The sequence below is a fragment of the Thiemannella venezuelensis genome (assembly GCF_014203605.1).
GTDB lineage: Bacteria > Actinomycetota > Actinomycetes > Streptosporangiales > Streptosporangiaceae > Planomonospora_A > Planomonospora_A venezuelensis.
The window spans coordinates 394106-451776 of sequence record NZ_JACHJJ010000002.1; the positions used below are offsets into that span (position 1 = coordinate 394106).

General features: G+C 73.5%; 54 protein-coding genes (1 of these 54 cut by a window edge). 38 read left to right on the forward strand and 16 right to left on the reverse strand.

The features are described 5' to 3' along the window. The 9 genes from FHS22_RS05345 to FHS22_RS05385 form a co-directional block, all read left to right on the forward strand. Nucleotides 1-1175, forward strand: partial view of an XdhC family protein gene (locus FHS22_RS05345; RefSeq protein ID WP_184938957.1) — the 3' portion only. 4 nt of this gene lie to the left of the window's left edge; the window shows 1175 of its 1179 coding nt (coding positions 5-1179); its start codon lies beyond the left edge, outside the window; it ends in the stop codon at nt 1173-1175. A 209-nt stretch (nt 1176-1384) separates the two neighbouring features. Further along, nucleotides 1385-1843 (forward strand): allophanate hydrolase-related protein, encoded by a 459-nt coding sequence (locus tag FHS22_RS05350; protein WP_184938958.1) that lies wholly within the window; start codon nt 1385-1387, stop codon nt 1841-1843. Next, a complete protein-coding gene (locus FHS22_RS05355; RefSeq protein WP_184938959.1) occupies nt 1840-2631 on the forward strand; it encodes a hydroxypyruvate isomerase family protein in 792 nt (263 codons plus the stop codon). Before FHS22_RS05350 ends, FHS22_RS05355 begins: the two co-directional genes overlap by 4 nt. Nucleotides 2632-2695: 64 nt before the next feature. Next, entirely contained in the window at nt 2696-3568 is an 873-nt protein-coding gene (locus FHS22_RS05360) for a 2-hydroxy-3-oxopropionate reductase (RefSeq protein WP_184938960.1), read from the forward strand. Continuing rightward, nucleotides 3568-5286, forward strand: a complete 1719-nt coding sequence (gene gcl / locus FHS22_RS05365) for a glyoxylate carboligase (protein ID WP_184938961.1) — start codon at nt 3568-3570, stop codon at nt 5284-5286. The genes FHS22_RS05360 and gcl overlap by 1 nt, the downstream gene beginning before the upstream one ends. Nucleotides 5287-5403: 117 nt before the next feature. Next, complete coding sequence (locus FHS22_RS05370; RefSeq protein WP_184938962.1) at nt 5404-6627, forward strand: glycerate kinase; 1224 nt, start codon at nt 5404-5406, stop codon at nt 6625-6627. A 20-nt stretch (nt 6628-6647) separates the two neighbouring features. Then, nucleotides 6648-8024, forward strand: coding sequence for an allantoinase AllB (gene allB, locus FHS22_RS05375; RefSeq protein WP_184938963.1), 1377 nt, complete (start codon nt 6648-6650; stop codon nt 8022-8024). A gap of 117 nt (nt 8025-8141) precedes the next feature. After that, nucleotides 8142-9125 (forward strand): allantoicase, encoded by a 984-nt coding sequence (alc, locus tag FHS22_RS05380; protein ID WP_184938964.1) that lies wholly within the window; start codon nt 8142-8144, stop codon nt 9123-9125. A gap of 224 nt (nt 9126-9349) precedes the next feature. Next, nucleotides 9350-10387, forward strand: a complete 1038-nt coding sequence (locus FHS22_RS05385) for a hypothetical protein (protein WP_184938965.1) — start codon at nt 9350-9352, stop codon at nt 10385-10387. A gap of 163 nt (nt 10388-10550) precedes the next feature. Here FHS22_RS05385 and FHS22_RS05390 read toward each other — a convergent pair whose 3' ends face one another. Next, nucleotides 10551-11537: an NAD(P)-dependent alcohol dehydrogenase gene (locus FHS22_RS05390; RefSeq protein ID WP_184938966.1), complete on the reverse strand. Its 987-nt coding sequence runs from the start codon at nt 11535-11537 to the stop codon at nt 10551-10553. A 220-nt stretch (nt 11538-11757) separates the two neighbouring features. On the opposite strand from FHS22_RS05390, the gene FHS22_RS05395 reads away from it, so the two are divergent. Next, nucleotides 11758-12534, forward strand: coding sequence for a DUF2306 domain-containing protein (locus FHS22_RS05395; RefSeq protein WP_184938967.1), 777 nt, complete (start codon nt 11758-11760; stop codon nt 12532-12534). A 63-nt stretch (nt 12535-12597) separates the two neighbouring features. Here FHS22_RS05395 and FHS22_RS05400 read toward each other — a convergent pair whose 3' ends face one another. The 3 genes from FHS22_RS05400 to FHS22_RS05410 all read right to left on the reverse strand — a co-directional run bounded on the left by FHS22_RS05400 (nt 12598) and on the right by FHS22_RS05410 (nt 14906). After that, nucleotides 12598-13254 (reverse strand): response regulator, encoded by a 657-nt coding sequence (locus tag FHS22_RS05400; RefSeq protein ID WP_184938968.1) that lies wholly within the window; start codon nt 13252-13254, stop codon nt 12598-12600. Next, the gene (locus tag FHS22_RS05405) at nt 13251-14390 is read right to left on the reverse strand and encodes a sensor histidine kinase (RefSeq protein ID WP_184938969.1); all 1140 of its coding nucleotides are present in this window, start codon (nt 14388-14390) and stop codon (nt 13251-13253) included. Before FHS22_RS05405 ends, FHS22_RS05400 begins: the two co-directional genes overlap by 4 nt. Before the next feature lie 135 nt (nt 14391-14525). Further along, the gene (locus FHS22_RS05410; protein ID WP_184938970.1) at nt 14526-14906 is read right to left on the reverse strand and encodes a winged helix-turn-helix transcriptional regulator; all 381 of its coding nucleotides are present in this window, start codon (nt 14904-14906) and stop codon (nt 14526-14528) included. Nucleotides 14907-15006: 100 nt separating this feature from the next. Between FHS22_RS05410 and FHS22_RS05415 the strand changes: the two genes are divergently transcribed. Together FHS22_RS05415 and FHS22_RS05420 are read left to right on the forward strand one after the other, a co-directional pair. After that, nucleotides 15007-15687 (forward strand): NAD(P)-dependent oxidoreductase, encoded by a 681-nt coding sequence (locus FHS22_RS05415; RefSeq protein ID WP_184938971.1) that lies wholly within the window; start codon nt 15007-15009, stop codon nt 15685-15687. Then, nucleotides 15684-16106 (forward strand): nitroreductase/quinone reductase family protein, encoded by a 423-nt coding sequence (locus tag FHS22_RS05420; protein WP_184938972.1) that lies wholly within the window; start codon nt 15684-15686, stop codon nt 16104-16106. The genes FHS22_RS05415 and FHS22_RS05420 overlap by 4 nt, the downstream gene beginning before the upstream one ends. 25 nt (nt 16107-16131) lie before the next feature. On the opposite strand, the gene pgeF is transcribed toward FHS22_RS05420, so the two are convergent. The 5 genes from pgeF to thiO all read right to left on the reverse strand — a co-directional run bounded on the left by pgeF (nt 16132) and on the right by thiO (nt 21182). Next, nucleotides 16132-16857, reverse strand: coding sequence for a peptidoglycan editing factor PgeF (gene pgeF, locus FHS22_RS05425; protein WP_377295529.1), 726 nt, complete (start codon nt 16855-16857; stop codon nt 16132-16134). Between the two features lie 101 nt (nt 16858-16958). Further along, nucleotides 16959-18905 (reverse strand): Stk1 family PASTA domain-containing Ser/Thr kinase, encoded by a 1947-nt coding sequence (pknB, locus tag FHS22_RS05430; RefSeq protein WP_184938973.1) that lies wholly within the window; start codon nt 18903-18905, stop codon nt 16959-16961. A 75-nt stretch (nt 18906-18980) separates the two neighbouring features. Then, complete coding sequence (locus tag FHS22_RS05435) at nt 18981-19736, reverse strand: thiazole synthase (RefSeq protein WP_184938974.1); 756 nt, start codon at nt 19734-19736, stop codon at nt 18981-18983. Between the two features lies 1 nt (nt 19737). Beyond that, nucleotides 19738-19938, reverse strand: coding sequence for a sulfur carrier protein ThiS (gene thiS, locus FHS22_RS05440; RefSeq protein ID WP_184938975.1), 201 nt, complete (start codon nt 19936-19938; stop codon nt 19738-19740). Continuing rightward, nucleotides 19935-21182, reverse strand: a complete 1248-nt coding sequence (gene thiO / locus FHS22_RS05445; protein ID WP_184938976.1) for a glycine oxidase ThiO — start codon at nt 21180-21182, stop codon at nt 19935-19937. Before thiO ends, thiS begins: the two co-directional genes overlap by 4 nt. 225 nt (nt 21183-21407) lie before the next feature. On the opposite strand from thiO, the gene FHS22_RS05450 reads away from it, so the two are divergent. Genes FHS22_RS05450 through thiE form a run of 3 tightly spaced genes read left to right on the forward strand, consistent with a single transcriptional unit; the run spans nt 21408 to nt 23641 of the window. Next, nucleotides 21408-22589, forward strand: a complete 1182-nt coding sequence (locus tag FHS22_RS05450; protein WP_184938977.1) for an NAD(P)/FAD-dependent oxidoreductase — start codon at nt 21408-21410, stop codon at nt 22587-22589. Between the two features lie 49 nt (nt 22590-22638). After that, complete coding sequence (locus FHS22_RS05455; RefSeq protein ID WP_184938978.1) at nt 22639-23013, forward strand: Rv2175c family DNA-binding protein; 375 nt, start codon at nt 22639-22641, stop codon at nt 23011-23013. Next, nucleotides 22991-23641 (forward strand): thiamine phosphate synthase, encoded by a 651-nt coding sequence (gene thiE, locus FHS22_RS05460; protein WP_184938979.1) that lies wholly within the window; start codon nt 22991-22993, stop codon nt 23639-23641. Before FHS22_RS05455 ends, thiE begins: the two co-directional genes overlap by 23 nt. Nucleotides 23642-23672: 31 nt before the next feature. Here thiE and FHS22_RS05465 read toward each other — a convergent pair whose 3' ends face one another. Further along, nucleotides 23673-24740 (reverse strand): polyprenyl synthetase family protein, encoded by a 1068-nt coding sequence (locus FHS22_RS05465; RefSeq protein ID WP_184938980.1) that lies wholly within the window; start codon nt 24738-24740, stop codon nt 23673-23675. A gap of 108 nt (nt 24741-24848) precedes the next feature. Between FHS22_RS05465 and metF the strand changes: the two genes are divergently transcribed. Continuing rightward, nucleotides 24849-25781 carry a methylenetetrahydrofolate reductase [NAD(P)H] gene (gene metF / locus FHS22_RS05470; protein WP_184938981.1) on the forward strand — a complete coding sequence of 311 codons (933 nt, stop codon included), beginning with the start codon at nt 24849-24851 and terminating at the stop codon, nt 25779-25781. A gap of 79 nt (nt 25782-25860) precedes the next feature. Here the strand turns inward: metF and FHS22_RS05475 are convergent, their stop codons facing one another. The 3 genes from FHS22_RS05475 to FHS22_RS05485 all read right to left on the reverse strand — a co-directional run bounded on the left by FHS22_RS05475 (nt 25861) and on the right by FHS22_RS05485 (nt 28222). Then, the gene (locus FHS22_RS05475; RefSeq protein WP_338047606.1) at nt 25861-26448 is read right to left on the reverse strand and encodes a GNAT family N-acetyltransferase; all 588 of its coding nucleotides are present in this window, start codon (nt 26446-26448) and stop codon (nt 25861-25863) included. A 106-nt stretch (nt 26449-26554) separates the two neighbouring features. Beyond that, on the reverse strand, nt 26555-27001 hold the full coding sequence (locus FHS22_RS05480; RefSeq protein WP_184938983.1) for an SAV_6107 family HEPN domain-containing protein: 447 nt from the start codon (nt 26999-27001) through the stop codon (nt 26555-26557). Nucleotides 27002-27403: 402 nt separating this feature from the next. Beyond that, nucleotides 27404-28222, reverse strand: coding sequence for a peptidoglycan-binding protein (locus FHS22_RS05485; protein WP_184938984.1), 819 nt, complete (start codon nt 28220-28222; stop codon nt 27404-27406). Nucleotides 28223-28340: 118 nt separating this feature from the next. Here FHS22_RS05485 and FHS22_RS05490 point away from each other — a divergent pair, with 118 nt between their 5' ends. Then, nucleotides 28341-28817 carry a YbaK/EbsC family protein gene (locus FHS22_RS05490; protein WP_184938985.1) on the forward strand — a complete coding sequence of 159 codons (477 nt, stop codon included), beginning with the start codon at nt 28341-28343 and terminating at the stop codon, nt 28815-28817. Further along, on the forward strand, nt 28814-29167 hold the full coding sequence (arsC, locus tag FHS22_RS05495) for an arsenate reductase (glutaredoxin) (protein ID WP_184938986.1): 354 nt from the start codon (nt 28814-28816) through the stop codon (nt 29165-29167). The genes FHS22_RS05490 and arsC overlap by 4 nt, the downstream gene beginning before the upstream one ends. 92 nt (nt 29168-29259) lie before the next feature. Here arsC and FHS22_RS05500 read toward each other — a convergent pair whose 3' ends face one another. From FHS22_RS05500 to bldD, 3 genes are all read right to left on the reverse strand, one after another. Further along, the gene (locus tag FHS22_RS05500; RefSeq protein WP_184938987.1) at nt 29260-30336 is read right to left on the reverse strand and encodes a DUF2332 domain-containing protein; all 1077 of its coding nucleotides are present in this window, start codon (nt 30334-30336) and stop codon (nt 29260-29262) included. A gap of 67 nt (nt 30337-30403) precedes the next feature. Continuing rightward, the gene (locus FHS22_RS05505) at nt 30404-31534 is read right to left on the reverse strand and encodes a PP2C family protein-serine/threonine phosphatase (RefSeq protein WP_338047607.1); all 1131 of its coding nucleotides are present in this window, start codon (nt 31532-31534) and stop codon (nt 30404-30406) included. 251 nt (nt 31535-31785) lie between these two features. Beyond that, entirely contained in the window at nt 31786-32280 is a 495-nt protein-coding gene (gene bldD / locus FHS22_RS05510; RefSeq protein WP_184938989.1) for a transcriptional regulator BldD, read from the reverse strand. An 833-nt stretch (nt 32281-33113) separates the two neighbouring features. On the opposite strand from bldD, the gene pyrR reads away from it, so the two are divergent. The 20 genes from pyrR (at nt 33114) to FHS22_RS05610 (ending at nt 56642) form a co-directional block, all read left to right on the forward strand. Then, the gene (gene pyrR / locus FHS22_RS05515) at nt 33114-33650 is read left to right on the forward strand and encodes a bifunctional pyr operon transcriptional regulator/uracil phosphoribosyltransferase PyrR (RefSeq protein ID WP_420829959.1); all 537 of its coding nucleotides are present in this window, start codon (nt 33114-33116) and stop codon (nt 33648-33650) included. Beyond that, nucleotides 33647-34561 carry an aspartate carbamoyltransferase catalytic subunit gene (locus FHS22_RS05520; RefSeq protein WP_184938990.1) on the forward strand — a complete coding sequence of 305 codons (915 nt, stop codon included), beginning with the start codon at nt 33647-33649 and terminating at the stop codon, nt 34559-34561. Before pyrR ends, FHS22_RS05520 begins: the two co-directional genes overlap by 4 nt. Next, nucleotides 34561-35853 carry a dihydroorotase gene (locus FHS22_RS05525; protein WP_184938991.1) on the forward strand — a complete coding sequence of 431 codons (1293 nt, stop codon included), beginning with the start codon at nt 34561-34563 and terminating at the stop codon, nt 35851-35853. Before FHS22_RS05520 ends, FHS22_RS05525 begins: the two co-directional genes overlap by 1 nt. Before the next feature lie 46 nt (nt 35854-35899). Continuing rightward, on the forward strand, nt 35900-37228 hold the full coding sequence (gene carA, locus FHS22_RS05530; protein ID WP_184938992.1) for a glutamine-hydrolyzing carbamoyl-phosphate synthase small subunit: 1329 nt from the start codon (nt 35900-35902) through the stop codon (nt 37226-37228). After that, nucleotides 37221-40556: a carbamoyl-phosphate synthase large subunit gene (gene carB, locus FHS22_RS05535; protein ID WP_184938993.1), complete on the forward strand. Its 3336-nt coding sequence runs from the start codon at nt 37221-37223 to the stop codon at nt 40554-40556. Before carA ends, carB begins: the two co-directional genes overlap by 8 nt. Before the next feature lie 200 nt (nt 40557-40756). Further along, nucleotides 40757-41632, forward strand: coding sequence for a dihydroorotate dehydrogenase electron transfer subunit (locus FHS22_RS05540; RefSeq protein ID WP_377295519.1), 876 nt, complete (start codon nt 40757-40759; stop codon nt 41630-41632). Beyond that, complete coding sequence (locus FHS22_RS05545) at nt 41622-42596, forward strand: dihydroorotate dehydrogenase (protein ID WP_184938995.1); 975 nt, start codon at nt 41622-41624, stop codon at nt 42594-42596. The genes FHS22_RS05540 and FHS22_RS05545 overlap by 11 nt, the downstream gene beginning before the upstream one ends. Beyond that, nucleotides 42593-43306: an orotidine-5'-phosphate decarboxylase gene (gene pyrF / locus FHS22_RS05550; RefSeq protein WP_184938996.1), complete on the forward strand. Its 714-nt coding sequence runs from the start codon at nt 42593-42595 to the stop codon at nt 43304-43306. The genes FHS22_RS05545 and pyrF overlap by 4 nt, the downstream gene beginning before the upstream one ends. A gap of 186 nt (nt 43307-43492) precedes the next feature. Beyond that, entirely contained in the window at nt 43493-43816 is a 324-nt protein-coding gene (mihF, locus tag FHS22_RS05555; protein ID WP_184938997.1) for an integration host factor, actinobacterial type, read from the forward strand. 193 nt (nt 43817-44009) lie between these two features. Continuing rightward, complete coding sequence (gene gmk, locus FHS22_RS05560) at nt 44010-44582, forward strand: guanylate kinase (RefSeq protein WP_221473288.1); 573 nt, start codon at nt 44010-44012, stop codon at nt 44580-44582. Nucleotides 44583-44594: 12 nt separating this feature from the next. Next, a complete protein-coding gene (gene rpoZ, locus FHS22_RS05565; protein WP_184938999.1) occupies nt 44595-44858 on the forward strand; it encodes a DNA-directed RNA polymerase subunit omega in 264 nt (87 codons plus the stop codon). 8 nt (nt 44859-44866) lie between these two features. Then, nucleotides 44867-46096 carry a bifunctional phosphopantothenoylcysteine decarboxylase/phosphopantothenate--cysteine ligase CoaBC gene (coaBC, locus tag FHS22_RS05570; RefSeq protein WP_184939000.1) on the forward strand — a complete coding sequence of 410 codons (1230 nt, stop codon included), beginning with the start codon at nt 44867-44869 and terminating at the stop codon, nt 46094-46096. Nucleotides 46097-46219: 123 nt separating this feature from the next. Continuing rightward, the gene (locus FHS22_RS05575; protein ID WP_184939001.1) at nt 46220-46588 is read left to right on the forward strand and encodes a hypothetical protein; all 369 of its coding nucleotides are present in this window, start codon (nt 46220-46222) and stop codon (nt 46586-46588) included. 183 nt (nt 46589-46771) lie between these two features. Then, nucleotides 46772-47959, forward strand: coding sequence for a methionine adenosyltransferase (metK, locus tag FHS22_RS05580; protein ID WP_184939002.1), 1188 nt, complete (start codon nt 46772-46774; stop codon nt 47957-47959). A 275-nt stretch (nt 47960-48234) separates the two neighbouring features. After that, on the forward strand, nt 48235-50328 hold the full coding sequence (locus tag FHS22_RS05585; RefSeq protein ID WP_184939003.1) for a primosomal protein N': 2094 nt from the start codon (nt 48235-48237) through the stop codon (nt 50326-50328). Between the two features lie 49 nt (nt 50329-50377). Beyond that, nucleotides 50378-52021, forward strand: a complete 1644-nt coding sequence (locus FHS22_RS05590) for a hypothetical protein (RefSeq protein WP_338047609.1) — start codon at nt 50378-50380, stop codon at nt 52019-52021. A gap of 112 nt (nt 52022-52133) precedes the next feature. Then, nucleotides 52134-53543, forward strand: coding sequence for a hypothetical protein (locus FHS22_RS05595; protein ID WP_184939004.1), 1410 nt, complete (start codon nt 52134-52136; stop codon nt 53541-53543). Nucleotides 53544-53562: 19 nt separating this feature from the next. Then, a complete protein-coding gene (def, locus tag FHS22_RS05600; RefSeq protein ID WP_184939005.1) occupies nt 53563-54111 on the forward strand; it encodes a peptide deformylase in 549 nt (182 codons plus the stop codon). A 5-nt stretch (nt 54112-54116) separates the two neighbouring features. Then, the gene (fmt, locus tag FHS22_RS05605) at nt 54117-55046 is read left to right on the forward strand and encodes a methionyl-tRNA formyltransferase (RefSeq protein WP_184939006.1); all 930 of its coding nucleotides are present in this window, start codon (nt 54117-54119) and stop codon (nt 55044-55046) included. A 6-nt stretch (nt 55047-55052) separates the two neighbouring features. Continuing rightward, nucleotides 55053-56642 carry an RsmB/NOP family class I SAM-dependent RNA methyltransferase gene (locus FHS22_RS05610; RefSeq protein WP_184939007.1) on the forward strand — a complete coding sequence of 530 codons (1590 nt, stop codon included), beginning with the start codon at nt 55053-55055 and terminating at the stop codon, nt 56640-56642. The last annotated feature ends 1029 nt before the right edge of the window (nt 56643-57671 follow it).

The window sequence follows — 57671 nt, forward strand, 5'->3', positions numbered from 1 at the left end:
GTGAACTCGCCGACGATCTGCTCGGCTGGATCGAGGAGGGACGCGCGTTCGCGGTCGCCTCCGTGATCACGACCAGCGGCAGCGCGCCCCGGCAGCCGGGGGCGGCGCTCGCCGTGGACGACGGGGGCGAGGCCGTCGGCAGCGTCTCCGGCGGCTGCGTGGAGGGCGCGGTCTACGAGCTGTGCCGGGAGGCGATCCGGACCGGGGAACCGGTCAGGCAGACCTTCGGCTACTCCGACGACGACGCCTTCGCCGTGGGCCTGACCTGCGGCGGGATCATCGAGGTGCTCGTCTGGCCGGTCCCGCCCGCCTCGCCCGCCGCCGCCGCGCTCGGCGCGGCCCTGGAGGCGGTGCGGCGGGGCGAACCCGTCGCGATCGTCCGTGTCCTGACGGACGGCACCGGCACGGATCCCGGCCCGGGAACCGGCACAGGGCCGCAGACGCGTACGGGTGCCCGCGCGGACACGGATGTCCTCGCCGTCTTCGAGGACCGGACCCTGGGCGGCCTCGCGGGCGGGCCCGCCACCGGGACCGTCGCGGCCGAGGTGCGGGCCATGCTCGACGCCGGGCTCACCGGCCTGCGCACCCTGGGCTGCGGCGGGGAGGAGGTCACGGTCTTCGCCGAGACCTACGCGCCCCCGCCCCGCCTGCTCGTCTTCGGCGCCGTCGACTTCGCCGCCGCGCTCACCCGCGCCGGCCGCTTCCTGGGCCACCACGTCACCGTCTGCGACGCCCGGCCCGTCTTCGCCACGCCGCGCCGCTTCCCCGACGCCCACGAGGTCGTCGTCGACTGGCCGCACCGCTACCTCGCCCGCACGCGGGTCGACTCCCGGACCGTGGTCTGCGTGCTCACCCACGACGCCAAGTTCGACGTGCCGCTGCTGGAGGCCGCGCTCCGGCTCCCGGTCGCCTACGTGGGGGCGATGGGCTCACGCCGTACCCACGCCGACCGCATGGCCCGCCTGCGCGCGGCCGGGCTGAGCGAGGCGGAGCTGTCGCGGCTGCGCTCGCCCATCGGCCTCGACCTGGGCGCCCGCACCCCGGAGGAGACCGCCCTGTCCATCGCCGCGGAGTTCGTCGCCCTGCGCCGCGGCGGGAGCGGCCTGCCCCTCACGCGGACCTCCGGCCCCATCCACCCGGAGAGCCGGGCCGTGCCGGCCCGGCTCTCCGCGTAGTTGTGCCAACCCACAAAAACCACCAGGTGAACGCCCCGGAAGCTTCGGACTTCCTGCGGCTGGACCGGGAACCGGGACGGCCTGTGTACTGGGTCACACACCCCTGAACGCTCCGCCTGAGCCGGAGCGAGGAGGTACCGCGCTGCCGCCTCCGGCAGACCTACGGGCCCCACCCCACCGGATCGATCCGACCCCGGGAGGAGCCTGCGATGGCCTTGATGTTCCTCAACGGCGGCGCCATGCGTGGCGGGCCGCTGCACCACCTGCTGGAAGGCGCCCCGCTGGTGGCCGAGACCGCCACGGCGCCCAAGTACCGCTTCTACTCGGTGGGCGACCGCTGCCCCGGCCTGGCGCCGGTGGCGCACGGCGGGGCCGCCATCGAGGGGGAGCTCTACGACGTCCCGATGGACGTCCTGCGCGACCGGCTGATGCCCGCCGAACCGCCCGAGCTGGAGCTCGGCGTGATCGAGCTGGCGGACGGCACGTCCTCGTTCGCGATGCTCCTGCGCCGCCCCTGCAGCTCGCACGCCGAGCTGTACGACATCACCGAGTCCGGTGGCTGGAAGGCCTACATGGATATCCAGCCGGATGCCGACGCAGACGCCCGCACAGACGCCCGCACAGATGCCCGCACAGATGCCCGCACAGACAGGGAGAAGACACCGTGACGCGGTTCGACGTCAACGCCTCGATCCTCTTCACCGACCTGCCGCTGCTGGAGCGTCCCGCCGCGGTCAAGGCCGCCGGGTTCGACGGCGTCGAGTTCTGGTGGCCGTTCGCCGAGGCCGTACCGTCCGACAGGGACGCCGACGCCTTCGTCGGCGCGGTCCGGGACGCGGGCGTGCGGCTCGTCGGCCTCAACTTCGCCGACGACATCGCCACCGGCGGGCGCGGTCTCGTCTCCCGTCCCGCCGACAGCGCCCGCTTCCGCGACAACGTCGACGCCGCCGTCGGCATCGCCGGGCGGCTCGGCTGCACGGCGCTCAACGCGCTGTACGGCAACCGCGTGGACGGCCTGGACCCGGCCGAGCAGGACGAGCTGGCCGCCGAGAACCTCGCGTTCGCCGCGCGGGCCGCCGCCGGGATCGGCGCGACGGTGCTGGTGGAGGCGCTCAACGCCTACGAGTCGCCGTCCTACCCGCTGGTCTCCGCCGAGGCCGCGGTCGAGGTGATCGATCGGGTGGGGGAGCCGAACGTGGCGTTCCTGTGCGACCTGTACCACCTGGCCCGGATGGGCGAGGACCTGGACGCGGTGATCGCCGGGTACGCGGGCCGGATCGGCCACGTGCAGATCGCCGACGCGCCCGGCCGGGGCCGCCCCGGCACCGGCGGGCTGGACTTCCCCCACCTGCTGAAGGTGCTCGACGGGCACGGCTACGACGGCTGGATCGGCCTGGAGTACAAGGACGCCGAGCCGGACTTCGGCTGGGTCCGCGAGCTGGACCGGCCGGCATGACGACATCCCCGAACGCACCCGGAATCCCGGACGAACCGGCGAGAGGCCGGACGAGGAGAGCACATTGAGCAGGATCGCATTCATCGGGCTCGGCATCATGGGCTCGCCCATGGCCGGGCACCTGGTCAGGGCCGGACACGAGGTCACCGGCTTCGACCTCGGCGAGGACGCCCTCGCCCGCCTCCGGGCCGCCGGAGGCGCGAGCGCAGGCGGCGTCGCCGAGGCCGTCAAGGGCGCCGAGGTCGTCATCACCATGCTCCCGGCCGACCCGCAGGTCGAGGCCGTCCTCCCGGAGATCCTCGGCAACGCCGAGTCCGGCGCGCTCTACATCGACTTCTCCACCATCACCCCGCAGACCTCGCAGAAGGTCGCCCGCGAGGGCGCGGCCAGGGGGCTGCGCGTGCTGGACGCCCCGGTCTCCGGCGGTGAGAAGGGCGCGATCGACGGCGTCCTGTCCATCATGGTCGGCGGCGCGCCGGAGGACTTCGAGGCCGCGACGCCGGTCTTCGAGGCCATCGGCAGGACCTTCAAGCTGGTCGGCCCCGCAGGCGCCGGGCAGTACGTCAAGGCCGCCAACCAGCTCGTCGTCGGCGGCACCTACGCCCTCGTCGCCGAGGCCATCGTGCTGATGGAGGCGGCCGGCGTGGACGCCGCCGCCGGACTCGACGTGCTCGCCGGCGGCCTGGCCGCCAGCCGCATCCTCGACATCAAGCGCGAGTCGATGCTCGCCCGCGACTTCCGGCCGGGCTTCCGCATCGACCTGCACCACAAGGACATGGGCATCATCCTCGACGCCGCCCGCGGCGCCGAGGTGGCCATCCCCATGGGCGCTCTCACCGCCCAGCTCATCGCCGCCGCGCGCGCCCAGGGCCACGGCGGCCTCGACCACTCCGCACTCCTCAAGGTCACCGAGAGCCTCTCGGGAAGGGACAGCTGATGGCCAGGATCCCCGCGATGAACGCGGTCGTCGAAGTCCTCAAGTCCGAGGGCGTCGACACGGCGTTCGGCTGCCCCGGCGCGGCCATCCTCCCCCTGTACAAGGCGATGGAGGAGGTCGGCGGCATCGAGCACCTGACCGTCCGCCACGAGGAGGGCGCCACCCACATGGCCGACGGCTGGGCCCGCACCAACGGCGGGGTCGGCGTCGCGATCGGCACCTCCGGCCCGGCCGGCACCAACATGATCACGGGCCTGTACACCGCGCTTGCGGACTCGATCCCGATCGTCTGCATCACCGGCCAGGCGGCCACCGCCCTGCTCGACAAGGAGGGCTTCCAGGCGGTCGACATCGTGGAGATCGCCAAGCCCGTCACCAAGTGGGCCGTGCAGATCAAGGAGGCGGCCACCGCCCCCTGGATCTTCCGCGAGGCGTTCCGGGTCGCCCGGTCCGGCCGACCCGGCCCGGTCCTCATCGACATCCCGGTGGACGTGGCCAAGGGGATCATCGAGTACGACCCCGCGCTGGACTCCCCGCTCCCGGTCGCGGCCGTCGAGCCGCACCGGCCGCGCGTCGAGAAGGCCCTGGACCTGCTGCTGGCCGCCGAGCGGCCGCTGATCCTCGCCGGCGGCGGCGTGATCATCGCCGAGGCCGCCGGCGAGCTGCGCGAGCTGGCCGAGTACCTGAACGTCCCGGTCCAGGTCACCCTGATGGGCAAGGGCGCCATCGACGAGGACCACGGCCTGTTCTGCGGCATCACCGGCGTGCAGACCTCGCAGCGGTACGGCAACGCCTCCTTCCTGGAGTCCGACCTGGTGCTGGCCGTGGGCGCGCGCTTCGGCGACCGGCACACCGGCCGGCTCGACGTCTACCGGGGTGAGCGGAAGTTCGTCCACGTCGACATCGAGCCGACCCAGATCGGCAGGGTCTTCGAGCCGGACCTCGGCGTCGTCTCCGACGCCAGGCTGTTCCTGCAGGCCCTGCTCGAGGTCGCCAAGGAGCGCGAGGCGGGCCGCGGGCCCGGCGCGTGGGTCGGCCGGGTCCGGCACCTCAAGGCGACCCTGGGCCGCCGCGAGGACTTCGACACGGTCCCGATCAAGGCCCCCCGGGTCTACAAGGAGATCAACGAGGTCTTCGACGAGGACACCTACTTCGTCACCGCGATCGGCCTCTACCAGATCTGGGGCGGCCAGCACCAGAAGGCGTACAAGCCGCGCCGCTACCAGATCTGCGGCCAGGCCGGCCCGCTGGGCTGGGAGATCCCGGCGGCGATCGGCGTCAAGAAGGCGCTCAAGAACACCGAGCCGGACGCCGAGGTCGTGGGCATCGTCGGCGACTACGGCTTCCAGTACATGGTGGAGGAGCTCGCGGTCGGCGCCCAGTACAACGTGCCGTTCGTGCTCATCATGATCAACAACGAGTATCTGGGCCTCATCCGCCAGGCCTCGATCCCGTACGACATGAACTACCAGGTGGACATCCACTACGACGAGTACGGCACCGACAACGTCAAGATCATGGAGGCGTACGGCTGCTCCGGCCGCCGGGTCGTCGACCCCGCCGACATCCGCGACGCGCTCGAATGGGCGCGCAAGGAGGCCCGCGCGACCAGCCGCCCGGTGCTCGTCGAGATCATGATCGAGCGCGAGGCGAACACCCCGCACGGCCCCGCGATCGACGCCGTCAGGGAGTTCGAGCCCGTCCCCGCACAAGTGTGATGATGGATCGCCATCACACAGGGCGCCGGCACGCGCCCCTGCCCGCTCGCACCGGGCAGGGGCGCGTGTCCGCCCATTCTCCATCAGGGAGCAGGGTTGTCTGTTTCACGCGATCTCATGCCGACTTCTGAGACCGTTGATCCGTCGTCCGGGCACGTCGTCATCGCCCCGGACAAGTTCAAGGGATCGCTGACCGCCGCCGAGGTCGCCGCCCGCGTCGCGGCAGGCCTCGGGCCCGGGGTCACCACCGCCGCGCTGCCGGTCGCCGACGGCGGCGACGGCACCGTGGCGGCAGTCGTCGCCTGCGGGTTCGATCCCGTCGAGGTCGAGGTCACCGGTCCCGTCGGCGAACCGGTCCGCGCCGTCTACGCCTGGCGCGACGCCGTACCGGGAGCCGCGGGGACCGGAGCGGCGGACGTGCCGACCGCCGTCGTCGAGCTCGCCGAGGCATCCGGCCTGCGCCTCATGCCCGCGGAGCTCGCCCCGCTCACCGCGACCAGCCGGGGGACCGGCGAGCTGATCGCGCACGCCGTACGGCGCGGCGCCCGGCGCGTCGTCCTCGGCCTGGGCGGCAGCGCCTCCACCGACGGCGGCGCCGGGATGATGCAGGCCCTGGGCGTGCGCTTCCTCGACGCCGAGGGCCGCGAGCTCCCGCCCGGAGGGGCCGCCCTGCGCGCGCTCGACGAGATCGACACCTCCGGGCTCCTGGAGATCGGGGACGTCGAGTTCGTCGTCGCCAGCGACGTGGACAACCCGCTGCTCGGGCCGTACGGCGCCGCCGCCGTCTACGGCCCGCAGAAGGGCGCCTCGCCCGAGGACGTGACGCTGCTCGACGGCGCGCTCGCCCGCCTGGCCGCCGTCGCCGCGCACACCCACGGCCTGGTCGGCGCCATCGAGCACGACGACGTCGTGCGCCCCATGGGCGTGGCCGGACAGCCCGGGGCCGGGGCCGCCGGGGGAGTGGGCTTCGCCGCCCTCGCCTTCCTGCGGGCCGAGATCCGCCCCGGCATCGAGTACCTGCTCGACCTGCTGGGCTTCGGGGAACTGCTCGGCGGAGCCCGCCTGGTGATCACCGGTGAGGGCTCCCTGGACGAGCAGACCCTCCGCGGCAAGGCCCCCGCCGGGGTCGCCGCCGCGGCGGCCAGGGCCGGGGTGCCCGTCGTCGCGGTCTGCGGCCGCCGCACCCTCGGCGACGACGAGCTGCGGGCGGCGGGCATCGAGGCCGCCTACGCGCTCACCGACATCGAGCCCGACACCGCCCGCTGCATCGCCGAGGCCGGCCCGCTGCTCGAACGCCTCGCCGCCGGACTCGCGGCCGACCGGCTCGCGGCGGGGTCGTAGGGAAACCGAAGGAGCACCACATGCACGATCTGGTCATCACCTCCCGCAGGGCCGTACTGCCCGAGGGGGAGAGGCCCGCGGCGGTCGCCGTACGGGACGGGAGGATCGCCGGGATCCACGCGCCGGACGCGGCCCCCGAGGCCGCCGAGCGCGTCGACCTCGGCGACGTCGCGCTGCTGCCCGGGCTCGTGGACAGCCACGTCCACGTCAACGAGCCCGGCCGCACCCACTGGGAGGGCTTCGCCTCCGCCACCCGGGCCGCCGCCGCGGGCGGGGTGACCACGATCGTCGACATGCCGCTCAACTCGCTGCCGCCGACGGTGGACGTGCCCGCGCTGGAGGTCAAGCGGGCCGCGGCGGCCGGCCGGTGCGCGGTCGACGTCGCCTTCTGGGGCGGCGCGGTCCCGGGCAACCTCAAGGACCTGCGGGCCCTGCACGAGGCGGGCGTCCGCGGGTTCAAGTGCTTCCTGTCCCCGTCGGGGGTGGACGAGTTCCCGCCCCTCGGCGTCGAGGAACTTCGGGCGGTCATGGCCGAGATCGCCTCCTTCGACGGCCTGCTGATCGTCCACGCCGAGGACCCCGAGCTGCTCGCCGACCCCGCCGGTCCGGGTTACGCCGAGTTCCTCGGCTCCCGGCCCGGCGAGTCCGAGCGGCGCGCCGTCGAACGGGTCATCGCGCTGGCCCGGCAGACCGGCGTGCGGGCGCACATCCTGCACGTGTCGTCCGCGCTCTGCCTGGAGCCGCTGGCCGAGGCCCGGCGCGACGGCGTGCGGATCACCGCGGAGACCTGCCCGCACTACCTCACGCTGGCCGCGGAGGAGGTGCCGGAGGGCGCCACCCAGTTCAAGTGCTGCCCGCCGATCCGCGAGGAGGCCAACCGCGACGGGCTCTGGAAGGGGCTGGCCGACGGCGTGCTCGACTGCGTCGTCTCCGACCACTCCCCGTCCACCCCGGACCTGAAGGTGCCCGACTTCGCCGCCGCCTGGGGCGGGATCTCCTCCCTCCAGCTCGGCCTGTCCGCGGTGTGGACCGAGGCGTCCTGGCGCGGGCACGGCCTGGGCGACGTGGTGCGCTGGATGTCCGCGGCCCCGGCGGTCCTGGCCGGGCTGGACGGCAGGAGGGGTACCGCCGGGACGGCGGGCGTGGGCGTCGCCGCCGGACCGACCGGTAAGGAGGCCGCCGCCGGACCCGGCGGCAAGGGGAGCATCGTCGTGGGCAACGACGCCGACCTGGTCGCCTTCGACCCCGGCGCGGCCCAGACCGTGGACGCCGCCGCCCTGCACCACCGCAACCCGGTCACGCCGTACCACGGCAGGACGCTCTCCGGCGTGGTGCGCACCACCTGGCTGCGCGGCCGGGCCGTACGGGACGACGCCCCGCACGGCACCCTGCTCTGACCGGCCCGGACACCGCCGGACCCTCCGTGTGCGAGGCCGGTTCCGCGGACCAGACCGCTTCCGCGTGCGGGGACCGTACCCGCGAATAACCTCACGCCTACCCAGAAAGGCTCTCCGATGAGCGAGTTCACCCGCCTGCCCGACCTGGCCCTGCGCACCCTCGGCGGGTCCGTCGTCGCGGCCAACGACGAGTCCTTCGCCGAGAAGGAGAGCCTGATCCGCCCCGGCCGCCCCGGCTTCCAGGCGGAGACCTTCGGCGCCAAGGGCCAGGTCTACGACGGCTGGGAGACCCGCCGCCGCCGCGAGCCCGGCCACGACTGGGCTCTGGTCCGGCTCGGCCTGCCCGGCGTGATCCGCGGCGTCGTGATCGACACCGCGTGGTTCAAGGGCAACTACCCGCCGCACGCCTCCGTCGAGGCGGCCGCGGTCGAGGGCTACCCGACGCCCGCCGAGCTCCAGGCCGCCGAGTGGACGGAGATCGTCCCCAAGAGCGACCTCAAGGGCGACGCCGAGCACTTCTTCGAGGTCGCCGACGGACGCCGCTACACGCACGTCCGGCTGAACATGTTCCCCGACGGGGGCATCGCCCGGCTGCGCGTGCACGGCGAGGTCCGCCCCGACCTGTCGCTCCGCGACGGCCTCGGCCTCGACCTGGCCGCCCTGGAGAACGGCGCGCTCGTCACCGGCTGCTCCGACGAGTTCTACTCCTCGCCCAACAACGTCATCGCCCCGGGCCTGGCCCGCCACCAGGCCGAGGGCTGGGAGACCGCGCGCCGCCGCGACGGCGGCAACGACTGGCTGACCATCCGCCTGGCCGGCACGGGCGTCGTCAGACTCGCCGAGATCGACACCACCAACCTGCTGTTCAACGCCCCCGGCGAGGTCTCCCTCACCGGCGTCGACGCCGCCGGGGAGGAGTTCGAGCTGCTGCCCAGGACCCGCCTGCAGCCCGACACCCCGCACCGCTTCCGCATCGGGAACCCCCGCCCCGCCACCCACGTCCGGGTCGACATCCACCCCGACGGCGGCCTGGCCCGCGTCCGCCTGCACGGGCTCCTCGACAAGGACGGGAACCCGGGCCACCGCTCATCGGGGGCGTGATCCTCGCGAGAGGCCGCCGGGGCGATCCCGGCGGGCCGGTTCCGCGAGAGATCGGTTCCGTAAGGGATCGGTAAGGACGGTGGCGTGAACTTTTCCGCGGGTTCCGGCATAACGTGATCAAGCAGGCGGGCCCGCCTTCTCGTTGTCCGGCTTCAGTGGATGCAGAAGGAGTCATACCAACAATGCGTCACCGTCGAAGTGCAGTACGCGTCCTGGTGAGCGCCGTGATCGCCTTACCGCTGGGAACGGCGGCCGCCGCGCCCGCAGCGGCTCAGGAGGGGTGCCCTCCCGTCACCGACCGGTGGGAGCTCGTCGACCTCGGCTTCACCGGCGAGGTCGCGGACATCAACGACTCCGGTCAGATCGTCGGCACGCTGCGCGGAGGGGAGAACGACAGGAGGGCCTTCGTCTGGCAGGACGGGCGGCTCACCGTGCTCAGCACGCTGGGCGGTTTCCTCGGGAGCAGCGCGACCGGTATCGACGACGAGGGGCGGATCACCGGGTACTCGGAGTCCAGCGCCGATCAGAAGATCCACGCCGTGCTGTGGGAGAACGGCCGGCTGCGGGACCTCGGCGCGCTCGGCGGTCGCGCCGCCTTCCCCGAGGAGATCGAGCACGGTGTCGTCGTCGGTCAGGTGAGCGTCGACGGCGCCCCGCGCGGAAAGGACGCGAGAGCCTTCATGTGGCGGGACGGGCGGACGACCCGGCTCGGCGTCGTTCCCGGCAGCCGGGCCGTGGCCGTGAACGGCGCCGGGCAGGTGGCCGGTGTGCACCGGATCGCGGCCGGGTTCCCCTCGCCGTACGAACGCACCGACCACGCCTTCGTGTGGCAGAACGGCGTCACCCGTGACCTGGGGACCCTGGGCGGCAACTGGAGCACGGTCAGCGCGATCAACGACCGCGGCCAGGTCCTCGGAGATTCGGCCCTCGGCTCCGACGGCGTCCACAAACGGGCGTTCGTCTGGAGCGCCGAGACGGGGATGGAGCCGGTCCGGGAGGACGGCGGCACCGCCCTCCCCCGGGACATCAACAACGACGGCGTCATCGTCGGCCAGTACGGCTGCGACGCCTCGCCCTACGGCCCGGCCCACCCCGCCGTCTGGGCCGACGCCGACGCCTCGCCGCTCCTGCTGCCGGCCCCGTCCGAGTGGCCGAGCTACTACGCCACGGACATGAACGACCGGGGCGAGATCGTCGGAGGCTCCCACGACGGGGTCGGTTACCCCCGCCCGGCCCTCTGGCGCCCCAAGCCGGCCGGCTGACCGGTCCGGCCGGCGGATGGAGAGCACCGGCGGCGGGAACACCGCGCTCGCACCGGCGGTCCCGCCGCCGGCGTTCCCGGGGGAACGAGGGGATCGCGTGCCGCGGCGCCGCGGGGCTCCACGCGGTCCCCGCCGAGCGGGGATCCGGCGGCGATCCGGTGCCTCAGAGCGTGATGACGACCTTCCCCGGGGCGCGGCCCGTCTCCTGGTACCTGACGGCCGCCGGGATCTCCGCGAACGGGTAGCTCCGGTCGATGACCGGAGTGACCTTCCCGTCCTCGATGAGCCCGGTCAGCGTCATCAGGTTCTGCTTGTTCTCCGTGCACCGGACCACGTCCGCCATGACGATCCTCTGGGACACGAACGGCGACGCCACGAGGCTGGAGAAGATGCGGCCGACGGGGCTCAGCCATCGGCCGCCCGGCCCTCCGACGATGACGTGGGCTCCCTTGGGGGTCAGCACCCGCCGGCATGCCGATCCCGGGCGGCTCCCCGCGTTGTCCAGCAGGATGTCGTAGCGCCGCCCGCTCCGGGTGAAGTCCTCTTTCGTGTAGTCGATGACCTCGTCCGCGCCGAGCGACCGCACCAGGTCCGCGTTCCGCGTGCTGCAGACGCCGGTGACCTCCGCGCCGAACGCCTTGGCGATCTGCACGGCGAACGTGCCCACGCCTCCCGAGGCCCCGTTGATCAGGACCTTCTGGCCCGGCTGGAGCCGTCCGTCGTCGCGCAGGCCCAGCAGGGCGGTGCAGGCCGCCAGCGGCACCGCCGCCGCCTGCTCGTACGACAGGCTCTCCGGTTTCGGCGCCAGTTCGCTCTCCCGGACGCACACGTACTCGGCGAAGCCGCCCTGCTTGGGCATCGCGAACACCTCGTCGCCGGGGCGGAAGCCCGTCACGTTCCTGCCGACCGCCTCGACCTGTCCCGCCACGTCGGCGCCGAGGATGCCGATCTTCGGCTTGCGCAGCCCGGGACCGCCGCCCATCAGGCGCGCGACGTACGGCTCCCCTCTGATGAGGTGCCAGTCGTAGGGCTGGACGGAGGTGGCGCGCACCCGGACCAGCACCTCGTCGTCGCCGGGCACGGGCTCGTCGATGTCGGTGAGCTCCAGGGTGTCGGGTGAGCCGTACGAGCGCAGGACGAACGCCTTCATCGGATTCTCCTCGTCGATCACGGGCGCGGCCGTCGGTCGTGGTGCGGGTCCATCGGGGACCGCGGTGACGGGCGTGTCCCGAGCCATCGGAGAGCAGCGTAAAAAACCGGCGCGCAAGACTCATCAGCCGAAAGTACGCCTCGCCGGTGGACGATCGGCCAGGCCGGATCGGGCCGATCTATCGATGAGCGGCCACCGCCCCGGCCGTCACGATCGGGGCATGACCGACGAGAGCACGACGGGGCGTCTCCCGTCCCCGCAGAAGCCGCGGAGCGGCCGGCCGGCGGATGACCGGAACAGGGCGGCCCGCACGGCCCCCTCCACCAGGGCCGGGTGGCGCGCGGCCGCCGGGCTGATCGCGCTCAGCGCCGTTCCCATGATCGCCGGAGCGGTCCGCCTGACCGAGCTGGCCGGCGGTGCGGCGATCACGCCGGAGAACGCACGGTTCTTCGCGGCGCCCCTGCCCGTGGTGCTGCACATCGTCGGCGTCAGCCTGTACAGCGTGCTGGGCGCCTTCCAGTTCGCCGCCGGTTTCCGGCGCCGGAGACCCGGATGGCACCGGGCCGCCGGACGGGTCCTGGTCCCGGCCGGCCTGGTCGCGGCGCTCTCGGGACTGTGGATGACCCTGTTCTACCCCCTCCCCGCCGGTGACGGCGACCTCCTTTCCGCGATCCGGCTCGTGTTCGGCTCGGCCATGGCCCTGGCCATCGTCCTCGGACTCGCCGCGATCCGGCGGCGGGACGTCGCCCGGCACCGCGCCTGGATGATCCGCGGCTACGCCATCGGCCTGGGCGCGGGCACGCAGGTGCTGACCCACGTGCCCTGGTTCCTGGTCCTCGGGACGCCCGGCGAGTTCCCCAGGGCGATGCTCATGGCCGCCGGCTGGGTGATCAACCTCGCCGTCGCCGAATGGGTCATCCGCAGGCGGCCGGTGATCCGGTCCGTGTCTCCGGCAGGCCCCGCCGGTGCCTCCGCGGGCGGTCTCGCGGGCCGGTGAAGGAGCGTGCCCCCGCCGGGTTCCCGGACCGCAGGGGAGCGGGAACCCGCAGCCGCGTCCGGCTCAGTTCCTGACGCGGTTGGTCTCGTAGGCCCACATGGCGATCTCGACGCGGTTGCGCGCGCCGAGCTTGGCCATAAGGCTGGCGACGTGGGACTTGACGGTGCTGAGGGAGATGTAGAGCTCGTCGGCGATCTCGTTGTTGGTCCGCCCGCGGGCCACGGTGACCAGGATCTGCTCCTCCCGCTCGGTGAGCGCCTCGACGGGCTGCGCCGGCTGTGAGGCGGGCCCGGCCCCGGCGAAGGCCCCGAGCAGGCGTGCGGTGACGCTCGGGGCGATGAGCGCGTCGCCGCCGGCGGCGGCGTGGACGGCCTGGGAGAGCAGGTCGGCGCCGGCGTTCTTGAGCAGGAACCCCCGGGCTCCCGCCCTCAGGGCGGCGTAGACGTACTCGTCGAGGTCGAACGTGGTGATGACGACGACGGGGACGGGGTCGTCGACGTCCGGTCCGGCGAGGGCCCGGGTGGCCTGGATGCCGTCGAGGCCGGGCATGCGGATGTCGAACAGGCACACGTCGGGGCGCAGGCGCCGCGCGAGCTCGACGGCCCGCCGCCCGTCGGCGGCCTCGCCGACGACCTCGATGCCCGGCTGGGCGTTGAGGATCATCACGAGCCCGGTACGGACGATCTCCTGGTCGTCGGCGACGAGGACCCGGATGCTCATGTCGCCGCCCCGGTCCGCGGCAGCACGGCGGTCACGGTCCAGCCCCGGCCGGGGTTCGGCCCGGCCTCGCAGGAGCCGCCGAGCAGGCCGGCGCGCTCGATCATGCCGATGATCCCGTATCCCGGTGACGCGGCCGGGCGCATGGCGCCGGTGTCGCCGTCGTCGCTCACGCACAGGTGCACCGACGTGTCGTCGGAGGTGACGCGGACCTCGATGAGGGTGGCGTGACGGGCGTGCCGCCGGGCGTTGGTGACCGACTCCTGGGCGAGGCGGTAGATCGCGGCCTCGACCGGCGGCGGGAGGCCGTCGAGGTCGCCGGAGATCTCCACGTCGACGGACGGGCCGGAGCGGGATCGGCCGGCGAGGTGTTCGAGGTCGGCGATACGCCTGCCGGGCGCCAGATCCGCCGGCCGGTCCTGGCGGAGGACCCGCACCATGGCGCGCATCTCGGTGAGGGCGCGCGCCGCCTCGGCCTCGATCACGCGGAGCGCCTCGGCCGCGGCGTCCGGCCGCGACGCCGACGTCGCGAGGCCCGCCTGGGCGCGGATCGCCATCGCCGAGACGTGGTGGGCGACGGTGTCGTGCAGGTCGCGGGCGAGCTGCTCGCGTTCGAGCAGCTTGACCTGGTCGAGCTCGCGCATCCTCGCCCTGGCCCGGTACCGGAACGCGGCGCCCAGGGTGATGGTCGAGAACATGAAGGTGAGCGCGCCGACGGCGTCGGCGCCGGGGGTGCGGCCGGACAGGACCGAGAGGGGAAGCGCGACGAGCATGATCACCAGCCCGATCACGGCCTCGCGCCCGGATCCCCACCGGAACAGCGAGTACACCAGGATGAGCTGGTACACCATCGTGTACATCTCCGACGGGGGCGCGCCCAGCAGCATCGGGACCAGGCCCGTGGCGGTGAAGCAGACCGCGAGCATCGGCAGCGGCCGGGTCCGGCGCCACAGCAGCGTGGGCACCAGCGCGACGGCGAGGAACACCGAGAGGGTCCGCCACGGAAGGTCCGGCCGCAGGACTCCTTCGAGCACCGCGGCCGGTACGAGCACTCCTGCGAGTGCCCAGTCCCGCCACACCCGCAGCGGTGGACGGGGGGGACGGGACTCGTCCCAGACGGAGCGGAGAAGGGCGAGCACCAGACCATGCTACGGAAACCCGCGCCGCCCGGAACCGGCCCAAAGTACGAGATGCGTGTTTCGCGGGCATGACCGGCTTCCGGGCGGCCGCAAGAAGGGGATCCGGCGGCGGCCGGCATGGGGCGTGTGAGGGGCCTACACGGCCTCGTCGCAGACGACCGCGAAGGACTCCCGCGCGTCGAGGAGCTCGTCCCAGTGCTCCTCGGCCCAGGCGCACAGGGCGTCCATCGGCCCGAGCAGGCTGCGGCCGAGCGGGGTCAGCCCGTACTCGACGCGCTGCGCCGGACCCGCGTGGGCCGTACGGGAGACCAGCCCGTCCCGCTCCAGGGACCGCAGCGACTGCGTGAGCACCTTCGCCGAGACGCCCCGCAACGGGATCCGGAGCTCGGAGAAGCGCCGCGGCCCGTCCTCCAGGCAGCGGATGATCATCCCGGCCCACTTGTCGCCGACGCGGATCGGGCTGAGGCCGGAGGGGCACACCGGGTCGAACATGTCCGGGTCGAGAGGCTTTCCCACGGCTCCACCGTAGCCGGTAACCCGGAGGTAACCACCGCGCCGGATACCGTCCGGGCGAGCGGCCGGAGATCAGCCCGGCCCACGGACGCGAGGTGCCGGCATGAGCAGGATCATCATCTTCGGGGCGGGCGGCAGGGCCGGGCGGGCGGCCGTCGGGGAGGCCCGCCGCCGCGGCCACCGGGTCACCGCGGTCGTGCGCGACCCGGCCCGGCACCCCGGCCTGGCCGGCGGAGGCCCGGACGGCGCGACGGGCGCCGAGGAGCACGTCGCGGAGGGGGGCGTGCGGGTCGTCGCGGGCGACGTCACGGACGCGGACGCCGTCGCCCGGCTCGCGGCGGGACACGACGCCGCGATCAGCGCCGCCGCCGACCTGGGCGCGCGGCCCGGGGCCTTCTTCCCCGCCGCCGCCCGCGCCCTGACCGGCGGGCTCGTCCGGGCCGGTGCGGACCGGCTGCTGGTGGTCGGCCTGGCCTCGGTGCTGGAGACCGCGTCCGGGACGCTCCTCATGGACACCCCCGGCTACCCGCAGGAGTACCGCGACTTCTACCTGGGGCACGCGGCGGGGAACGAGGCGCTGCGCGCCGCGGGCGCCGCCCTCGACTGGCTGGTGGTCAGCCCGGCCGGCGACTTCGACCACGGCGGCGCGCGCACCGGCCGGTACCGTACGGCCCCGGCCGCGGCGGCGAGCCGCATCTCCTACGCCGACTTCGCGGTCGCGCTGCTCGACGAGATCGACGCGCCGGAGCACCGCCGTACGCACCTCGGGGTGGAGGAAGGATGACGGAGGAGGTCCTCGACAGCCCGGACGGCTGGGTGGCCGGGCACATCCGCCGCTTCCTGGAGACGGGCGGGCGGCCCCGGCCGGGGGTGGACGACCTGCTGCTGACGACCCGCGGCCGCCGGTCGGGCAGGCTGCGCCGTACGGCGCTGGTCTACGTGCGGGACGGAGACCGCTACGTCGTCGCCGCCTCCAACCGGGGAGCGGCCGGGAACCCCGCGTGGTATCTCAACCTGGCGGCGGATCCCGGCGTCGTGGTCCGGGTCGGGACGGAGGAGTTCGCCGCGACCGCGCGGACCGCCGGCGCAGGGGAGAGGCCGCGGCTCTGGCGGCTCATGGCCGAGGCCATGCCGTCCTACCGGCACTACCAGGAGGCGGCGGACCGGGAGATCCCCGTGGTGGTCCTGGAACGCGCGGGCTGAACGGCCCGGCGCGGCGAGGGGCCCTTCAGCCCTCCAGCCAGACGTAGCCCGCGAACCGGCCGGTCGGCCGCTGCCTGCGGTGGGAGAACAGCTCGGGGGACTCGATGGTGCAGCGCGCGTCGTGCCGGACGTCTCCGACCCCGACCCTGGCGAGCTGCGCGGCGATCCCCGCGCGCAGGTCCACCGCGGGCGTGCCCGAGCGGGTGGTCGCCCAGGCCTCCGGGACCGCCTCGGCCACCTCGGCCCGCATCCCGGCCGGGACCTCGTAGCAGAGCCCGCACGCGGCCGGCCCGACCAGCGCGACCATCCGGGCGGGCGAGGCCCCGCGCCCGGCCATCGCCGCGACCAGCGCGGGGACCACCCCCGCCGCGGTGCCGGGCCGTCCCGAGTGGGCGGCGCCGACGACCCGGGCGACGGGGTCGGCCAGCAGGACGGGGGCGCAGTCGGCCACCAGCACGCTCAGCGCGAGTCCCGGCACGTCCGTGCAGACCGCGTCCAGCGGGGGCGGTTCGGCGCCGAACGGCTCGGTGACGTGGAGCGCGCCGGCGCCGTGCACCTGCCGCATCATGACCACGCGCGCCGGGTCGATCCCGAGGTCGGCGGCCGTCGCGGCCCGGTTGCGGAGCACCGCCTCCGGGTCGTCGCCCACACCGCCGCCGAGGTTGCGGCTGCCGTACGGCGCGGCGCTCGTCCCGCCGTGCCGGTCGGTGAAGGCGGCGTGGATCCCGTCGGCGAGCTGAATGCGGTTCACCGGGGGAGGTTACCAAGCGCGGAGGGAGCGGGGCCCGGCTCAGTGCCCCGGCTCAGTGACAGAGGGCGCCCTCGGTGCCCCCTCAGCGCCCTCGGTGCCCCTCAGTGCCAGAGGGTGACCTTGGTGCCCGGAGGGGCGGCCTGGCCGCCGGGCGGGCGCTGGGCCAGCACCCGCCCCCGGTTCAGCCCTTTCCTGACCTCCGCCTTGAACCCCGCCGCGCGCAGCTCGTCGCGCGCGGCCTTGACGTCCTTGAACATCACGTTGGGGATGATGATGACGTTGTCGTCGGTGGCGTTCTCGCCGTTGTTCTCCCAGGGCCAGTGCCACTCGGCGCTGCACGCGGAGAGCGTCAGGTTGATCACCGCGCCCTTGTCGACCTCGGCGTTGGGCCGCGGGTCCTGGGCGATGACCGTGCACGGCTCGGCGCCGTCGGTCTGCTCGACGAATCTGGGGTCGAAGCCCGCGCCGCGCAGCAGCCCGTCGGCCTGGTCGCGGTGCATCCCCATGACGTCGGGCATCACCAGGCCCGCGCTCATGACCAGGTCGACCTTGCTGCCCTCCTTGACCGGGTTGCCGACGGCCGGGCTGGTCTTCATCACCTGGCCGCGCGGGACGGTCTCGCTGGCCTGCTTCTTGACGTCGTCGACGACCAGCCCGGCCTCGCCCAGCTTCGTCCGGGCGTCGGCCTCGCTGAGACCGACCACGTTGGGCACGTTCACCCGCTTGGGGCCGGCCGAGGCGATGAGGACCAGCTGGGAACCGGGCTCCACCTCGGCCCCCGCGACGGGGTCGATCCGGAGCACGTTGCCCTTGGTGACCTTCTCGTCGTGCTCCGGCTCACCGATCTTGACCGTGAAGCCGGCCTGCCTGGCCTGGCTCTCGGCGATCGCGATGTTCTTGCCGAGCAGTTCGGGCACGACGACCGTGCTGGTGCGGGAGAACAGCCAGCCGGTCACGCCGACCGCGGCGGCCATCACCACGGCCAGCGCGATCAGGAACCAGTTCGGCCGGAAGCCCTTGCGCGCTGAGGCCCGGGGCGGCGCCTGGTCGGCGGCGGGGCCGTCGGGCAGGTCGGTGCGGGGCTGGATCAGCGTGTGGTTGGGGGCGGGGGACGCGGCCGGGGCGGTCGGCGCCGGGGTGGCCGGGAACGGCTGCACCGGCCCCGAATGGATCGGCCCCGAATGGATCGGACCGCTCTCCCTGGGCAGCATCCGGTGCGCGTCGACCGCGGCCACCAGCATCGCCGTGGCGTCCGCCGGTCGGGTCGCGGGGTCGCGGGCGGTCGCCTGGGCGACGAGGGTGTCCAGCAGCGGCGGGCAGTCCGGCAGGAGCGCCGAGGGCGCCGGCACGGTGTCGTGGACGTGCCGGTAGGCCACCGACATCGGGGTCTCGCCCTCGTACGGCTGGCGCCCGGTGAGGAGCTCGAACAGCATGATCCCGGCCGAGTAGACGTCGCTGCGCGCGTCGGCGGTGCCGGAGGTCACCTGCTCGGGCGACATGTAGCCGATGGTGCCGATCATCACGCCGGTGCGCGTCTGGTTGCTCGCCTCGATCGCGCGGGCCAGGCCGAAGTCCACGACCTTGACCCGGCCGTCATCGGTGAGCAGCACGTTCTCCGGCTTGACGTCCCGGTGGATCAGCCCGGTCTGGTGGGCGGAGCCCAGCGCGGCGAGCACCGGGATCATGACCTCCAGGGCCTCCCGGGCGGGCAGCCTGCCCCGTTCGCGGAGCACGTCGCGCAGGGTGCGGCCCGGTACGTACTCCATCGAGAGGTAGACGTTGTCCCCGTCGGTGCCCTGGTCGAAGACGTGCACCACGTTGGGGTGCGAGAGGCTCGCCACCGACTTGGCCTCACCGATGAACCGCCGCACGAAGGCGGGGTCCTCGGCGAGGGAGCGGTGCATCACCTTGACGGCGACCGTACGGTCGAGCCGGACGTCCAGGGCCAGGTAGACGGTGGCCATGCCACCCCGGGCGATCCGGGACTCAACGCGGTAACGCCCGTCGAGCAGTTTCCCGACGAGGGGGTCGGTTAGCGTCGTGTCCACCTGCCTGAGTTTACGGGCGTTTTGCCGTTCCCCGGGTGCTCGCCACCCAAACCGATGCGGATACGTGGCGTTTGGTCATGGATTCATGGGAGATGAGGCTTCTGCGTATCTACGGCGGGGGATCCGTCCGGCCAGCCGGGCCGCCCGCCCGGCCCGCACCGCCGAGCGCATGGCCTCGGCCATCAGCTCCGGCCGCTGCGCCCGGGTCACCGCCGTGGCCAGCAGCACCGCGTCGCAGCCCAGCTCCATCGCGAGGGCGGCGTCGCTCGCCGTGCCGATCCCGGCGTCCAGGATCACCGGCACGCCCGCGGCCTCCACGATGAGCTCGATGTTGTGCGGGTTGCGGATGCCCAGCCCCGACCCGATCGGCGCGCCCAGCGGCATCACCGCCGCGCAGCCGGCCTGCTCCAGCCGGCGCGCCAGCGCCGGGTCGTCGCCGATGTAGGGCAGGACCGTGAACCCGTCGGCGACCAGCCGCTCGGCCGCGTCGAAGGTCTCGATGGGGTCGGGCAGCAGGGTGCGCTCGTCGGAGATGACCTCCAGCTTGACCCAGTCCGTCTCCAGCGCCTCCCTGGCGAGCCTGGCGGTCAGCACCGCCTCGCCGGCGGTGAAGCAGCCCGCGGTGTTCGGCAGCACCTTGATGCCGCGGGCGCGCAGCACGTCCAGGACCGAGCCCCGGGCCGACGGGTCCAGCCGCCGCATCGCGACGGTGGTCAGCTCGGTGCCCGAGGCGGCGAGCGCGGCGTCCAGCACCTCCAGCGAGGGGGCGCCGCCGGTGCCCATGATGAGCCGGGAGGAGAACTTCTCCCCGCCGATGATCAGGTCGTCCACGTCATCCTCCCTGGACCGCGGTGAGGACCTCGACCCGGTCGGCCTCGGCGAGCGCCGTGGAGTCCCACGCGCCCCGCGAGACGACCTCGTCGTTCACCGCGACCGCGACACCGCTGCGGGTCTCGGTCAGCTTCCGTACGGCCTGCGCCACGGTGGCCCCGGAGGGCAGCTCGTGCGCGGCGCCGTTGATGGTCACGTTCATGCGTTCTCCCCGACCCGCGGGTTCTCATGGAAACGGAGAGGCGAGCAGAGCGCCGCCAATCCTTCTCCCTCGTCGTCGCCCGCCTCGCCGGTGAGGAGGGCCGCGGTGAGCGGGGCCAGCAGCACGCCGCCCCGGTGGTGCCCGGTCGCCAGCGACAGGCCCGGCAGGACCGTGGGGCCGATCAGCGGCAGGTTGTCCGGGGTGCCCGGGCGCAGCCCCGCCACCACGTCGGCCACCTCCAGCTCGGTCACGCCGGGGACCAGCTCCCGCGCGTCGCGCAGCAGCTCCCACAGGCCCCCGGCGGTCACCCGGGTGTCGAAGCCCAGCTCCTCCTGGGTGGCCCCGAGGACCAGCTCCCCGTCGCCGCGCGGCACGAGGTAGACGTACGAGCCGTGCACGGACCCGCGCACGCACCGCCGCAGGATCGGCTCGGGGGAGCGCAGCCGCATGATCTGGCCCTTGACCGGGCGGACCGGCGGGAGCACCTCGGGCGGCAGCCCCTCCATCGCCCCCGACCAGGCCCCGGCCGCCAGGACCGTCCGCCGGGCGCGGACCACCCCGCCGTCCGGAGAGCCGCCGTCCGGAGAGCCGCCGTCCGGAGAGCCGCCGTCCGGCGCGAGCCGTACACCGGTGACCGCCTCTCCGGAGCGCTCCAGCCCCGCCACCCGGGCGGGGATCAGGGTGACGCCCCGCCGCTCCAGCGCGGCCAGCAGGGCGCGGGTGACCCGCCGGGGGTCCACCCAGGCGTCCCCCGGAGCCAGCAGGCCGCCGCGGACGGCGGGGGCGAGCATCGGCTCCAGCCGGCGGCACTCGCGCCCGGTCAGCCGCTCGACCGGCAGTTCGAGCTTGCGCATGAAGGCGGCGAGCTCGTCCAGCACCGCCAGGTCGTCGGAGCCGAAGGCGACCTCCAGCGTGCCCTCGGCGCGGTAGTCGAGGTCGTGCCCGCTGTCGGCGGCGAGTTCGGCGGCGAACGCGGGCCAGCGGGCCAGCGAGGCCAGGCCCAGCCGGAGCAGCGGCTCCTCGGTGTAGGTCACCTCGCTGACCGGCGCCAGCATGCCCGCGGCGGCGTGCGAGGCCGCGGCGGCGGAGGCCGGGGCGGGGTCCGCCACCGCCACCCGCAGGCCGCGCCGGGCGGCGCGCCAGGCGGCCGAGAGGCCGATGACGCCGCCGCCGATCAGGAGGAGGTCGTAGGGGGTCCCGGGGGAAGGACTCCGTGGAGAGGCCGGTACGGCCGTGGGCGGCATGGTCGCTCCGCTCCCTTCGCCGGCATGATCCGGATCAGGTCCCTGGCGGTCGAGGGCCCGCAGCCCTCCTCTCAGCCCGGTGCGTGCCGGGCTCCCGCGCGTTGTACGCCTCCCACCTTAGGCCCTGCCACAACACACTCATCGCGGTGAATGTGAGGTAAATACCGTTTTCGTGATCAAAGGGCCGTTGGCGGGGGGCCGGTCCCGGAGCTTAGGGTCGTTTCTGTGAATCGTGTCGTGGTGGTTGGCGCCGGCCTCGCCGGTGTGCGGAGTGTCGAAGCGCTGCGGGCCCACGGGTTCGGCGGTGAGATCACGCTGATCGGGGACGAGCCGCATCGCCCCTACGATCGCCCGCCGCTGTCCAAGGCGGTCCTGCTCGGCGAGACCGACTCCACGATCGTCGACTCCGACCTGGACGCGCTGGAGGTGGACTTCCGCGCGGGCGTGGCCGCCAAGGGGCTGCGCCAGGGCGTGGTGGAGACCACCGAGGGCGAGCTGGCCTACGACGGCCTGGTCGTCGCCACCGGCGCGAGCCCGATCCGGCTGCGCGGCGACGGCCCGCAGTACGTGCTGCGCACCATCGACGACGCGCTCGGCCTGCGCGCCCGCCTCGCCGAGGGCGTCCGGGTCGCCGTCGTCGGGGCCGGCTGGATCGGCGCCGAGGTCGCGACCGCCGCCCGCAGGGCCGGATGCGCCGTCACCGTCGTCGAGGCCGCCGCCCACCCGCTGGCCGCCGCGCTCGGCCCCGTCGGCGCGCACACCGCCCCCTGGTACGGCCAGGCCGGCGTCGACCTGCGCCCGGGCACCGCCGTCGCCTCCGTCGACACCGGCGGGCTCACCCTCGCCGACGGCTCCGCGGTCGAGGCCGACGTCGTCGTCACCGGCGTCGGCGTGCGGCCCGCGGTGGAGTGGCTGGCGGGCTCGGGCGTCGAGCTGGACGACGGCGTCGCCACCGACGAGCACCTGCGCACCTCGATGCCCGGCGTGGTCGCGGTGGGCGACTGCGCGGCCTGGTGGTCGCGCCGGTACGGCCGCCGCCTCCGGGTCGAGCACTGGGACACCGCGCTGGGCGCCCCGGACGTGGCCGTGGCGGCCCTCCTGGGAGAGGAGGCGGTCTACGACCCGGTCCCCTACTTCTGGTCCGAGCAGTTCGGCCACATGGTGCAGTACGCCGGCGACCACACCGGCGCCCGCCTCGTCATGCGCGGCGACCCCGCCGGAGACCCCTCCGGCGGCCGGTGGGCGGTCTGCTGGGTGGCCGGCGACGGCAGGCTCACCGCGGTCCTGGCCGTGGACCGGCCCCGCGACCTCCTCCAGGGCCGCCGCCTCATCGAGAGCGGGCAGGCGGTCGACGTCGATCGTCTGGCCGACCCTGCGATAGCGTTGCGCGACTGTACGGCGGCGTAACCTCGCCGCCGGTGTTTGGCGAAGGGCCCGATGTGGTAGTGGTGGATTCGTGACGCTTTCTGTTGCGCAGATCGACCGGGAGACCGACGAGCTGGTGGGCGAGTGGCTCACCTTGACCGAGGTGGCCAGGAGGCTCGACCTCAGCATCGGTCGCGCGAAGCAACTCCTCAAGGACCGCAAGCTCATCGGAGTCCGCAGGGGTGGTGGCGAGCCCCAGGTGCCCGCCGTCTTCCTCGCCGGCAACGACGTCGTCAAGGGCCTGCCGGGCACGCTCACCGTGCTGCTGGACGCCGGCTACGACGACGTGGAGTCGCTCCGCTGGCTGTTCACCCCCGACGAGACCATCCCCGGGTCTCCGGTCGACGCGATCCTCGCGGGCCGCCATACCGAGGTCAAGCGGCGTGCCCAGGCCCTCGGTTTCTGACGCCCGCCTGTACCTGTGCACTGACGGCCGCCGGAAGCGGGGAGACCTCGCCGAGTTCCTCGACGCCGCCCTCGCGGGCGGCGTCGACATCGTGCAACTGCGCGAGAAGGGGCTCGAGGCACGCGAGGAGCTCGCGCTCCTGGAGGTCTTCCGCGACGCCTGCGACCGGCACGGCAGGCTCCTGGCGGTCAACGACCGGGCGGACATCGCCTACGCGGCCCGTCCGGACGTGCTCCATCTCGGCCAGGACGACCTGCCGGTGCCGGTCGTGCGCGACATGCTCGGCGACGACATCCTCATCGGGCGCTCCACTCACGCCCCCGAGGAGGCGTCCGCCGCGGCGGTCGAACCCGGAGTCGACTACTTCTGCTGCGGCCCGATCTGGCCGACGCCCACCAAACCCGGGCGGCACGCGCCCGGGCCGTCCCTGCTGGAGCACGCCGCCGCGCTGGACACCGGCCGCCCGTGGTTCGGCATCGGCGGCATCGACCTCGGCAACCTGGACGAGGTCATGTCGTACGGCGTGCGCCGCGTCGTGGTCGTCCGGGCCATCACCGAGGCCGACGACCCGAAGGCGGCCGCGGCGGAGTTCAGGCGGAGGCTGACCGGGGCGGCCCCGGAGAGCTGACGGGCCGCCGGGGAGGCTCCCCGGCGGCCGCTCAGGTCCGGCGGGAGGTCGCGGCCACGGCCAGGTCGGCCAGGGCGGTGCGCGACTCCGGCGTGATCGGGGCGTCCTCCAGCGAGCCCAGGGCCTCCGCGAGATAGTCGTTGATCATCTTTTCGCAGGCGTCGACCGCCCCCGTCTCCTCGATGACCCGGCGCAGGCGGCCGACCCCGTCCGCGCCCAGCTCCGGATCCCCGAGAGTGCGGCGCACCTCCTCCGCCTGGGCGGGGGAGGCCGCGGCGAGCGTGCGGGCGATGAGCATCGTCCGCTTGCCCTCCCGGAGGTCGTCGCCGGCGGGCTTGCCCGTCTCGGCCGGATCGCCGAACACGCCGAGGATGTCGTCGCGGAGCTGGAAGGCGATGCCGACGCTGCGGCCGTACTCCTCGCAGAGGCGGTCGATCCACGGCTCCCGCTCCTGGGCGGCCAGCACCAGGCCGAGCCGGAGCGGGTGCTCCACCGAGTACTTCCCGCTCTTGAACAGCGCGACCCGCAGCGCGCTGTCGAAGGTGTTCTCGCCGTGGGCCTGCTCCAGCAGGTCCAGGTACTGACCGCACATCAGCTCCGTGCGCATGTGGTCGTAGACCGGCTGGGCCGCGGCGAGAGCGGCCGGCGGCAGCCCGCTGGTCCGCCACATCTCGCCGGACCAGACCAGCAGCAGGTTGCCCAGCAGGATGGCGGCGCCCTCGCCGAACTGCTCCGCGGAGCCGTGCCAGCCCGCCTTCTCGTGCAGCGCCTGGAAACGGCGGTGCGCCGAGGGCATGCCCCGGCGCAGGTCGCTGGCGTCCATCACGTCGTCGTGCGCGAGCGCGCTGGCCTGGAGCAGTTCCAGGGAGGCCGCCGCGGTGAAGAGGGCGGGGTCGTCGCCGCCGCCCGCGCCGCGCCATCCCCAGTAGCAGAAGGCCGGACGGAGCCGTTTCCCGCCGCTCAGGAAGTCGTCGACGGCGGCGACGAGGGGAGCGAGCTCAGGGGCGCTGACCTGGGGGCGCTGCCGGTCGATGAACGTCCGGAGGGAGCGGTCCACTTCGGAGCGGACGAGGTCCAGCGCGGTTGCGGAAGCGGTCATGCAGAGAGATTAACCTCCGCGGGCGAAATCCTGATCAAGCGGGTGGCCGTGGCGGCGGCGGCGCCGCCGGAGAGGCCTCCCGGCGGCCGTGCCAGTAGTCTTGGGGGCATGGCTCTGGGTCGCCCTTCGATTCTCCCCGATCGTGTGCCCACCGTGCGCGAGCTCCTCGCCGGCGGTGGCCGCTCGTTCTCCTTCGAGTTCTTCCCTCCGAAGACCGACGAGGGGGAGCGGCAGCTCTGGCGCGCCATCCGGGAGCTGGAGGCGCTGCGTCCCACCTTCGTCTCCGTCACCTACGGCGCCGGCGGCGGCACCCGGGACCGCACGGTCGAGATCGTGGAGCGGATCGCCCACGAGACCACGCTGACCCCGGTGGCGCACTTCACCGCGGTCAACCACTCCATCCGCGAGCTGCGCCACCTGGTGGGCAGGTTCGCCGGGGCGGGCGTGCGCAATATCCTGGCCGTGCGGGGCGACCCGCCCGGCGACCCGACGGGGGAGTGGGTGCGCCACCCCGAGGGGGTGCTCTACGCCGAGGAGCTGGTCCGGCTGATCCGCCAGTCCGGCGACTTCTGCGTGGGCGTGGCGGCCTTCCCCTACAAGCACCCGAGGTCGGCCTCGGTGGAGTCCGACACCGAGTACTTCGTGCGCAAGTGCCGGGCCGGCGCCGACTACGCCATCACCCAGATGTTCTTCCGCGCGGAGGACTACCTGCGGCTGCGCGACCGGGTGGCGGCCCGGGGCTGCGACACCCCGATCATCCCCGGCATCATGCCGGTCACCCAGATGAGCACGATCGCCAGGTCCGAGCAGCTCTCCGGCGCGCCGTTCCCGCCCGAGGTGGCCGCCCGCTTCGAGGCGGTCGCGGGCGACCCCGCCGCCGTCCGGAGGCTGGGCATCGAGCACGCCGCCGAGCTCTGCCAGACCCTGCTCGACGAGGGCGCGCCCGGCATCCACTTCATCACCTTCAACAGGTCCAGCGCGACCCGGGAGGTCTTCCAGGCCCTCGACTTCGCACGCGAGGCCGCTCCGCTCACCGCGTGAGCCCGGCCCGTACGGCGAGGCCCGCGGCGGACGTCGGCAGGGCCGGCGCGCCGTGCGGGCAGGGCCCACGCGAGGCGGGTCAGGAGGCGAGCGGTCCCGGGGCGGCGGTGTGCTCCGCCAGCGGGAGCGCGGCGCCGGCGATGGCGTAGTGCTCGTAGCCGCCGGGGAAGACGAACCAGGTGAGCAGGTCGACGAAGCCCAGCGTGCGGTAGAGGTGCCGGGCCGCGGTGGGCTGGTCGCGGGTGGACAGCATGGCGGTGCGCTCGGGACGGCCGGCGCACAGTGCGGTGACCAGGGAGCGGCCGATGCCCTTGCCCTGGTAGTCGGGGTGCACGTGGACTTCGGCGATCTCCAGGGCGTCGCCCAGCCAGGCGAGCGCCTTCCCTCCGCCGAGCCGGTCGGAGACGGCCTGGTGGACCACGTCGTGCCACCACTGGCCGGGCGCGCCGTGGAAACCGTAGGCGACCCCCACCGGCCTTCCCTCGGAGGTCTCGGCGAACAGGCAGGTGAAGCCGGGGTGGGTGGAGTGGTTCCCCATGATCGCCTGGCGGCCGGCGAGCTGGTCGGAGGGTGGTCGCATCGCCGCCGTGTATATGTCGAGAACCGAATCCAGCCGAGTGGCGAACTCGTCGGGGCCGACTCGTCGCAGTCCGATCACTTTTCGCACCTTAGCAGGGGCGACCTGCTGCAATCCGGTGAAGGTGGCGAAAGTGACGTTCAGTATTTTTCGTTAAAAAGGTGAAACGCCGTCCGCCGGGGCCCGCTCCCGCCGTCTAGCCGGCCAGGGGGACGTGGGCGGGCAGTGCGGGCTGGGCGGGCAGGCCGAGCATCGTCTCCACCGTGGTGACGAACCGCTCCGCCTCGGAGATCAGCTCCTCGGCGTCGCGGGCCGGCACCGCATGGGTCATCCCCGCTTCGATCGCGGCTCGCCTGGCCGCACTCACCTCGAAGTAGGGCGCCCAGTCGGCCAGCCGGGGCTCGGCCTCGGGCAGGAGCTCCCAGGCGCTGCGGAGCCTGCGCCTGCGGCCGTCCATCGGCCGGGGGCGTGCGGCCAGGATGGCCGCGGCGGCCCGGAGCGCGGCCAGGTGCGCCGCGACGTAGCGCTCCGCCGAGGTGCGGGCGCCCGCAGCCTCTTCCAGGCAGTCGCGCGCGTCGGTCAGGCGTGCTCGAACCGTGGGCGACAGCCGGGGCCCGCCGGGGTCGCTGAGCCGAGGGGTCATCACTGCTCCTCACTTGGTCGCAAGCGGCTCCCGGCGTTTCCGCCGGTGAAACCAGGGTCGCAGGCCCCACCGACAATTCCGCCGGGCGGCCGGACGAAGAGCTTCCCCTCTCTCCGTCCGCCCCGGCTGCGCCCCCGCCGCCTCTCCGGTGGCGGGGGCGCGACCGACCGCCCTGAACGTGAGCTGCGAGTCCCACGTCATTGCATCGAACATAAATTCGATCATCGATGGTGTCAAGTAAATCGACGAACAAAAGTTCGATCACTCTGTGAACGGGAAAGCCCCGGGAGATCGAGATCTCCCGGGGCTCCCGTCCGCGGCGATTCGCGCCCGCACCGGTGGCCGCGGAGGCGCCGCACCGGCGGCACCGGCCGGATCCCGGCCTCCGGGCCGGGGCGCGGGTCAGCGGGCGAACCTCCCCCGGACGTGGACCGGCACCCCGGTGCCGACCAGGCCGGGCAGGATCTCGGCCACGTGCATCGGCAGCCGCACGCACCCGTGCGAGGCCGGCGTCAGCGGCACCGAGAGCGCGCCGTGGAAGGCGATCCCGCCGTTGAAGAAGATCGGGTTGTAGAGCTGCCCCAGGTAGGAGCGGTGCCAGCCGTCCCTGCGCCAGGTCGTCTTGTAGTCGCCCGTCGGCGTTCGGGCGTCGCCGCAGAACCGCTGCGACGTGCCCTGCCAGACGGCCGTCTCGCAGTAGGGGACCCCGCTGCCGGAGGAGGCGTGGCTGATCAGCCTCACCCGCCCGCCGACGTAGAGCACCACCACCTGCTTGGCGAGGTTCACCTCGACCCTGGTCGGCCTGCCCTCGGGCACCAGCGCCTTCGGGTCGCGGGGATCCTCTAGAGCGTTCCAGGTGCGCCGGGCGACGGTGCCGCTCGGCGGAAGCCCGTTGACCTTCTGGAACGCCCACACCGCGGCCTGGGTCGCCCCGCCGTACCGGCCGTCGATCTTCCCCGGATGGTAGCCGAGCTCCTTCAGCCTGCGCTGGAGCGCCTTGACGGCCGCGCCCCTGGCGCCCGGCTTGAGCGTCTTCCCCGGGGCGGTGAAGGGGGCCGTCCCGGCCTTCGCCGCGGCCGCCCCCGCGGTGACCGTCCCGGCGGTGCCCGCCACCGCCGGGGCCGGGGCCGCGGCGGCCGTGCCCGCGGTGGCGGCGGAGGACAGGATCACGGCTCCCGCCGTCGTCAGTGCGGCCACTGCGAGCCGCCGTGCAACGCCCACGTAACTTCATCCCCTCGCATAACCGAAAACGGATCAACGGACCATAGCGCACCGGTCTCCTGCCCCTGGGGACGGTTATGGAGCGGTAATCCACGGTCGGTGTGTTTAGAGTGGGCGGGTGCCAGAAAAGTTGCATCCCAATGTCGAGAAGGTGGCCGCCGCCCTGCGCGAGCACGGCGCCACCGGCGAGATCGTCGTGTTCTCCGAGGCCACCCCGACGGCCGCCACCGCCGCCGCGCAGCTCGGCTGCGAGGTCGGCGCCATCGCCAACAGCCTGGTCTTCGACGCCGACGGCGCGCCGCTCCTCGTCCTCACCAGCGGAGCCCACCGGGTGGACACCGGCCTGATCGCCCGGACGGTCGGTGCGGCCGAGGTGAAGCGGGCCACGCCGGAGTTCGTCCGCGCGGCCACCGGACAGGCCATCGGGGGCGTCGCCCCGATCGGCCACCCGGCCCCGGTCCGCACGCTGGTCGACACCTGGCTGGCCCGGCACGAGGTGGTCTGGGCCGCGGCCGGCCACCCGCACACGGTCTTCCCGACCTCCTACACCGAGCTGATCCGCCTCACCGACGGCACGGCCGTGGAGGTGGAGTGACCACCACCGTCTGGCACAACCCGCGCTGCTCCAAGAGCCGCAACGCGCTCTGCGCCCTCACCGACTCCGGCGGGGACGTGGTCGTCCGCCGCTATCTCGACGACCCTCCCACGGTCGAGGAGCTCTCCGAGGTCCTCGACCGGCTCGGCATGGAGCCCTGGGACATCACCCGGATGGGCGAGGCCCGTGCCAAGGAGCTCGGGCTGGCGGACCGGGAGCACGACCGGGACGAGTGGATCGCGATCCTGGTCGCCGACCCCGTGCTGATCCAGCGGCCGATCGTGCTGACCGGCGACGGCCGCGCCGTGGTCGCCCGCGACGAGGAGGCCGTCGAGTCCCTCCTCGGCTGAGGGCGTACGAGGGCGGGCGCACGGGAGGCCGGGGGTGCTGGAGGCCGGGGCACGGGAGGCCGGGAGGCGGGTGCCCTCCTCGCGCGGGAGGTTCAGGCGGTGACGTCGCAGGCGGGGAGGCCGTGCGGAGCGGCGTCGGCCAGGACCTCCTCCGCCGCGCCGCCGAGGCGTACGGCCAGCCGGAAACGGTGCCCGCCGCCGGCCCTGCGCGGCTCGAAGGAGATGTGGGCGAATCCCGCGTCCGGAGTGGCGGCCGAGGCGAGCCGTTCCAGTTCGTCCTCCACGCGGGCCCACTCGCCGGCCGGGACGTACTGGCGCATGATCGAGTGCCAGACGACGGTGAGAGTGCCCGGCACGAGCCGGACTCCGGTGAGGAAATCGGCGGCTCCGGCGGTCCCGACCTCCGCGGGCACGCGGGCGGCCAGCCGCAGGGCGGCGTCGAGCCGGGCGGCCCGGGCCTCCTGGTCCGGCCAGAGGTACGCCCGCAGGGCCAGTGCGCCCTCGGGCGACAGGGGGTCGATGGGGGTCAGGTCGCACCCCCGCCGCTCGACGACCGTCAGGGCCGGATGTTCCCGGGCGGCTCCGGGCAGCCACGGAGGCGGGGCTCCCCGCCAGGCGCCGTCCAGGACGACCGGCGAGTCCGCCGGTCCCCAGGAGAAGCCGTCGGCGACGTAGCGGAACCGGTCGGCGCGCAGGTTGAGACCGGCGCTGGAACCCAGCTCGAACAGCCGCACGGGGAGCGGAGCACTCCGTGCGGCCGCCAGCAGCCCGGTGATCAGGAGATTGGCCCGGCCGACCTCGTTCGTCTGCGGCGGACGGGTCATCCAGTCGCGGACCCACTCCATCCCGGAGGAGACGGCCTGCCGGAAAGCCGGCCAGCAGGCGTCGGGCCGGTCCGGATCGAAGGTCCCGCCCGCGCTGGGGTAGTGCGCGGCCAGCTCCGGAGCCCGGCCGGCGAGCACGAGGGCGTGGACGCCGCCGAGCAGCCGCAGCGCGACGGCGTCGGGCCCGGGGGCGTCCTCGTATCCGGCGACCGCCTCCGCGCAGGCGCCTCCCGCCCGGACGTCCTGCGCGACCCGGCCGAGCAGCGCCGCGTAGAGCGGCGATCCGAGGTCCGCGCAGGACCTCGCCTGGCGCTCGATCATGACCGCCGCACGATCACGCGACATGGATCCTCCTGGGCCACCGGCGTCATCCGCCATCATGGCGGATCGCCCCGGCCGCGGATGGGCCGGGTCAGGCGGCGCTGCGGGCGGCGGGGGTGGGACGGGCGGAGCGGTGGCGCAGCAGGAGCATGGCGGCGTCGTCGGCCAGCGGGCGGCCGACGTGGCGGAGCAGGTCGGCGCGGAGGGCGTCCAGGGCGAGCTGGGGGTCGGCGCCGGTCAGCAGGTGCGCCCGGGAGTCCAGCGGGTAGAACCGGCCCGTTCCGTCCCTGGCCTCGACGACGCCGTCCGTGTAGAAGAGGACCTGGTCGCCGGGTTCGAACGGGAGCTGGTACGGCACCGGGTCGGTCGCCTTCAGCGAGCCCATGCCGAGGGGCAGCGCCTCCTCCGGAGGGCCGGCGAACCAGTGCTCGCCGCCGGCGGCCAGGACCATGGGCGGCGGGTGGCCGCAGTTCAGGACGGTGAGGCAGTCGCCCCCGGTGAGCTCGGCGAGCACGGCGGTGACGAACTGCTCGCCGGAGAGCTCCCGGGTCAGCGCGTTCTCCAGGCGGTTGACCACCCCCTGGAGCTTGTCCTCGTCGTAGGCGGCCTCCCGGAAGGCGCCGAGCACCACCGCCGCGGTCTCGACGGCCTCCAGTCCCTTGCCCTGGACGTCGCCCACGATGATCCGGACTCCGTGCGGAGTGGTCACCACCTCGTACAGGTCGCCGCCGATCCGGGCCTCGGCGGTGGCGGAGGTGTAGGAGACGGCGACGCCGATGCCCGGCCCGGCGCGGCGCGGCACCGGGCGGAGCAGCACCCGCTGGGCGGCCTCGGCGACCGAGCGCACGTCGGCGAGCCGCCGCTCGTGGCGGATCCTTCCGGCGCTGGCCAGGACGCTGGCCGTCGTCACGCCGAGGATGGCCGTGGCGGTGATGCCGGTGCGGGAGGTCCAGAGGATGCCGTTGTAGAGGCCGAGGGGGACGCAGAGGGCCAGGGCGACGGTGCCGATCAGCGTGGTCCGGGCCGGCCCGCACGCCACGCTGGCGAAGGCGGGTCCCAGGGCCAGCAGGGGGAGGAGGCCCGCGGTGGGTCCCGAGGCCAGGTCGATCACGGCCACCACGGCCATCACGATGAACGGTAGCGACTTCAGGGTGGCCTGGGTCTTGCTCGTCTCGACGGAGGAGAGCACCCTGGCCAGGGCGAGGGCCCAGGTGGAGCGCACGGAGGCCACGAGGGCGCGGAGGCGGCCGTCCGGGCGCGGTGGAGGAGGATTCGGGGAATCCTCTCGTCCGCGCATCTCCACCACGCCTCGTCATCGCCGGGTCGCGCCGTCCATACGTCTCGTCACATGAGACGTTTGCTTTTTCCTACCACAACGATGGGACTCGGCGGCGGGTTACACGCGATGTTCGGCGCGGGGCGGGATCCGGCGGCGGGGCGCGCCGGGGTGCGGCGCGCCCGCGACCGGCGGTGTCAGAAGGACTCGACGGCGCGGCGCGCCTCGGGGTCCAGGACGCCCCAGTTGATGAGCTCCTCGGTGAGCTCGCTGGGGGACTTGTCGTAGATCACGGCGAGGGAGCGCAGATCCTCCTGGCGGATGGACAGCACCTTGCCGTTGTAGTCGCCACGCTGACTCTGGATGGTGGCCGCGTAACGGGCGAGCGCCCCGGCCTTCTCCTTGGGGAGCTGGGAGAGGCGCTCAAGGTCGATCACAAGCTTGGGCGTCGGGCCGAGCGGGCTCGGAGCCGCACCGCCGGGAAGCAGCTCGGAGACCGGCACCCCGTAGAAATCAGCCAGCTCGGCAAGCTTCTGCACCGTGACCGCACGATCGCCGCGCTCGTAGGAGCCGACGACGACCGCCTTCCAACGTCCACGGGACTTCTCTTCGACTCCGTGCAGGGACAGACCCTGCTGGGTGCGGATTGCGCGGAGTCGTGCACCCAGCGACTTGGCGTACTCAGACGGCATCGTGTGGCCCCCCGGCTCTCTTATGTACTGCTTTCAATTGATTGTGCTATGTCGCGGTCCATGCGCCGGCCATCGGGTCGGTGCCCGGGGTAGGCGCCTTCGGTGGCCGGAACGGCGGGGTTCGCCCCATATCGCCGCGACTGTGGTTACGGACAGTGACGGTAAAGCCGTGGACGCCGAAGGTCAAGCTGATTGGAAAAAAGATGTCGAATCCGGTCCGGCGGGGTCCGCCTTAAACGTCTTGCTTGTCCGTTCCGGGCCGCGGGCCGGTGGCTCTGTGCAACCGGCGGCGCCCCGCGCGGCGCGGGCGGCGGGCGCCTCCGTGCCGCGCCGTGTCATGCCGCGCCGTGTCATGCCGTGCCGTGCCGTGTCTGCCGTGCCGTGGGCCGGGCGGCGCCCGCCGGATCGCCGGCGGTCCCGGCGGCCGGTCCCGCCCCCCGCGCGCCGTACGTCCATCGGGCGGAGCGCTCCGTACGTCAGGGCCCACGGGCTGATACGGGTTGGGTTCCCGGGACGGACGGTGCGAAACACCCTCCGGACACCCTCGGCCGGGGGCTGCCCGGGGCCCGGGGCGGGCGGGGTGTGCGGCCCTGCCGCGAGGCGAGGGGGAAGGGAGGGAGAGTTTTGTCATAAAATATGGCAAAAACTCCCAAACAAAGGTGATTGTGCCTCAATAGTGGGGCATGTCCGGGCGCGGGAAGGATCGGCCCGGTTCTGACCGGCCGTCCTCCGGCTGCTACCGTGAGGGCGTCGACTTCCTTTAAGACCCGTCCCGTGAGGCGGGAAAGGTGGTGTTCTCTTTGGCCGAGGCCATTCCGCATGCCCAAAGTCATGTGCACGCGGTCCTCGAAGGCCCCGACATCAACCGGGCGCTGATCCGGATCTCCCACGAGATCCTGGAGCGCACCAAGGGCGGGGAGGACGTCGTCCTCCTCGGGATCCCCACGCGGGGCGTGCATCTGGCCCGCCGCCTGGCCGGGCACATCAGGCAGTTCGAGGGCCACCCGGTCCCGGTCGGCTCCCTCGACATCACGATGTACCGCGACGACCTGCGGACCAGGCCCGCCCGCCCGCTCGGCCGCACCGAGCTCCCCGCCGACGGCATCGACGACAGGACGGTCGTCCTGGTCGACGACGTGCTCTACTCCGGCCGCACCGTCCGCGCCGCGCTCGACGCGCTCGCCGCCCTGGGCCGCCCGCGGGCCGTCCAGCTCGCGGCCCTGGTCGACCGCGGCCACCGCGAGCTGCCCATCCGCGCCGACTACGTGGGCAAGAACCTGCCGACCTCCAAGTCCGAGATCGTCAAGGTCTACCTGGAGGAGAACGACGGCCGCGACGCGGTCCTGCTGCTGAAGGAAGACGGGAAATGAAGCGTCACCTGATCTCGGCGGCCGACCTGAGCCGCGACGACGCCCTGCTCATCCTCGACACCGCCGACGAGCTGGCGAGGATCTCGGACCGCTCCATCAAGAAGCTGCCGACCCTGCGGGGCCGTACGGTGGTCAACCTCTTCTTCGAGGACTCCACCCGGACCCGGATCTCCTTCGAGGCCGCGGCCAAGCGCCTGTCGGCCGATGTCATCAACTTCTCCGCCAAGGGCTCCAGCGTCTCCAAGGGGGAGTCGCTCAAGGACACCGCGCTCACCCTGGAAGCGATGGGCGCCGACGCCGTCGTCATCCGGCACGGCGCCTCGGGCGCGCCGCACCGGCTGGCCGGCTGGGTGCGGGGCAGCGTCGTCAACGCCGGCGACGGCACCCACGAGCACCCCACGCAGGCGCTGCTCGACGCCTACACCATGCGCCGACGCCTCGGCTCGCTGGAGGGCCGGCGGGTCACCGTCGTCGGCGACGTCCTGCACAGCCGGGTGGCCCGCTCCAACGTGCTGCTGCTGGCCACGCTCGGGGCGGAGGTCACCCTGGTCGCGCCGCCGACCCTGCTCCCGGTGAGCGTCGGCTCGTGGCCGTGCGAGGTCTCCTACGACCTCGACTCCGTGCTGCCCAAGTCCGACGTGGTCATGATGCTGCGGGTGCAGCGCGAGCGGATGAACGCCGCGTTCTTCCCCACCGAACGGGAGTACAGCAGGCGCTACGGCCTCGACCGCGACCGCGTCGCCAGGCTGCACGACGAGGCGATCGTGATGCACCCCGGGCCGATGAACCGGGGCATGGAGATCGCCGCCGAGGTGGCCGACTCGGCGCGCTCGACCATCGTCGAGCAGGTCGCCAACGGCGTGACCACCCGCATGGCCGTCCTGTACCTGCTGCTCGGAGGAGACATCTAGTGAGCATCGTCATCAAGGGCGCGCGGATCCTCGGGGGCGAGCCCGCCGACATCCTGATCGAGGACGGCGTCGTCGCCCGGATCGGCCAGGACCTGACCGGGGACGAGACCGTCGAGGCGGCGGGCCTCATCGCGCTGCCCGGCCTGGTGGACCTCCACACCCACCTGCGCGAGCCCGGCCGCGAGGACGCCGAGACCGTCGAGACGGGCACCCGCGCCGCGGCCCTCGGCGGCTACACCGCCGTGCACGCCATGGCCAACACCTCCCCGGTCGCCGACACCGCCGGCGTCGTGGAGCAGGTCTGGCGGCTGGGCCAGGAGGCGGGCCACTGCGACGTGCAGCCGGTCGGCGCGGTCACCGAGGGCCTGGCCGGCGAGCGGCTGGCCGAGCTCGGCGCGATGGCCGACTCCGCCGCCCGCGTCCGGGTCTTCTCCGACGACGGCAAGTGCGTCTCCGACGCGGTGCTCATGCGCCGCGCGCTGGAGTACGTCAAGGCGTTCGACGGGGTCGTGGCCCAGCACGCCCAGGAGCCGCGGCTGACCGCCGGCGCGCAGATGAACGAGGGCGCGGTCTCCGGCAGGCTCGGCCTCACCGGCTGGCCCGCGGTCGCCGAGGAGGCGATCATCGCCCGCGACTGCCTGCTCGCCGCGCACGTCGGCTCCCGCCTGCACGTCTGCCACGTCTCCACGGCCGGCTCGGTCGAGATCATCCGCTGGGCCAAGTCGAAGGGCTGGGACGTCACCGCCGAGGTGACCCCGCACCACCTGCTGCTCACCGACGACCTCGTCGAGGACTCCCCCGTCGGCGCCTACAACCCCATCTACAAGGTCAACCCGCCGCTGCGCACCCGCGCCGACGTCGAGGCGCTGCGCGCGGCCCTGGCCGACGGCACGATCGACGTCGTGGCCACCGACCACGCCCCGCACCCGGTCGAGGACAAGGAGACCGAGTGGGCCGCCGCGGCCATGGGCATGATCGGCCTGGAGACGGCGCTGCGGGTGGTCCAGGAGGCGATGGTGGACACCGGGCTGCTCGACTGGGCGGGCGTCGCCGAGCGCATGTCGTACGCCCCGGCGCGGATCGGCCGGCTGGCCGGGCACGGCCGCCCGATCGAGGCGGGCTCCCCGGCCAACATCACCCTCTACGACGCCTCCGTGCGCGAAGAGGTGGACCCGGGGTCCTACGCCTCCAAGAGCCGCAACACCCCGTACGAGGGCCGGACCCTTCCCGGGCGGGTCGTGGCGACCTTCCTGCGAGGCCGCCCGACCGTACTGGACGGCAAGCTCGCATGAGCCCTCGGTGCGCGGGCGTCCCACATCGTGGAGGCGCCCGTCGCCCATGCGCCGGATATTTCATACTTTGTTAAGCAATGACCGAGATGATCGGGATGTTTCTGTGACTGAGCGAAGCGAGCGAGCCGACGGGCAGAGCGGGGGGACGGCCGCCTCCGCGGGCACCACCGCGGGCGCCGTCCTCGTGCTGGAGGACGGCCGCGTCTTCCGCGGCACCCCTTACGGCGCCGAGGGCGAGACCTTCGGCGAGATGGTCTTCAACACCGGCATGACCGGCTACCAGGAGACTCTCACCGACCCCTCCTACCACCGCCAGATCGTCGCGATGACCGCGCCGCACATCGGCAACACCGGGGTCAACGACGAGGACCCCGAGTCCTCCCGCGTCTGGGTGGCCGGCTACGTGGTCCGCGAACCCGCGCGCGTGTCCTCCAACTGGCGCGCCAACCGCTCCCTGGACGACTACCTCAAGGAGCACGGCGTCGTCGGGATCGCGATCCCCGGCACCCGCGCCCTCACCCGCCACCTGCGCGAGCGCGGCGCCATGCGCGCCGGCGTCTTCTCCGGCGCGGCCCTCGCCCCGGTGGAGGAGCTCCTGGAGCGGGTCCGCCGCAGCCCCTCGATGGAGGGCGCCGACCTGGCGGAGCAGGTCTCGGCGGCCGAGCCGTACGTGATCCCCGCCATCGGCGGCAAGAAGTACACCGTGGCCGCCGTGGACCTGGGCATCAAGTCCATGACCCCGCACCGGATGGCCGAGCGCGGCTGCGAGGTGCACGTGCTGCCCGCCACCGCCACCGCCGCCGACATCCTCGCCCTCGACCCCGACGGCGTGTTCTTCTCCAACGGCCCCGGCGACCCGGCCACCGCGGACGGCCCGGTGGCCTCGCTGCGGGGCGTGCTGGAGGCGGGCAAGCCGTTCTTCGGCATCTGCTTCGGCAACCAGGTCTTCGGCCGGGCGCTGGGCCTGGGCACCTACAAGCTGCGCTACGGCCACCGCGGGGTCAACCAGCCGGTCCAGGACCGGCGCACCGGCAAGGTGGAGATCTCCGCGCACAACCACGGCTTCGCCGTGCGGGCGCCGCTGGAGGGGACCTTCGACACGCCGTACGGCCCGGCGGAGGTCAGCCACGTCAACCTCAACGACGACTGCGTCGAGGGCCTGCGGCTGGTCGACCGGCCCGCCTTCAGCGTGCAGTACCACCCCGAGGCCGCCGCCGGCCCGCACGACTCCGCCGGCCTGTTCGACCAGTTCTGCGCTCTGATGGAGCAGTCGAGGGGACGGGCGAGCGGAGTGGCCGGCGAGGAACGAGTCGTCCGCGCAGCGAGCGAGGAGTCGAGCGCGACCATGAATACGGAGGGGAACAAGGGTGCCTAAGCGCACGGACATCCAGTCGGTCATGGTGATCGGCTCCGGGCCGATCGTGATCGGGCAGGCCTGCGAGTTCGACTACTCCGGCACCCAGGCCTGCCGCGTGCTGCGCGCCGAGGGCTTCCGCGTGATCCTCGTCAACAGCAACCCCGCGACGATCATGACGGACCCGGAGTTCGCCGACGCCACCTACGTCGAGCCGATCACCCCGGAGTACGTCGAGAAGATCATCGCCAAGGAGCGCCCCGACGCGCTGCTGCCCACCCTCGGCGGCCAGACCGCGCTCAACACCGCGATCTCCCTGCACGAGGCGGGCGTGCTCGCCAAGTACGACGTCGAGCTGATCGGCGCCGACGTGGACGCCATCGAGGCGGGCGAGAACCGCGAGAAGTTCAAGGACATCGTCGCCAAGGTCGCCGCCGAGCGCGGCCTCAACGCCGAGTCGGCGCGCTCGTTCGTCTGCCACACCATGGACGAGTGCCTGGCCGCCGCCGCCGAGCTCGGCTACCCGCTGGTCGTGCGGCCCTCCTTCACGATGGGCGGCGTCGGCTCCGGCTTCGCGCACGACGAGGAGGGGCTGCGCCGCATCGCCGGGGCGGGCCTGGACGCCTCGCCGACCACCGAGGTGCTCCTGGAGGAGTCCATCCTCGGCTGGAAGGAGTACGAGCTGGAGGTCATGCGCGACAAGGCCGACAACGTCGTCATCGTCTGCTCCATCGAGAACCTCGACCCGATGGGCGTGCACACCGGCGACAGCGTCACCGTGGCCCCCGCGCTGACCCTCACCGACCGCGAGTACCAGAACATGCGCGACGTGGCCATCGCGGTCATCCGCGAGGTCGGCGTCGACACCGGCGGCTGCAACATCCAGTTCGCGGTCAACCCGCGCACCGGCCGCATGATCGTCATCGAGATGAACCCCCGGGTGAGCCGTTCCAGCGCCCTGGCCTCCAAGGCGACCGGCTTCCCGATCGCCAAGATCGCGGCCAAGCTCGCCATCGGCTACACCCTCGACGAGATCCCCAACGACATCACCCGGGAGACCCCGGCCTCCTTCGAGCCCTCGCTCGACTACATCGTGGTCAAGGTGCCGCGCTTCGCCTTCGAGAAGTTCGCCGGGGCCGACCAGACCCTGACGACCCACATGAAGTCGGTCGGCGAGGCCATGGCCATCGGCCGATCCTTCCCCGAGGCCCTGCAGAAGGCCCTGCGCTCGCTGGAGAAGAAGGGTGCCGCCTTCTCCTGGGCGGGGGAGCCCGGCCCGCTGGAGGAGCTCCTGGAGGCCTGCCGCACTCCGCACGACGGCCGGCTGCGCACCATGCAGCAGGCGATCCGCGCCGGGGCCACGCCCGAGCAGCTGTTCGAGGCCACCGCGGTCGACCCGTGGTTCCTGGACCAGCTGATGGCGATCGACGAGGTCGCCGCCGAGCTGGGCGGGGCGCAGCAGCTCACCGCGGAGCTGCTGACGAGGGCCAAGCGGTACGGCTTCAGCGACGTGCAGATCGCCGAGATCCGCGGCATGGACGAGCCGCGGGTGCGGGACCTGCGCCACGCGCTCGGCGTCCGACCGGTCTACAACACCGTCGACACCTGCGCCGCGGAGTTCGCCGCGCAGACGCCGTACCTCTACTCCACCTACGACGAGGAGACCGAGGTCCCGTACGGCGAGCGGGAGAAGGTGATCATCCTCGGCTCCGGGCCCAACCGCATCGGCCAGGGCATCGAGTTCGACTACGCGTGCGTGCACGCGTCCTTCGAGCTGTCGGCCGCGGGCTACGAGACCGTCATGGTCAACTGCAACCCGGAGACGGTCTCCACCGACTACGACACCTCCGACCGGCTCTACTTCGAGCCGCTCACCCTGGAGGACGTGCTGGAGGTCGTCCACGCCGAGCAGCAGACCGGGCCGGTCGCGGGCGTCATCGTGCAGCTCGGCGGGCAGACCCCGCTCGGCCTGGCGCAGGCGCTCAAGGACGCCGGCGTGCCGATCGTCGGCACCTCGCCGGAGTCCATCCACCTGGCCGAGGAGCGCGGCGCGTTCGGCCGCGTGCTCGCCGAGGCCGGGCTGCCCGCGCCCAAGCACGGCACCGCGGTGACCGAGCAGGAGGCGCTGGAGATCGCCGGGGAGATCGGCTACCCGGTCCTGGTCCGGCCGAGCTACGTGCTGGGCGGCGCGGGCATGGCGATCGTCTACGACGACGAGACGCTCGTCACCTACATGTCCAAGGCGGGCGCCGCCAGCGACCACCCGGTGCTGGTGGACAAGTTCCTCGACGAGGCCGTCGAGATCGACGTGGACGCCCTGTTCGACGGCGAGGAGCTCTACCTCGGCGGCGTGATGGAGCACATCGAGGAGGCCGGCATCCACTCCGGCGACTCGGCCTGCTCGCTGCCGCCGATGACGCTCGGCGGCTACGACATCAAGCGCATCCGCACGGCCACCGAGGCCATCGCCCGCGGGGTGGGCGTGCGCGGCCTGCTCAACGTGCAGTACGCGATGTCGGCGAACATCCTGTACGTGCTGGAGGCCAACCCGCGCGCCAGCCGTACCGTGCCGTTCGTCTCCAAGGCCACGGCGGTGCCGCTGGCCAAGGCGGCGGCCCGGGTGATGATGGGCGCGACCGTCGCGCAGCTGCGCGCCGAGGGCATGCTCCCGGCCGAGGGCGACGGCGGCACGATGCCGCTGGACGCGCCCATCGCGGTCAAGGAGGCGGTGCTGCCGTTCAACCGCTTCATCCGGAGTGTCGACGATGCGGTGGACACGGTCCTGGGGCCGGAGATGCGCTCCACCGGCGAGGTCATGGGCATCGACGAGTTCTTCGGCACGGCCTACGCCAAGTCGCAGGACGCCGCCTACGGGCCGCTGCCGACGCGGGGGCGGGCCTTCGTCTCCGTGGCCAACCGGGACAAAAGGGCGATGATCTTCCCGGTGAAGGCGCTCGCGGACCTCGGATTCGAGATCCTGGCCACCGAGGGGACCGCGGAGGTGCTGCGCCGCAACGGCGTCCGTGCCAAGATCGTGCGCAAGCAGAGTGACGGAACGGGTCCGGACGGCGAGCCGACGATCGGCCGGCGCATCCTGGACGGCGAGGTGGATCTCATCGTGAACACGCCCTTCGGCAGTCCCGGCCAGGCCGGGCCGCGCCTGGACGGCTACGAGATCCGCACCGCGGCCGTGCTGCGGGGCATCCCCTGCATCACGACCGTTCAGGGACTCGCCGCGGCCGTCCAGGGCATTCAGGCCATCGCCCGGGGCGACATCGGCGTACGGTCGCTCCAGGAGCATGCGGAGCGGCTGAGGCGAGGAGTGAGCGAAGTGGGCGGCGAAGGATGAGCCGGCCGCGCAGCGAACGACGAGCCGAACGCGACCGTGGGCAGGAGCGGCTGAGGCGAGGAGTGAGCGAAGTGGGCGGCGAAGGATGAGCCGGCCGCGCAGCGAACGACGAGCCGAACGCGACCAGGGGCAGGGCCGGCTGAGGGGCTGACGGCTCAGGGGGTGTCCTCGCCGGCCGGTGAGGACGCCCCCCGGCGGAGGTGAGGGAGACGGCTGTAACTCCGGTGCAGGTCACCGGTACGGTGCTGACGACGCGTCAGGTCGACGCCTACCATGCGCTGACCGTGGTGGCGCCCGGCATCGCCGAGCGCTTCCGCCCCGGCCACTTCGTGTCGGTGGCCGTCGGCGGCTCCGGCACGTCCATGCTGACCCGCCGCGCCTTCTCCGTCCACGACGTCAAGCCCGACTACGGCGGCACGGTCGAGTTCGTCTTCGCGGTCAACGGCCCCGGTACGGCCTGGCTGGCCGAGCGCCGCGCCCGCGACACGCTGGACCTGGTCGGCCCGCTCGGCCGCCCGTTCCCGCTGCCCCGGGACCCGGTCACCTGCGTCATGGTCGGCGACGAGTACGGCTCGGCCGTGCTCTTCGCCGTCGCCGATGCCCTCCAGCGGCGCGGGTGCCGGGTCGACTTCGTGCTGGGCGGGGCCACGGCCGGCCGGGTCTTCGGCGCGATGCGCGCCCGCCGGATGGCGGAGACGACCACTCTGACGACCGGGGACGGTTCGCTCGGCATGCGCGGCGGGGTGACGGACGTGCTGCCCGGGGTGATCGCCGACGTCCGGGCCGACGCGGTCTACGCCAGCGGCCCGATGGAGACGCTGCGCGGGGTGACCGCCGTGGCGGTCGAGTTCGACATCCCGGTCCAGGCGGCCGTGGAGGAGCGGATGGCCTGCGGGATCGGCGTCTGCATGACGTGCGTGCTCCCGGTCATCGGGGACGACGGGATCACCAGGATGGTCCGCTCGTGCGTCGAGGGGCCGGTCTTCCGGGGTGAGCGCGTCCGCTTCGACGACGTGGGAACGATCCCGTTCGACGCGTTCGGAGCACCCGGCGGAGGATCGCGCAATGCCGGTTGACATGCGGACGTACCTGGGGCACGTGGAGCTGGCCAACCCGGTCGTCACCGCGGCCGGGTGCGCGGGCTCGGGCCCCGAGCTCGCCCAGTTCTTCGACCTGGGCAGGATCGGCGCGGTGACCACCCGGTCGATCACGATGGCCCCCCGGGCGGGCCGGCCGACCCCCAGGATGGCCGAGACGCCCTCCGGGCTGCTCAACGCCGTCGGCCTGCAGGGGTCCGGCGTGGACGCCTTCCTGGCGCGCGAGCTGCCCTGGCTGGCCCAGCGCAACGTGCGGACCGTGGTCTCCATCGGCGGCGGCACGGTGGCGGAGTACACCGCGCTGGCCCGCAGGCTCAACGACGCCCCCGGCGTGACCGCCGTGGAGGTCAACCTGTCGTGCCCCAACATCGAGGACCGCGGGCGGGTCTTCGCCCGCGACGGCGCGGCCTCGGCGGAGGTGATCGCGTCGGTGCGCGCGGTGATGCGCTACGACGTGCCGGTGGTGGCCAAGCTCTCGCCGGACACCGCCGACATCGTGAGCGTCGCCCGCGCCTGCGTGGACGGGGGCGCCGACGCCCTGTCGATGATCAACAATCCGCTCGGCATGAGCATCGACACCGAGACGATGCTCCCCTCGCTCGCCGCGGGCACCGGGGGGCTGTCCGGCCCGGCCGTCCGGCCGCTGGCCGTACGCTGCGTGTGGCAGGTCCGCGCCGCGCTGCCCGGGGTGCCCATCATCGGCATGGGCGGCGTGCTGACCGGCAGGGACGCCTTCGAGCTCATCCTCGCCGGAGCATGCGTCGTCGGCGTGGGCACCGCCCTGTTCCACGATCCCTACGCCTGCACGCGCGTCCTGCGCGAGCTGGAGGAGCTCGTGGCGGCCCGGGGCTACCAGCGGCTGGCCGACGTGATCGGGCTGGCCCACCGCCCGCCGGGGGCGACCGCCCGGCACCGCACGGACTTCGAGGAGAGCTCGCTGTGACTCCCGCTCCCATCGCCGTCGCGCTGGACGCGCCCGATCTGGAGACCGCGGCCCGCTGGGCGAGTCTGGTGACCCCGCACGTCAGCACGGTCAAGGTGGGGCTCGAACTCTACCTGCGCTACGGCCCCGACGTGATCGCCTCGGTGCGCGGGGCGAGCGGCGTGCGGGTGTTCCTGGACCTGAAGCTGCACGACATCCCCAACACCGTGGCCGGCGCCGCCCGGGCCGTGGCGCGGCTCAAGCCCGCGATCCTGACCGTGCACGCGGCCGGAGGGCCCGCCATGATCCGCGCCGCGGTGGAGGCCGCCCCCGTCACCCAGATCGCGGCCGTGACGGTGCTCACGTCGCTCTCGGAGGCCGATCTGGAGCGCGCGGGCATCGCGGGCCCGCCCGGGGACGCCGTGCGCCGTCTGGCGGTCCTGGCCGTCGGCGCGGGCGCCCGGGCCCTCGTCTGCTCGCCGCGCGAGGTCGCGGCGGTGCGCGCGGAGGTCGGACCGGACATCACCCTGATCACTCCCGGCGTCCGCCCCGCCGGCGCCGACAGTCAAGATCAGGCAAGAGTAGCGACACCCGAGCGGGCCTTCGCCGACGGGGCCGACCTTCTGGTGATCGGCCGCCCCATCACCGGTTCGGCGGACCCCGGGGCGGCGGCCGCGGGCATCGCCGCGGCGCTCCGCAGGGTCGCCGGAACCGCCGGAGGGGCCGTGTGATCCGCGTCGCGGGAAACGCGGAGTTGGGCGTCATTTGATCGACACTTGGCTACATGGCGGGCACGGAACGTGAAGAACCGGCCTTTCTGTGCCCAGAAACCGGCCTTGACGTTGCTTGAAGCGCCATGACCAGCTAGTTTCCCTTCCCGTCCGAGTACATCGACAGGAAATTCGAGGTGACCCGGCGTGGCTCTTCCTCCCCTTACACCTGAGCAGCGCGCCGCAGCCCTAGAGAAGGCTGCCAAGGCCCGTAAAGAGCGTGCCGAGGTCAAGAACCGCCTGAAGCACGGTGCGGTCTCTCTGGCCGAGGTGCTCAAGGACGGGCAGGCCGATGACGTCATCGGCAAGATGAAGGTCTCTGCCCTCCTGGAGTCGCTCCCCGGCGTGGGCAAGGTCCGCGCCAAGCAGCTCATGGAGCGGCTGGGCATCGCCGAATCCCGCCGCGTGCGGGGTCTCGGCGCCAACCAGCGCGCCTCCCTTGAGCGTGAGTTCGGCGGGGCCGAGGGCTAGTCTCGGTTCCGTACCAGCACGTTCACCCCGCACCGCGGGGACGCACCACGGGGGGTTCGGAGTGACCGGAACGTCGTGGCCCGGCGAGAGCCGGGCTCCGGAGGAGACCGCGGAGAGCGGATCCGGTGGCTCCACACCTCCGGCCGGCAGCCCGGAGGGGACGCGAGTCTCCACCGGGCCGTCCGGCAACCGCCTGACGGTCCTGTCCGGGCCGTCGGGCGTGGGCAAGTCCACGGTCGTCGCCGAGCTTCGGCGGGCACACCCCGAGGTGTGGCTGTCGGTCTCGGTGACCACCAGGAAGCCGCGCCCGGGGGAGACCCACGGGGTGGAGTACTTCTTCGCCGACGGCGACGAGTTCGACCGCCTCGTCGCCGCCGGGGAGCTGCTGGAGTGGGCCGAGTTCGCCGGCAACCGGTACGGCACGCCCCGGACGCCGGTCGTCGAGAAGCTCGCCGCCGGGGTCCCCACGCTGCTGGAGATCGACCTCCAGGGCGCGCGCCAGGTCCGCGCGACCATGCCGGAGGCGCTGCTGGTCTTCCTGGCCCCGCCGAGCTGGGAGGAGCTGGAGAAGCGCCTGCGCGGCCGGGGCACCGAGCCGGAGGACGTCATCGCCCGCAGGCTCGCCGCGGGGCGGGTCGAGATGGCCGCCGAGCAGGAGTTCGACCTGACCTTGGTGAACACGTCCGTCGATGACGTATGCCACCGGCTGATAGCCTTGATGGCCGATGCTCCCGAGGCCTCCGGCCCCGGACGTTCACCTAGCTAGGGGAAGCACAACGTGGCAAGCAACGCCGCCTACGCGGAAGGCATCACCAATCCGTCGATCGACGCGCTGCTCGACATCGTCGACAGCAAGTACAGCCTCGTGATCTTCGGTTCGAAGCGCGCCCGCCAGATCAACGCCTACTACTCCCAGCTCGGCGAGGGCCTGCTGGAGTACGTCGGCCCGCTGGTGGAGACCCACGCGCAGGAGAAGCCGCTGTCCATCGCGCTGCGCGAGGTCAGCGAGGGCCTGCTCACCTCCGAGCCCATCGAGGGCTAGTCCTTCGCATGGGGACGCCCGGTGCGGACGCGCCCGCGAGGCCGGGCGTCGTCCTGGGAGTGAGCGCGGGCATCGCCGCCTACAAGGCGTGCGAGCTGCTGCGCCTGTTCACCGAGTCCGGTCACGACGTCCGGGTCATCCCGACCAGGGAGGCGCTGCGCTTCGTCGGCGAGCCGACCTGGGCCGCGCTCTCCGGCAACCCGGTGAGCGCCGACGTCTGGGACGCCGTGCACGAGGTGCCGCACGTCCGGATCGGGCAGGGCGCCGACCTGGTGGTGGTGGCCCCCGCCACCGCCGACGTGCTGGCCAGGGCCGCGCACGGCCTCGCCGGCGACCTGCTGACCAACACCCTGCTCACCGCGCGCTGCCCGGTGGTGTTCGCCCCGGCGATGCACACCGAGATGTGGGAGCACCCGGCGACCCAGGCCAACGTGGCCACCCTGCGCGAGCGCGGCGCGCTCGTCCTCGACCCCGCGGTGGGCCGCCTCACCGGCGCCGACACCGGCCGCGGCCGGCTGCCCGACCCCGTGGAGATCTTCGAGGTCTGCCGCCGGGTCCTGGCGGGCCGCTCCCTCGACCTCGCCGGCCGCCACGTGGTCGTCTCCGCCGGGGGCACCCGGGAGGCCATCGACCCGGTCCGGTTCATCGGCAACCGCTCCTCCGGCCTGCAGGGCTACGCGCTGGCCCGGACGGCGGCCGCCCGGGGCGCCCGGGTCACGCTGGTCGCCGCCAACGTCGCGCTGCCCGACCCCGCCGGGGTCGCGGTGGTGCGGGTCGAGTCGGCCCTGCAGCTGCGCGAGGCCGTGCTGGGGGCGGTGGAGGGCGCCGACGCCGTGGTGATGGCCGCCGCCGTCGCCGACTTCCGGCCCGCGGCGCGGAGCGACTCGAAGATCAAGAAGACGTCGGCCGAGCCCGACGCCATCCATCTGGTAAAAAATCCGGATATTTTGGCGGAGCTGGGGGAACGCCGCCGTGACGGCGCCAAGCCGTACCCGGCGGTGATCGCGGGGTTCGCGGCCGAGACCGACGACGTGCTCGCCAACGGGCGGGCCAAGCTCGCCCGCAAGGGCTGCGACCTGCTCGTCGTCAACCAGGTCGGGGAGGGACTCGCCTTCGGCACCCCCGACAACGCGGCCGTGGTCCTGCTCGCGGACGCCGAACCGGTGGAGATCCCGCGCGGGCCGAAGGAGGCCCTGGCCGACGTGGTCTGGGATCTGGTGGCCGCGCGCCTGGCCTGAGGCGGAGCCGTACGGTCCGGCGCGGGTCTGCCGGAGGCGGCTTCCCGATCCGCTTGCCGGGGATCTCCCCGCGGCGGATACTGCGTCCGGAGGGACCTGGAACGCCGCACCAGGGGGTCGATCATGCCGGTGACCGCCGCCGTCAGAGCGCGCTGCCGCGCCCTGCTCCCTCCCGGGCAGGACATCCGCTACATCATGCCCGCGCTCTCGGTGGGCTCGCCGGTGATGGCGAGCTTCCTGATCGTGGTCACCGGCCAGGCGATCGCGGTGCTGTCCACCAAGTTCTTCGACCGGGACGTGCCGACCTCGGTCTACGCCACCCATCCCCGGCGGACCCGGCTCGGGCCGGTGGAGTTCTCGACGGGCGCGGCGATCGAGTTCGGCGGCATGATCTTCGAGATCGAGGAGGAGTACGGCGCGGTGGTCTGCGCCGCCGACGCCGAGGTCTTCGCCCCCGAGACGCTCCCGCCCGACCCGCTTCCCCATCTCTGACCGCGCTCCCGCCCCCGGCTCCGGCGCGACGGCCGCCCGGCGGTGGCCGGGGCCGTCCCGCCGCTCGAATTCGAGACGGTTTCGCAAGCCTGCCACAGGTGGAGCTAGACTTCGGCGGAACGCTACCGGTGGCCCCGCACCGGAGTCCCAATCGCCAGCAGCCGCTGCATGAGGAGCCCTGACTTGTCCCGTCGCCTGTTCACCTCCGAGTCGGTCACCGAGGGCCACCCGGACAAGATCGCAGACCAGATCAGTGACGCGATTCTCGACGCCATGCTCAAGGGCGACCCCAGGAGCCGGGTCGCGGTCGAGACGCTGATCACCACCGGTCAGGTCCACGTCGCCGGAGAGGTGACGACGGAGACCTACGTCGACATCCCGGGCATCATCCGGGAGAAGATCCTCGAGATCGGCTACGACGCCTCGCACAAGGGCTTCGACGGCGCCTCCTGCGGCGTCTCGGTCTCCATCGGCGCCCAGTCGCCCGACATCGCCCAGGGCGTCGACGACGCCTACGAGCACCGCGAGGAGGGCGACACCGACGCGCTCGACCGCCAGGGCGCGGGCGACCAGGGCCTGATGTTCGGCTACGCGACCAACGAGACCCCCGAGCTGATGCCGCTCCCGATCCAGCTGGCGCACCGGCTGGCCGAGCGCCTGTCGCAGGTCCGCAAGGACGGCACCGTGCCGTACCTGCGCCCCGACGGCAAGACCCAGGTCACCATCGAGTACGACGGCGACAAGCCGGTCCGCCTCGACACGGTGGTCGTCTCCACCCAGCACGCCGCCGAGATCGACCTCAAGGAGATGCTCGCGCCGGACATCAAGGAGCACGTGGTCGACCCCGTGCTGGCGAGCGTCGAGCTGGAGACCGAGGGCTACCGCCTGCTGGTCAACCCGACCGGCCGCTTCGAGATCGGCGGCCCGATGGGCGACGCCGGCCTGACCGGCCGCAAGATCATCGTCGACACCTACGGCGGCATGGCCCGCCACGGCGGCGGCGCCTTCTCCGGCAAGGACCCGTCCAAGGTCGACCGCTCGGCCGCCTACGCGATGCGCTGGGTCGCCAAGAACATCGTCGCCGCCGGCCTCGCCGACCGCGCCGAGGTCCAGGTCGCCTACGCCATCGGCAAGGCGCACCCGGTCGGCGTGTTCGTCGAGACCTTCGGCACCGAGAAGATCGACGTCGCGAAGATCCAGGACGCCGTGCTGCAGGTCTTCGACCTGCGCCCGGCCGCGATCATCCGCGACCTGGACCTCCTCCGCCCGATCTACTCGCCGACCGCCGCCTACGGCCACTTCGGCCGCAAGGAGTTCACCTGGGAGTCCACCGACCGCGCCGAGGCGCTGCGCACCGCCGCCGGTCTGTGAGCCGTTCCGGCAGCGCCCCGGCGGGCCCGTCCCGCCGGGGCGCTGCCGTTCCTCCGGAGAGGGCCGGACAGGCCCGGAAGGCGCGCTCCCGCGCGGGGCGGCGCCGTACGGCCGGCGGTTGCCGGAGGCGCCGGCGGCCGCGAGCCGGGGGCGGAGCGGCGTGCGGCCGGGCGATCCCGCGGAGGCGGGGGTCGCCTCTCCGGCGGCCCGGAACGGTTTCCCCGGCATCCCGATAGCAGGCGGGACCGGGTTCCGGCATCTGGTAGGACAGGTGGGTGCCTCACGCGAACCCCTCCCCAGACGACGGCGCCCTGCTGCCGCTCGACGCCGTGCGTGAGAAGCCCGCACCCGGCGGGAGGGCTCCGGCGGCCAAGGGCGTGCCGGAGGCGGCCGCCGCGCTGCCGGTGGCGCGGGTCGTGGTGGACACGCCGCTGCCCCACCTGGACCGGCTGTTCGACTACCTCGTCCCGGCCCCGATGGACGCCGACGCGGTGCCGGGCTGCCGGGTCCGGGTGCGGTTCGCCGGCAAGCTCGTCGACGGGTTCCTGCTGGAGCGGGCCGAGTCCAGCGAGCACGAGGGCAGGCTCACCCGGCTGGAGCGGGTCGTCTCCCCGGAACCGGTGCTCGCCCCGGAGATCGCCCGGCTCGCCCGCGCCGTGGCCGACCGCTACGCCGGGACCATGGCCGACGTCCTGCGCCTGGCCGTCCCGCCGCGTCACGCCAGGGTCGAGGCGGAGGAGCGCGGGACCGCCGGGGCGGGTCCGCGGACGGGGGAGGACGCCGGGACGGGCCCGGAGGAGGGGCCCGGGCCGTGGGCCGCCTACCGGGACGGGGAGTCCTTCCTGTCCGCGCTGGCGCGGGGGCGTTCGCCGCGCGCGGTGTGGACGGCCCTGCCGGGGAGCGGGGAGGACGGGCCCGAGTGGGCGGGGGCGGTGGCCGTGGCCGTGCGCGAGACGCTGCGGGGCGGCCGGGGGGCGCTCGTGGTGGTCCCCGACGGCAAGGACGTGGTGCTGGCCGACGCGGCGCTGAGCGCGGTCCTGGGGCCGGGCAGGCACGTCTCGCTCACCGCGGACCTGGGGCCCGCCGAGCGCTACCGGCGGTGGCTGAAGGTGTCCCGGGGGGAGGTCCGGGTGGCGGTCGGCACCCGGGCGGCGGCCTTCGCGCCGGTCCGCGACCTCGGGCTGGCGGTCGTCTGGGACGACGGCGACGACCTGCACGCCGAGCGGCTGGCGCCGTACCCGCACGCCCGGGAGGTCCTCGCGCTCCGCGCGCACCAGGGCCGCACGGGCCTGCTCGTCGGCGGATACGCGCGTACGGCGGAGGCCACCCGGCTGGTCGCCACCGGCTGGGCGGGCCCGATCGCCGCGACACGCCAGACGGTGCGGGACAGGGCGCCGAAGGTCCGCCCGGCCGGGGACGACGCCGAACTGGCCAAGGACCAGGCGGCGCGGGCGGCCCGGCTGCCCAGCCTGGCCTGGCGCACGCTCAGGACCGGCCTGGAGAGCGGGCCGGTGCTGGTGCAGGTCCCGCGGCGCGGCTACCTGCCCGCGCTGGCCTGCCAGGGCTGCCGTGCCCCGGCCCGGTGCGGGCACTGCCGGGGGCCGCTCGCGCTGCGGAGCGGCCACGCGATGCCGTACTGCCGCTGGTGCGGGCGGATCGCGGGGGAGTGGCGCTGCCCGGCCTGCGGAGCCGCCCGGATGCGGGCGCGGGTGGTCGGCGCCCGCCGTACGGCCGAGGAGCTCGGCCGGGCCTTCCCCTCGGTCCCGGTGAAGACCTCGGGCCGGGACGGGGTGCTGGCCACCGTCGGGCCGGGCCGGGCGCTCGTGGTGGCCACCCCGGGGGCCGAGCCCGTCGCCGAGGGCGGCTACGCGGCGGCGGTGCTGCTGGACGGGTGGGCCCTGCTCGGCCGCCCGGACCTGCGGGTCGCCGAGGAGGCGCTGCGCCGGTGGATGAACGCCGCCGCCCTGCTGAGGTCCGGATCGGAGCTCGTCGTGCTCGCCGACTCCTCGCTCCTGCCCGTGCAGGCGCTGCTGAGGTGGGACCCGGTCACCCATGCCGAGCGGGAACTGGCCGACAGGACAGAACTGGGTTTCCCCCCGGCGGTGAGGATGGCCACGCTGACCGGGTCTCCGGCCGCGGTCAGGGAGATGCTGGGAGAGGCGGAGCTGCCCTCGGGGGCGCAGGTCCTCGGGCCCGTGCCGGTCGAGCCGTCCAGGGGCGACCAGGTGCGGGAACGCGCCATGGTGCGGGTGCCGTGGGGGGCGGGCCCGGCGCTCGCCGCGTCGCTGAAGGGGGCGGCGGGGGTGCGTTCGGCGCGTAAGGCGGATGAGGTGGTCAAAGTGTGCATTGACCCGCTCGATGCCATTTGAGTTGTTTCCCCGATTCGCGGTGCTGACAGTAAGCCGTTAATTTCTCCCTGTGTCGATCGAATGGGTGAACCGGGCCGTGGACGATCTACGCGCCTGGGGGCGGGCGAGCGGCCTGGACGTTGACGTGGACGAGGTTCGGCTGCTCTGCGACTACGCGAGCGATTACCTGGACGTGAACGAGCTGGGGGATTTCACTCCCGTCACTTTCGAGGAACTCCTGCTCAACATCTATCCGCGCAAGGTCATCGCGCCGCCGGAAAGCGCTTCCGAGACGGTCGCCGCCGCGCGCACCCTCGTCGACTTCCTCCTGGCGACGGAGGAGATCGGCGGCAAGATGGCCGCGCGCATGCGCGCCACCCTCGACCGGGTCGAACCCGAGATGCCCATCGCCCTCGCCGACACCTCCCGCTTCGGCATGGCCAAGAGCCTGTTCAGCGCGATGGGCGCCGAGGTGCTGGAGCAGGACGGCCCGCCCGCCCCGGCGGCCGCGGAGCCGGACCGGGAGCCCTGCGACTGCCCCGGCTGCACCCCCTGCCCCCCGGTACGGCTGGCGCCCCTCGGCACGCTCGCCGAGAGCGCGCTGCGGGTGCCCCTGCTGACCGACGCCCGCCGCCTGGTGCAGTGGATGCTGGCCGGCGGCCGCACCCCGACGGTCCGGGGGCGCCTGCGGGTGCGCGACGCCGCCGAGGCGGTCGCCCAGCTCGCCGTCGCCGACCCGGCGCTCCTGTGGGACGTGGCGGTCCGCGCCGGCCTGGTCGAGACGGAGGGCACGGCCCTCTTCGACGGGGAGGCGGGCCCGCTGGACGCGTGGGCCGCCGCGGTGGACCTCCTCCTGGAGGGGGGCACCGGGGGCGCCGTCACCGGCTGGGAGATCTTCGACGCGGAGCTCTACGGCCTGTGCGACATGCTCTACCGGCTGCAGGCGCCGGTGCCGATCCCGCTCGTCATGGAGTACCTGGAGGAGATGGGCGTCCTCGAGGAGGAAGAGGACCTCGACCTCGACGAGGCCGCGCGCAGGCTGGTCTACTGCGGGCTCGTCGAGCGCAGGGACGACTCGCTGGCGCTGACCCCCCTGGCGGTGTGGGGCCTGCGCGAGCTCTACCTCGGGATGGGCATCGAGGCCCCGGAGGCCCCCGACCTGACCGGCGCCGACGCGCCGGCCCTGATCGAGGGGCTGCTGTCCGGGATGCCCCGGGAGGCGGCCGAAGCCGACATCGAGGGCTGGCTGGAGCGCAGGACGCCCGCCGGGGCCGCCGCCGAGCTCCTGGGGGCGGTCTCCGGCGCGCCCTCGGTCGCCAGGGGCGTCGCGGTGACGATCGTGGACCGGCTCGGCCCGGAGGCCGAGCCCGCGGTCCGCGGTGTCCTGGCGGAGGCCGAGCTGCGCCCGCACGCCATCCACTGGCTCTCGGCCCGCGGGCTGGCGGCCCCCAGCCTCACCGAGCAGGAGGCGCTCTGGATGAGCGTGGACATGCTCGCACTGGCCCTGCCCGAGGCCGAGGACGACCCCGATGCCTTCGCCGAGAACATGGCGGCCTCGGGCCCCCCGGCGCACGTGATCGAGGAGATGTGGCGGGTGGACCATCCCGACGTCGTCGACGTCCTGGAGCTGCTCGGCCGGTCCCTGCAGGACCCGGACACGGCCAAGGCCGCGCGCAAGGCGGCTTTCAAGGCGCGTTCCCGCGCGATCGGCTGAGCGCGTTCCCGCACCGCCGGCTGAGCGCGTTCCCGCACCGCCGGCCGAACGGGTTCCGGCGCGGTCGGCTGAGCCGTACATCCGCGGGGCTCGTGTGGAGTAAGTTTCACGGGTGGCAAAGAGCGGGAACACCGGCAACGTCTTCGACCTCGGTGCGTTGCGGAGGCTGGTCGACGAGTTGGGAGCCGCGCCGCGCGAGGCGCGCGCGGCCGTGCTCGACGGGGTCCCCGGGGGCGCCGCGGGCGCCGACGGCTGCGACTGCCCCGGCTGCGACAGCGAGGCGCTGAGCTTCCCGCCCGTCGACCTCGCTTCCGACGCCGAGCTCGCCCGGGCCGTTCTGGAGGTCCCGCTGGTGCGGGACGCCCGGCGGCTGGCGGAGTGGACCGGCACCCGCCGGGTCACCCCCGAGTGCCTGCTGCCCGATCCCCTCCGGGCCGTCGCGGAGCTCGGGCTCGCCGGACCCGACCGGCTCCACCTGCTCTGGGTCGTCGCGGTCAACACGGGCATGCTGCGGATCTCCCGGGGCGTCGCCGAGCCCGGGCCGCTGGCCCCGGCCGCCGAGCTGCCCCCGCAGGCGCTCCTGGGGTTCTGGGACGGCGTGGTCATGGACGTCCTGGACCGCGCGGACGAGAGCCTGACCGGATCCGCGGTGGTGGACGAGCACCTGGCCGAGATGCTCGCGACCATGTACGCCGTGAACGACGGCCTCTCCCACGCCACCCTGGTCAAGGGGATCCTGCAGTCGCACGAGGTGGCCTGCGAGGCCAGGCCGGCCCAGATGAGGGAGCTGGCGGCCGCCCTGCCCGGAGAGCTGGAGGACGCGCTCGCGCTGCTCGGCTACTGCGGGCTGGTGGAGCCGTCGGCGGCGGGCTGGCCCCGGCTGACCCCGCTCGGCGTCTGGGCGGTCCGCCAGGACCTGATGCGGGAGGGGCACGACGCGCCCACGGGCGCCGAGGTCGCCGTCTTCGCCGACCTCGGCGCGGCCGAGCTCGTCGAGGCGCTCGCCGGGGGATCCGCGGCCCCCAGCGCGGTCACCGTGTGGCTGGAGTCCCGCACCGCCGAGGCCGCCGCCCGCGAGCTGATCAAGGTCGCCGCGTCCGGCACGGCCGGACAGCGCGGTGTCGCGGGCACCATCCTGGAGGAGCTGGGGCCCGAGGCGGAGGTCCCGTTCCGGGAGGCGCTCGCCGAGCCCGCCATGTGGCGCTACGCCGCCTCCTGGCTGCACGTCCGCGACCTGCCCGCCCCGGCGCTCACCTCCGCCGACAACACCTGGCTCGCGGTCGACACGCTCGCCTCGCTGATCCACCTGGGCACGGCCCCCGAGGAGCTGGGCGAGTTCGACGAGCTCGAACCGGGTGAGGACCTGGTCCGCATGGTGGAGGAGATGGCCGTGATCGAGCACCCCGACCGGATCGCCGTGCTGGACATGCTCGGCGCGCACCACGCCGACGCCGCCGTGGCCAAGGCCGCGCGGAAGGCCGCCATGAAGGCCCGCTCCCGCCAGGCCCGTAAACTGGGTTGATCCTCTGGAAGGAGCCCCGTTGGCCATTCAGTCAATCCGTCTTTTCGGCGACCCGGTGCTGCGCACTCCGGCCGAGCCGGTGAAGGACTTCGACAAGGAGCTGCGCAAGCTCGTCAAGGACCTCACCGACACCATGCTGGACGCCCCCGGAGCGGGCCTGGCCGCGCCGCAGATCGGGGTCGGGCTGCGGGTCTTCACCTACTACGTGGACGACCGGCTCGGGCATCTGATCAACCCGAACCTCGACCTGTCCGAGGAGAAGGACGAGGAGGGCGAGGAGGGCTGCCTGTCCTTCCCCGGCCTGTCCTTCCCCACGCCGCGCGCGATCCGCGCGGTGGCCAAGGGCTTCGACATGCACGGCGAGCCGGTCACCCTCGAGGGCACCGACCTCATGGCCCGCTGCTTCCAGCACGAGACCGACCACCTGGACGGCGTGCTGTTCATCGACCGGATGGATCCGGCGCAGCGCAAGCTCGCCATGAAGGAGATCCGCCAGGCCGAGTGGAGCGGGCTCTCGGCGCCCGTGGTCAAGTTCTCCCCGCACGTCACCCACGGGAAGGCTCTGTAGGAACCTTGCGCCTGGTCTTCGCCGGAACCCCGGACACCGCCCTGCCCTCGCTGCGCGCCCTGCTCGACTCGCCGCGCCACGACGTCGCCGCCGTCGTCACCCGCCCGGACGCCCCGTCGGGGCGGGGTCGCAAGGTCCATCCCAGCCCCGTCGCCGAGCTGGCCGAGGAGGCGGGCATCGAGGTCCTCAGGCCGGTGAAGGCGGGCGACCCCGCGTTCCTGGACCGGTTGCGGGAGATCGGCCCGGACGCCTGCCCGGTGGTGGCCTACGGGGCGCTGCTGCCGCAGGCGGCGCTGGACATCCCCCGGCACGGCTGGATCAACCTGCACTTCTCGCTGCTGCCCGCGTGGCGGGGCGCGGCCCCCGTGCAGCACGCCGTGCTGCACGGGGACGAGATCACCGGTGCGGCCACCTTCCAGATCGTCAAGGAGCTCGACGCGGGGCCGGTCTACGGTGTGGTCACCGAGGAGGTCCGGCCGTCCGACACCAGCGGTGAGCTGCTCGCCCGGCTGGCGGAGTCGGGCGCCGGGCTGCTGGCGGCCACGCTCGACGGGATCGAGGACGGCACGCTGGAGGCCAGGCCGCAGCCGCTCGACGGGGTGAGCCTCGCCCCGAAGATCAACGTTGAGGACGCCAGGGTCGACTGGTCCGCGCCCGCGATGCGGGTGGACCGCCTGGTGCGCGCCTGCACGCCCGCTCCGGGCGCGTGGACCGAGTTCCGCGGCCAGCGCGTCAAGCTCGGCCCGGTGCGGCCCGCACCCGGTGCCCCCGCCCTCGCCCCGGGCGAGCTGTCGGTGTCGAAGAACTCCGTCCTGGTCGGTACGGCCACGCACCCGGTCGAACTGGGCGAGGTGCAGCCGCAGGGCAAGCGCCTGATGAGCGCGGGGGAGTGGGCGCGCGGCGTGCGGCCCGCCGGCGAGGATCGGCTGGGCTGACGGATCATGAGCGATCGGGGGAACGGCGGCGGGAGCCGCGAGGGCGGAGGCCGCGCACACGGCGGGTCCGGCGGCCGGGCGGGCCGGGGCCAGGGACCGGGCGCGCGGCAGGGCAGGACCGGCGGTGACCGAAGACAGGGCGCCGGAGGGAACCGCGGCCGGGGCGGGCGCCCGCCCAGAGCGGTCCACGACGAGGCCCGCAACACCGCCTACGACCTGCTGCGCGCCGTCGACGAGCGGGACGCCTACGCCAACCTGCTGATGCCCGTCCTGCTGCGCGAGCGCGGTCTGTCGGGACGCGACGCGGGACTGGCCACCGAGCTGGCCTACGGCACCCTGCGCGGGCTGGGCACCTACGACGAGGTCGTCGCCGCCTGCAGCGACCGGGCTCCGGAGGACCTCGACCCGCCGCTGCTGGACGCCATCCGCCTCGGCGTGCACCAGCTGCTGCGGACCCGCATCCCTCCGCACGCCGCCGTCGGCACGACCGTCGACCTGGTCAGGCTGCGGGTGGGCGTCGGGCCGTCGAAGTACGCCAACGCGGTGCTCCGCAAGGTCGCCACCCGCTCGCTGGAGCAGTGGATCCCGATCGTCGCCCCGGACCCGGCCGACGACCCGGTCGGCCACCTGGCCGTGGCGTACAGCCACCCGCGGTGGATCGTGACCGCGCTCCGCGACGCCGTCGGCGGCGGCGACGACGAGACGGCCGCCCTGCTGGCCGCCGACAACGAGCGCCCCCGGGTCACCCTGGTGGCCCGGCCGGGCCGCGCCTCGGTGCGGGAGCTCCTGGCGGCCGGGGCCCTGCCCGCCGGGTTCTCTCCGTACGCCGCCTACCTGCCCGAGGGCGATCCGGGCATGATCCCGGCGGTGGCCGAGTCCCGCGCCGCCGTGCAGGACGAGGCCAGCCAGCTCGTCGCCCTGGCGCTCACCCGCGTCCCGGTGGCGGGCGGCGACGGCCGCTGGCTCGACATGTGCGCCGGGCCGGGCGGCAAGGCGGGCCTCCTGGACGCCCTGGCCACCCACGGGGACGAGGCGGGCCTGCCCGGCGCGTCCGCCGCGGGCGCCTCCTCCGAGGGCGGTCCCACCCGTCCGGTGCCCTTTCCCGGCGGGGCCCGGCTCCTCGCCGCCGAGCTGCAGTACCACCGCGCCCGCCTGGTCCGGCAGACCGCGGGGGAGGCGGCCGTGGTCGCCGCCGACGGCACGGCCCCGGCCTGGCGGCCCGGTGCCTTCGACCGGGTGATGGTGGACGCCCCCTGCACCGGTCTCGGCGCGTTGCGCCGCCGCCCCGAGTCCCGGTGGCGCCGCGATCCCCGGAGCCTGCCCGAGCTGGGCCGGCTCCAGCGGGCGCTCCTGGGCTCGGCCCTCGGTGCGGCGCGGCCCGGCGGGGTGGTCGCCTACGTGACCTGCTCACCCCACCTGGCCGAGACCGTCACCGTGGTCGGCGACGTCCTGCGGGACCGCGGCGACGCCGAGGTGCTCGACGCCCGCGCCTACCTCCCCGAGGTCGGGGACCTGGGCGGCGGGCCGTACGCCCAGTTCTGGCCGCACCGTCACGGCACCGACGCCATGTTCCTGGCCCTCCTCCGCCGCCGGTGAGCCCGGCCGGCGGGCGAAGAAGTACTGGAGACCGCTGTCGCGGTCATCGAACGATCGTGCGATGACCGCCACCGGCCTCGACAGCAGATCAATGACGCCGACGGCGGAGGGCTCATCGCCCGAATGATCGGTTATGAAGTGATCGTCGTCGTACCAGGAGAGGACGTGTTCGGCGCTCTGGTCGACCTGAGCGATCAGAGCGCCGGATTCGGCATCGTGGACGCAGATGTCGCTGGTCCGATCTCGGCATATCACCGCGTAGCGAGTACGCGATGGTGAGTACCAGTCATCGAGTTTGCTCAGGGCACCGGGCGTCGCCGGAGCGCTAGACGATCTACCGCGGAGATCGAAATGACCGACGGCGGAGAGGCGGTTCTCTTCGGTGTCGTCGGGACTGATCGTCAGCTCTGTGACGACGCCGGTGCCGTCCCGGTTCCATTGGAACCGGCCGGATCCGATGTGCAGATCATCGACCTCCACGAACGTCGTACGGCCGCTACGCGGGGAGTGCAGAACGAAACCGACCGAGACCTCGTCGTCGTCGGCCTCGGCCGCCTCCCATACGGTGAGCAGCAAGTCGTTACGGGGCGACCACGTGGGATTCGAGACCCAGCGAGGGCGCTTGAATCCGGGGATCCGGTTGATCTTATTCGTGCTCAGATCGACGAGGTACGTGTAGTCACGGTCGCCGATGTAGTTGTCGCTCACCCCCGCGGCCCACCTGCCGTCGGGGGAGAAAGCGGTGAACGGATACTTTGTTCGTCTGAAGCCTCCCAGGCTCCGATCGGTCACGGCGATGTCGGCCCCGTTTCGGTATCCGGCCAGGACCGTTGAAGGGCTGGAAGGGAAGGCCATGGTTGCCGCGGTTCCGGGAAGAGGAACCGGGGACGGATAGCGGTCGGCCATTCCCTCTGTCCCTCCTTCCGGAGCGTTCTTCTCGTGGGGAATCCAGCGGGCGGTCTCACGGGCCAGAACGGGAAGCTCTGCGATGAGGGGCAGATATGCTGACCGTAGTTCGACGATCACACG

Coding starts and splice junctions, on each gene's coding strand:
- FHS22_RS05350 (WP_184938958.1), top strand. CDS start 1,385: ATGGCCTTGATGTTCCTCAACGGCGGCGCCATGCGTGGCGGGCCGCTG.
- gcl (WP_184938961.1), top strand. CDS start 3,568: ATGGCCAGGATCCCCGCGATGAACGCGGTCGTCGAAGTCCTCAAGTCC.
- FHS22_RS05370 (WP_184938962.1), top strand. CDS start 5,404: ATGCCGACTTCTGAGACCGTTGATCCGTCGTCCGGGCACGTCGTCATC.
- allB (WP_184938963.1), top strand. CDS start 6,648: ATGCACGATCTGGTCATCACCTCCCGCAGGGCCGTACTGCCCGAGGGG.
- alc (WP_184938964.1), top strand. CDS start 8,142: ATGAGCGAGTTCACCCGCCTGCCCGACCTGGCCCTGCGCACCCTCGGC.
- FHS22_RS05390 (WP_184938966.1), bottom strand. CDS start 11,537: ATGAAGGCGTTCGTCCTGCGCTCGTACGGCTCACCCGACACCCTGGAG.
- FHS22_RS05395 (WP_184938967.1), top strand. CDS start 11,758: ATGACCGACGAGAGCACGACGGGGCGTCTCCCGTCCCCGCAGAAGCCG.
- FHS22_RS05400 (WP_184938968.1), bottom strand. CDS start 13,254: ATGAGCATCCGGGTCCTCGTCGCCGACGACCAGGAGATCGTCCGTACC.
- FHS22_RS05415 (WP_184938971.1), top strand. CDS start 15,007: ATGAGCAGGATCATCATCTTCGGGGCGGGCGGCAGGGCCGGGCGGGCG.
- FHS22_RS05420 (WP_184938972.1), top strand. CDS start 15,684: ATGACGGAGGAGGTCCTCGACAGCCCGGACGGCTGGGTGGCCGGGCAC.
- thiS (WP_184938975.1), bottom strand. CDS start 19,938: ATGAACGTGACCATCAACGGCGCCGCGCACGAGCTGCCCTCCGGGGCC.
- thiO (WP_184938976.1), bottom strand. CDS start 21,182: ATGCCGCCCACGGCCGTACCGGCCTCTCCACGGAGTCCTTCCCCCGGG.
- FHS22_RS05465 (WP_184938980.1), bottom strand. CDS start 24,740: ATGACCGCTTCCGCAACCGCGCTGGACCTCGTCCGCTCCGAAGTGGAC.
- metF (WP_184938981.1), top strand. CDS start 24,849: ATGGCTCTGGGTCGCCCTTCGATTCTCCCCGATCGTGTGCCCACCGTG.
- FHS22_RS05480 (WP_184938983.1), bottom strand. CDS start 27,001: ATGACCCCTCGGCTCAGCGACCCCGGCGGGCCCCGGCTGTCGCCCACG.
- FHS22_RS05500 (WP_184938987.1), bottom strand. CDS start 30,336: ATGTCGCGTGATCGTGCGGCGGTCATGATCGAGCGCCAGGCGAGGTCC.
- bldD (WP_184938989.1), bottom strand. CDS start 32,280: ATGCCGTCTGAGTACGCCAAGTCGCTGGGTGCACGACTCCGCGCAATC.
- FHS22_RS05520 (WP_184938990.1), top strand. CDS start 33,647: ATGAAGCGTCACCTGATCTCGGCGGCCGACCTGAGCCGCGACGACGCC.
- carA (WP_184938992.1), top strand. CDS start 35,900: ATGCGCCGGATATTTCATACTTTGTTAAGCAATGACCGAGATGATCGG.
- FHS22_RS05545 (WP_184938995.1), top strand. CDS start 41,622: ATGCCGGTTGACATGCGGACGTACCTGGGGCACGTGGAGCTGGCCAAC.
- coaBC (WP_184939000.1), top strand. CDS start 44,867: ATGGGGACGCCCGGTGCGGACGCGCCCGCGAGGCCGGGCGTCGTCCTG.
- FHS22_RS05575 (WP_184939001.1), top strand. CDS start 46,220: ATGCCGGTGACCGCCGCCGTCAGAGCGCGCTGCCGCGCCCTGCTCCCT.
- FHS22_RS05610 (WP_184939007.1), top strand. CDS start 55,053: ATGAGCGATCGGGGGAACGGCGGCGGGAGCCGCGAGGGCGGAGGCCGC.